The sequence below is a fragment of the Caballeronia sp. BCC1704 genome (assembly GCF_902833455.1).
GTDB lineage: Bacteria > Pseudomonadota > Gammaproteobacteria > Burkholderiales > Burkholderiaceae > Caballeronia.
In genome coordinates, this window is sequence record NZ_CADFFT010000006.1 from 1 (window position 1) to 57,671 (window position 57,671).

48 protein-coding genes and 3 pseudogenes (1 of these 51 running past the window's edge) are annotated in these 57,671 nt (G+C 58.8%); 17 read left to right on the plus strand and 34 right to left on the minus strand.

The window, feature by feature from the left end; genetic code table 11:
* Positions 1 to 610 (plus strand): 3-deoxy-8-phosphooctulonate synthase (kdsA, locus tag HWX53_RS25780; protein WP_175946253.1); only part of this gene is annotated, 610 nt, incomplete at its 5' end.
* Positions 611 to 1,644: 1,034 nt separating this feature from the next.
* Here kdsA and HWX53_RS25785 read toward each other — a convergent pair.
* Positions 1,645 to 1,914 carry a DUF4148 domain-containing protein gene (locus HWX53_RS25785; protein ID WP_175946255.1) on the minus strand — a complete coding sequence of 90 codons (270 nt, stop codon included), beginning with the start codon at positions 1,912 to 1,914 and terminating at the stop codon, positions 1,645 to 1,647.
* Between the two features lie 322 nt (positions 1,915 to 2,236).
* On the opposite strand from HWX53_RS25785, the gene HWX53_RS25790 reads away from it, so the two are divergent.
* On the plus strand, positions 2,237 to 3,400 hold the full coding sequence (locus HWX53_RS25790) for a porin (protein ID WP_175946257.1): 1,164 nt from the start codon (positions 2,237 to 2,239) through the stop codon (positions 3,398 to 3,400).
* Between the two features lie 362 nt (positions 3,401 to 3,762).
* Here the strand turns inward: HWX53_RS25790 and HWX53_RS25795 are convergent, their stop codons facing one another.
* Complete coding sequence (locus tag HWX53_RS25795) at positions 3,763 to 6,993, minus strand: multidrug efflux RND transporter permease subunit (RefSeq protein ID WP_175946259.1); 3,231 nt, start codon at positions 6,991 to 6,993, stop codon at positions 3,763 to 3,765.
* Positions 6,994 to 7,746: 753 nt separating this feature from the next.
* On the opposite strand from HWX53_RS25795, the pseudogene HWX53_RS25800 reads away from it, so the two are divergent.
* A pseudogene (locus tag HWX53_RS25800) lies at positions 7,747 to 8,158 on the plus strand (IS3 family transposase); the annotation flags it as partial.
* Positions 8,159 to 8,421: 263 nt separating this feature from the next.
* Here HWX53_RS25800 and HWX53_RS25805 read toward each other — a convergent pair.
* Positions 8,422 to 9,477, minus strand: coding sequence for a cation diffusion facilitator family transporter (locus tag HWX53_RS25805; protein ID WP_244140280.1), 1,056 nt, complete (start codon positions 9,475 to 9,477; stop codon positions 8,422 to 8,424).
* Between the two features lie 86 nt (positions 9,478 to 9,563).
* Between HWX53_RS25805 and HWX53_RS25810 the strand changes: the two genes are divergently transcribed.
* Together HWX53_RS25810 and HWX53_RS25815 are read left to right on the plus strand one after the other, a co-directional pair.
* Positions 9,564 to 9,911, plus strand: coding sequence for a metalloregulator ArsR/SmtB family transcription factor (locus tag HWX53_RS25810; RefSeq protein ID WP_175946263.1), 348 nt, complete (start codon positions 9,564 to 9,566; stop codon positions 9,909 to 9,911).
* A gap of 256 nt (positions 9,912 to 10,167) precedes the next feature.
* Complete coding sequence (locus HWX53_RS25815) at positions 10,168 to 10,440, plus strand: DUF4148 domain-containing protein (RefSeq protein WP_175946265.1); 273 nt, start codon at positions 10,168 to 10,170, stop codon at positions 10,438 to 10,440.
* A 62-nt stretch (positions 10,441 to 10,502) separates the two neighbouring features.
* On the opposite strand, the gene HWX53_RS25820 is transcribed toward HWX53_RS25815, so the two are convergent.
* The 10 genes and pseudogenes from HWX53_RS25820 to HWX53_RS25860 form a co-directional block, all read right to left on the minus strand.
* Complete coding sequence (locus HWX53_RS25820; RefSeq protein WP_175946267.1) at positions 10,503 to 11,915, minus strand: heavy metal sensor histidine kinase; 1,413 nt, start codon at positions 11,913 to 11,915, stop codon at positions 10,503 to 10,505.
* A gap of 16 nt (positions 11,916 to 11,931) precedes the next feature.
* Complete coding sequence (gene irlR, locus HWX53_RS25825; protein ID WP_175946269.1) at positions 11,932 to 12,609, minus strand: heavy metal response regulator transcription factor IrlR; 678 nt, start codon at positions 12,607 to 12,609, stop codon at positions 11,932 to 11,934.
* On the minus strand, positions 12,609 to 15,836 hold the full coding sequence (locus HWX53_RS25830; protein WP_175946272.1) for a CusA/CzcA family heavy metal efflux RND transporter: 3,228 nt from the start codon (positions 15,834 to 15,836) through the stop codon (positions 12,609 to 12,611). The genes irlR and HWX53_RS25830 overlap by 1 nt, the downstream gene beginning before the upstream one ends.
* A gap of 72 nt (positions 15,837 to 15,908) precedes the next feature.
* Positions 15,909 to 17,384, minus strand: coding sequence for an efflux RND transporter periplasmic adaptor subunit (locus HWX53_RS25835; protein WP_175946274.1), 1,476 nt, complete (start codon positions 17,382 to 17,384; stop codon positions 15,909 to 15,911).
* A gap of 10 nt (positions 17,385 to 17,394) precedes the next feature.
* Positions 17,395 to 18,711: a TolC family protein gene (locus HWX53_RS25840; protein WP_175946276.1), complete on the minus strand. Its 1,317-nt coding sequence runs from the start codon at positions 18,709 to 18,711 to the stop codon at positions 17,395 to 17,397.
* Positions 18,712 to 18,953: 242 nt separating this feature from the next.
* Positions 18,954 to 19,217 (minus strand): DUF4148 domain-containing protein, encoded by a 264-nt coding sequence (locus HWX53_RS25845; protein ID WP_175946278.1) that lies wholly within the window; start codon positions 19,215 to 19,217, stop codon positions 18,954 to 18,956.
* 110 nt (positions 19,218 to 19,327) lie between these two features.
* Positions 19,328 to 20,053, minus strand: coding sequence for a hypothetical protein (locus HWX53_RS25850; RefSeq protein ID WP_175946279.1), 726 nt, complete (start codon positions 20,051 to 20,053; stop codon positions 19,328 to 19,330).
* Positions 20,050 to 20,196, minus strand: a pseudogene (locus HWX53_RS27980) (zinc-ribbon domain-containing protein); the annotation flags it as partial. The pseudogene HWX53_RS27980 and the gene HWX53_RS25850, both read right to left, overlap by 4 nt.
* Positions 20,197 to 20,219: 23 nt before the next feature.
* On the minus strand, positions 20,220 to 20,396 hold the full coding sequence (locus HWX53_RS27830; protein ID WP_244140299.1) for a hypothetical protein: 177 nt from the start codon (positions 20,394 to 20,396) through the stop codon (positions 20,220 to 20,222).
* Between the two features lie 71 nt (positions 20,397 to 20,467).
* On the minus strand, positions 20,468 to 22,984 hold the full coding sequence (locus tag HWX53_RS25860) for a heavy metal translocating P-type ATPase (protein WP_175946281.1): 2,517 nt from the start codon (positions 22,982 to 22,984) through the stop codon (positions 20,468 to 20,470).
* An 87-nt stretch (positions 22,985 to 23,071) separates the two neighbouring features.
* Here HWX53_RS25860 and cadR point away from each other — a divergent pair, with 87 nt between their 5' ends.
* Complete coding sequence (cadR, locus tag HWX53_RS25865; protein ID WP_175946282.1) at positions 23,072 to 23,503, plus strand: Cd(II)/Pb(II)-responsive transcriptional regulator; 432 nt, start codon at positions 23,072 to 23,074, stop codon at positions 23,501 to 23,503.
* A gap of 109 nt (positions 23,504 to 23,612) precedes the next feature.
* On the opposite strand, the gene HWX53_RS25870 is transcribed toward cadR, so the two are convergent.
* The gene (locus HWX53_RS25870) at positions 23,613 to 24,566 is read right to left on the minus strand and encodes a beta-propeller fold lactonase family protein (protein WP_244140297.1); all 954 of its coding nucleotides are present in this window, start codon (positions 24,564 to 24,566) and stop codon (positions 23,613 to 23,615) included.
* A 265-nt stretch (positions 24,567 to 24,831) separates the two neighbouring features.
* Between HWX53_RS25870 and HWX53_RS25875 the strand changes: the two genes are divergently transcribed.
* The gene (locus HWX53_RS25875; RefSeq protein ID WP_175946284.1) at positions 24,832 to 25,155 is read left to right on the plus strand and encodes a hypothetical protein; all 324 of its coding nucleotides are present in this window, start codon (positions 24,832 to 24,834) and stop codon (positions 25,153 to 25,155) included.
* Between the two features lie 24 nt (positions 25,156 to 25,179).
* Here the strand turns inward: HWX53_RS25875 and HWX53_RS25880 are convergent, their stop codons facing one another.
* Positions 25,180 to 25,623, minus strand: a complete 444-nt coding sequence (locus HWX53_RS25880) for a hypothetical protein (RefSeq protein WP_175946285.1) — start codon at positions 25,621 to 25,623, stop codon at positions 25,180 to 25,182.
* A gap of 50 nt (positions 25,624 to 25,673) precedes the next feature.
* Entirely contained in the window at positions 25,674 to 26,240 is a 567-nt protein-coding gene (locus HWX53_RS28080) for a M24 family metallopeptidase (protein ID WP_347879175.1), read from the minus strand.
* On the opposite strand from HWX53_RS28080, the gene HWX53_RS27490 reads away from it, so the two are divergent.
* A complete protein-coding gene (locus HWX53_RS27490) occupies positions 26,239 to 26,562 on the plus strand; it encodes a hypothetical protein (protein ID WP_208454824.1) in 324 nt (107 codons plus the stop codon). The two genes, HWX53_RS28080 and HWX53_RS27490, sit on opposite strands and share 2 nt — an antisense overlap.
* A gap of 293 nt (positions 26,563 to 26,855) precedes the next feature.
* Here the strand turns inward: HWX53_RS27490 and HWX53_RS25890 are convergent, their stop codons facing one another.
* The 8 genes from HWX53_RS25890 to HWX53_RS25925 all read right to left on the minus strand — a co-directional run bounded on the left by HWX53_RS25890 (position 26,856) and on the right by HWX53_RS25925 (position 35,879).
* Complete coding sequence (locus HWX53_RS25890; RefSeq protein ID WP_175946286.1) at positions 26,856 to 28,250, minus strand: MFS transporter; 1,395 nt, start codon at positions 28,248 to 28,250, stop codon at positions 26,856 to 26,858.
* A 225-nt stretch (positions 28,251 to 28,475) separates the two neighbouring features.
* The gene (locus HWX53_RS25895; RefSeq protein ID WP_175946288.1) at positions 28,476 to 29,372 is read right to left on the minus strand and encodes a LysR substrate-binding domain-containing protein; all 897 of its coding nucleotides are present in this window, start codon (positions 29,370 to 29,372) and stop codon (positions 28,476 to 28,478) included.
* A 185-nt stretch (positions 29,373 to 29,557) separates the two neighbouring features.
* Positions 29,558 to 29,950, minus strand: coding sequence for an ethanolamine utilization protein EutQ (locus tag HWX53_RS25900; protein ID WP_175946290.1), 393 nt, complete (start codon positions 29,948 to 29,950; stop codon positions 29,558 to 29,560).
* Positions 29,947 to 31,263 (minus strand): FAD-binding oxidoreductase, encoded by a 1,317-nt coding sequence (locus HWX53_RS25905; protein ID WP_175946292.1) that lies wholly within the window; start codon positions 31,261 to 31,263, stop codon positions 29,947 to 29,949. Before HWX53_RS25905 ends, HWX53_RS25900 begins: the two co-directional genes overlap by 4 nt.
* A 16-nt stretch (positions 31,264 to 31,279) precedes the next feature.
* Complete coding sequence (locus HWX53_RS25910; protein WP_175946294.1) at positions 31,280 to 32,683, minus strand: FAD-dependent oxidoreductase; 1,404 nt, start codon at positions 32,681 to 32,683, stop codon at positions 31,280 to 31,282.
* An 8-nt stretch (positions 32,684 to 32,691) separates the two neighbouring features.
* The gene (locus HWX53_RS25915) at positions 32,692 to 34,140 is read right to left on the minus strand and encodes an aldehyde dehydrogenase family protein (RefSeq protein ID WP_175946297.1); all 1,449 of its coding nucleotides are present in this window, start codon (positions 34,138 to 34,140) and stop codon (positions 32,692 to 32,694) included.
* Between the two features lie 9 nt (positions 34,141 to 34,149).
* On the minus strand, positions 34,150 to 35,346 hold the full coding sequence (locus HWX53_RS25920; RefSeq protein ID WP_175946300.1) for an aromatic ring-hydroxylating dioxygenase subunit alpha: 1,197 nt from the start codon (positions 35,344 to 35,346) through the stop codon (positions 34,150 to 34,152).
* Positions 35,347 to 35,684: 338 nt separating this feature from the next.
* Entirely contained in the window at positions 35,685 to 35,879 is a 195-nt protein-coding gene (locus HWX53_RS25925) for a CsbD family protein (protein WP_175946409.1), read from the minus strand.
* 1,011 nt (positions 35,880 to 36,890) lie between these two features.
* On the opposite strand from HWX53_RS25925, the gene HWX53_RS25930 reads away from it, so the two are divergent.
* Both HWX53_RS25930 and ligD read left to right on the plus strand, forming a co-directional pair.
* Positions 36,891 to 37,178 carry a hypothetical protein gene (locus HWX53_RS25930; RefSeq protein WP_175946302.1) on the plus strand — a complete coding sequence of 96 codons (288 nt, stop codon included), beginning with the start codon at positions 36,891 to 36,893 and terminating at the stop codon, positions 37,176 to 37,178.
* Between the two features lie 88 nt (positions 37,179 to 37,266).
* Positions 37,267 to 39,143, plus strand: a pseudogene (gene ligD / locus HWX53_RS25935) (DNA ligase D).
* Between the two features lie 31 nt (positions 39,144 to 39,174).
* Here the strand turns inward: ligD and HWX53_RS25940 are convergent.
* The 3 genes from HWX53_RS25940 to HWX53_RS25950 all read right to left on the minus strand — a co-directional run bounded on the left by HWX53_RS25940 (position 39,175) and on the right by HWX53_RS25950 (position 40,888).
* Positions 39,175 to 39,396 carry a hypothetical protein gene (locus tag HWX53_RS25940; RefSeq protein ID WP_175946304.1) on the minus strand — a complete coding sequence of 74 codons (222 nt, stop codon included), beginning with the start codon at positions 39,394 to 39,396 and terminating at the stop codon, positions 39,175 to 39,177.
* Between the two features lie 118 nt (positions 39,397 to 39,514).
* Positions 39,515 to 40,486: an SOS response-associated peptidase family protein gene (locus HWX53_RS25945; RefSeq protein WP_175946306.1), complete on the minus strand. Its 972-nt coding sequence runs from the start codon at positions 40,484 to 40,486 to the stop codon at positions 39,515 to 39,517.
* 48 nt (positions 40,487 to 40,534) lie between these two features.
* Positions 40,535 to 40,888, minus strand: coding sequence for a hypothetical protein (locus HWX53_RS25950; RefSeq protein ID WP_175946411.1), 354 nt, complete (start codon positions 40,886 to 40,888; stop codon positions 40,535 to 40,537).
* A gap of 295 nt (positions 40,889 to 41,183) precedes the next feature.
* Between HWX53_RS25950 and imuA the strand changes: the two genes are divergently transcribed.
* The 6 genes from imuA (at position 41,184) to HWX53_RS25980 (ending at position 49,018) form a co-directional block, all read left to right on the plus strand.
* Positions 41,184 to 41,906, plus strand: coding sequence for a translesion DNA synthesis-associated protein ImuA (gene imuA, locus HWX53_RS25955; protein ID WP_175946308.1), 723 nt, complete (start codon positions 41,184 to 41,186; stop codon positions 41,904 to 41,906).
* Positions 41,830 to 43,320, plus strand: coding sequence for a DNA polymerase Y family protein (locus HWX53_RS25960; protein ID WP_175946310.1), 1,491 nt, complete (start codon positions 41,830 to 41,832; stop codon positions 43,318 to 43,320). Before imuA ends, HWX53_RS25960 begins: the two co-directional genes overlap by 77 nt.
* A gap of 20 nt (positions 43,321 to 43,340) precedes the next feature.
* The gene (locus HWX53_RS25965) at positions 43,341 to 46,523 is read left to right on the plus strand and encodes an error-prone DNA polymerase (RefSeq protein WP_175946312.1); all 3,183 of its coding nucleotides are present in this window, start codon (positions 43,341 to 43,343) and stop codon (positions 46,521 to 46,523) included.
* Positions 46,524 to 46,784: 261 nt separating this feature from the next.
* Positions 46,785 to 47,792: a hypothetical protein gene (locus HWX53_RS25970; protein WP_175946314.1), complete on the plus strand. Its 1,008-nt coding sequence runs from the start codon at positions 46,785 to 46,787 to the stop codon at positions 47,790 to 47,792.
* 410 nt (positions 47,793 to 48,202) lie between these two features.
* Positions 48,203 to 48,349, plus strand: coding sequence for a hypothetical protein (locus HWX53_RS25975; RefSeq protein WP_175946316.1), 147 nt, complete (start codon positions 48,203 to 48,205; stop codon positions 48,347 to 48,349).
* Between the two features lie 27 nt (positions 48,350 to 48,376).
* Entirely contained in the window at positions 48,377 to 49,018 is a 642-nt protein-coding gene (locus tag HWX53_RS25980) for a hypothetical protein (protein WP_175946318.1), read from the plus strand.
* A gap of 116 nt (positions 49,019 to 49,134) precedes the next feature.
* Here HWX53_RS25980 and HWX53_RS25985 read toward each other — a convergent pair whose 3' ends face one another.
* The 7 genes from HWX53_RS25985 to HWX53_RS26015 all read right to left on the minus strand — a co-directional run bounded on the left by HWX53_RS25985 (position 49,135) and on the right by HWX53_RS26015 (position 57,417).
* On the minus strand, positions 49,135 to 50,400 hold the full coding sequence (locus tag HWX53_RS25985) for a hypothetical protein (RefSeq protein WP_175946320.1): 1,266 nt from the start codon (positions 50,398 to 50,400) through the stop codon (positions 49,135 to 49,137).
* 1,273 nt (positions 50,401 to 51,673) lie between these two features.
* Positions 51,674 to 52,660, minus strand: coding sequence for a caspase family protein (locus tag HWX53_RS25990; RefSeq protein WP_175946321.1), 987 nt, complete (start codon positions 52,658 to 52,660; stop codon positions 51,674 to 51,676).
* Positions 52,660 to 53,031, minus strand: a complete 372-nt coding sequence (locus tag HWX53_RS25995) for a hypothetical protein (RefSeq protein WP_175946323.1) — start codon at positions 53,029 to 53,031, stop codon at positions 52,660 to 52,662. The genes HWX53_RS25990 and HWX53_RS25995 overlap by 1 nt, the downstream gene beginning before the upstream one ends.
* A gap of 206 nt (positions 53,032 to 53,237) precedes the next feature.
* Entirely contained in the window at positions 53,238 to 53,762 is a 525-nt protein-coding gene (locus HWX53_RS26000) for a hypothetical protein (RefSeq protein ID WP_175946325.1), read from the minus strand.
* 521 nt (positions 53,763 to 54,283) lie between these two features.
* Positions 54,284 to 55,903 carry an ATP-binding protein gene (locus HWX53_RS26005; protein WP_244140283.1) on the minus strand — a complete coding sequence of 540 codons (1,620 nt, stop codon included), beginning with the start codon at positions 55,901 to 55,903 and terminating at the stop codon, positions 54,284 to 54,286.
* 364 nt (positions 55,904 to 56,267) lie between these two features.
* Positions 56,268 to 56,606, minus strand: a complete 339-nt coding sequence (locus HWX53_RS26010; RefSeq protein WP_175946329.1) for a hypothetical protein — start codon at positions 56,604 to 56,606, stop codon at positions 56,268 to 56,270.
* A gap of 79 nt (positions 56,607 to 56,685) precedes the next feature.
* Positions 56,686 to 57,417: a site-specific integrase gene (locus HWX53_RS26015; protein WP_347879176.1), complete on the minus strand. Its 732-nt coding sequence runs from the start codon at positions 57,415 to 57,417 to the stop codon at positions 56,686 to 56,688.
* Here HWX53_RS26015 and HWX53_RS26020 point away from each other — a divergent pair.
* Positions 57,410 to 57,671, plus strand: a protein-coding gene (locus HWX53_RS26020) for an IS3 family transposase (protein WP_175946331.1) whose coding sequence is annotated in 2 segments (ribosomal slippage) — positions 57,410 to 57,662 and positions 57,662 to 57,671 — 1,182 coding nt in all (it continues 919 nt past the right edge of the window). Because the reading frame shifts where the segments join, the coding sequence is not laid out codon by codon here. The two genes, HWX53_RS26015 and HWX53_RS26020, sit on opposite strands and share 8 nt — an antisense overlap.

Below are 57,671 nucleotides of genomic sequence, written 5' to 3' on the forward strand. Positions count from 1 at the left end.
CGAAAAAGTGAAGGCCGAATTCGGCATGCCGGTCATCACCGACGTGCACGAGCCTTGGCAGGCCGAGCCGGTTGCACGAGTCGTGGACGTACTGCAATTGCCCGCGTTTCTCGCGCGACAGACCGACCTCGTCGTTGCGCTCGCGAAGACCGGAAAGCCGATCAACATCAAAAAGCCGCAATTCCTGAGCCCGTCGCAAATGCGACACATCGTCGAGAAATTCCGGGAGGCGGGCAACGATCAGCTCATTCTCTGCGACCGGGGCGCGTGCTTCGGTTACGACAACCTTGTGGTGGACATGCTGGGATTCGGCGTGATGAAGCGCACCTGCGGCGACGCCCCGATCATTTTTGATGTCGCGCATGCGCTCCAGCAGCGCGAGCAAGGCAGTGCGGCGTCAGGCGGCCGGCGCGTGCAAAGCGCGGAACTCGCGCGGGCGGGCATGGCTCTCGGTCTGGCGGGACTGTTCCTCGAAGCTCATCCTGATCCCGATCGCGCCCTGTGCGACGGCCCAAGCGCGCTGCCTCTCGCGCAAATCGAGCCGTATCTGAATCAGGTGAAGGCGATCGACGATCTCGTGAAGTCGCTGCCTCCACTCGTAATCAACTAATCTACAACACACTGCGCGCCGGCAAAGGAGCGCGCGCGGATATTCCCGAGTCTGGCGGGCTTGCGCGAGACATGCGAATCGGGCGCAGATCTACCGATACCCACAGCGGTCGCGGCGTCGCGGCCGGCTGCTGGACATTCGTAACAAAGCCGAGCGGCTCGCAAAAGGAGCGGGGCACTTCATTGGTGACAAACACGTCGAGAAGCAGTGCCTCGCTGTGACCGATAACGTCACGGAGGCCAAATGCACCGCCGAGCGGGATGGTCGCAGAGATGCATCGTAGATGCTGCGCGATTTGGCCATACTTCCGTTACAACCGGGTCGCTTAACACGAGTTACGACACGGCCGGCTTCGTCGCAACGTGCAATGCCAATGACGTGGCGCCACCCGACCGTTTAGAAAAGCACCGCGCCCGCGTTAGGCCTGGACTAATCCCTAACATGGGCGCGATTGGCGGGGAAATTGCAGTGCAACAATGCGACACAGCAACGGCGCCTCACATCGCCTAGCCTTCAAGAAGGTCCATCAAGGTCGCTGATCCTATCAGCCACGCTTTCGCACGATCGTCGGCGATCCATAACTGCTGGGCTCGGTTAATCGGATCGATTTCGTGGAAAAATGCAAGGGTGTGCCTTTACGTGCAGATTAGCGCTCGTGCAAGGGTGCCCCGCATAGTCGACCTGGTTGTTCGACGGAAGCGCCGAAGACATTTGTTTCGTGGAGTCGTGGGACGACGAGATCGTGTCTGAAGCGGCCGACCCACGCTGAGCGCATCCCGTGAGACTTATCGCGGCGATTGAAGTACAGACCAAGAAAAATTTCGCAAGCATATTGCTCACCAATTTAAGCTACTCCTCTTCTGCTCCGCAATGCCGAGAGCCATCGAATAGAACTCTTGAATCGTGAGGGCCCAAGAGCGAACAAAACTCTATTCCAGGTCGAAAGGGAGTGTCCGAAGAAGGTGAGGTCGTGATGTCATCTTCCACGACCCCACTATCTCGATAATGCTTTGAAGTGAAGTCGCCGAAGTCGATCAGCGCCCCGCGACCTGATCGTGATGGTCGGGAGCCGGCGCCTTCTCGTTGCCGTGCGTTGTTGCTACATGGATTTCCTTGTTTCGGGCGGTCGCCGCTTCTGTGGGCGGGTATTGAGTCCGGCCGGCGGGCGTGAATCCTTCGTGTCGAGCCTGCACCAGTTCTTGACGCACCTGCTCCCGAGATTTCTGTGCCACGGCAGCCGGTGAAATCAAGCCGATCGAGATGCCCGTCAATGCAAGCGATATCGCGAGTTTTGCTGTTTTCATTCTGTTCTCCAAGAGTCGACCGCCGATAGGTGGCGCGTCATGGGAAGCAGTATGTGAGATCAACAGTGCGCGAACGTGACGCGAACATGAGAAAAATGTCAGACGAGCCTATCTCGCATTTATTTCAAACCGAAGTTGAGAATGTGGCAGGACCGAATGGTGACAGACAGGCATCAAAGATGATGCGAAGATGAAAAACTTGTCATTTCGCGCTCATCGTTAAAATGCGTTTGTTTTTTATGATCCGTCGGTAGTGACTCTTGTATCTCACCCCGCTTGTAGCCGTATTGCAAGCAAGTCGAGTCCGTTACCGGAGAATTCAATGAAAAAACACAATGTCTGGGGTGCGGTTTCGGTCGTCCTTCTGGGGTCGGCCGGCAGCGCGGTTGCGCAGAGTCAGGTCAATCTTTACGGACTCTTGGACACCTCGATCACATACGTCAACAACGCAAACGCAAATGGCGACAATCTGTGGGCAATGGGAAGTGGGAACCTGCTTGGTAACCGTTGGGGTCTCAAGGGAAGTGAGGATCTTGGTGGCGGATTGCGCGCGATATTCACTTTGGAAAACGGATTCAATCCGAACACCGGGGCACTGAATCAGGGTGGAAGGATGTTTGGCCGACAATCGTTCGTCGGGATCGACAGCGCGCAAATGGGAACGTTGACGCTCGGACGTCAGTATGATCCCCTGGCCGATCTGGTCTGGCCCGTGACTGGCGATTTTTATTTCGGCAGCGTCTTCGCGACACCGGGCGATGTCGACAATTACGATACTTCCTCACGCACCAGTAACGCCATCAAATATACGTCGCCGGTAATCGCAGGCCTCCAATTTGAAGGAATGTACGCACTCGGCGGGGTCGCCGGCAGGACAGGAAGCGGCCAGACCTGGTCCGCGGGCATTTCGTACAACAACGGGCCGCTGTCCGTGGCTGGAGGCTACTTTTATGCCGCCAATTCGAATCCCGCTGTTGGCGGAGTGCGCACGACATGGAGCGGAACGTCGGACGGAACGTTCGACGGCTCGCTCGTGAATGGCGCGTACATATCGGCAAAATCGATCGGCATCGCCAGGGCAGCAGCGCGCTACTCTTTCGCCGCCTTCAACGTTGGCATTGATTACAGCAATGCGCTCTACCGTCCAGATGGGATGTCTACATTCGCCTCCACGGAGAAGTACGACACTGGCCGTGGATACTTGACCTTCCAGGCCGACCCGCGATTGCTATTCGGCGTTGGCTACAGCTTTACACGCGCCACAGGAGACGCCGGCGCGCGCTATCACCAAGTGTCGCTCGGCGCTGACTACACATTATCCAAGCGGACCGATATCTATCTTGTAGGGGCATGGCAGAAAGCGAATGGATCTCAGCGTACGACGACCGGCGGCCTTCAGGACGCCCAGGCATCGGTTGGCTCTTACGGCTACGGCGGAAAAAGCACCCAGAGCGTAGTCGCGCTCGGCCTGCGCCACAAGTTCTAAACGGCAGTTCTGCACAGTTCAGGTTCGCGCTGGCCAGCGGGACTGTGCGACTTCGAAGTGATGGGCCACGCGCACGGCAGAAGACTATTCTCGCCGTGCTTAGTCCGGGCCAATCGCCCGGACTTTTTTTGCTACTTTTCTTGCTTGCAACTGGATCCCTGCTCTGCGCGTCTGTCTGAGCGTACCCTTGGACTGGTAGTCACACCCGCGGTTTCTAGCCGGGCCTGCGAAACCGTCCAAATTCTACCTCTGCGCGATTTAAGTGACGTCACCGCAAGGAACCAATTGCCGCTGCCGGCCACCGAATTAAAAGGAGCGCAATGGGGTAAGCACGAGACCGGGTCGGATGACTGCCGCGTATGTCAACGCCCCCATTTTCCTGAAGCGGACGAACTGACGTTTTCGTTGCTTCCTGAGGCACCCGGCGCTGGCGGTGTCGGCGGCGAATCGGCAGCAGGCGTCTTCCCGCCTTTCTTCTTTCTCGAGCGCGAGGACATCGTTTCCAGTCCCCAGAAGAACATCGGGATGAAAAACACGGCGATGACCGTCGCGCCGAGCATCCCGCCGATCACGCCCGTGCCGATGGAATGCCGGCTGTTCGCGGACGCGCCCGTCGCGATCGCGAGCGGCACGCAGCCGAGAATGAACGCGAGCGAGGTCATCACGATCGGGCGCAGGCGCTCTTCGGCGGCGGTCATCGCCGCGTCGTAGACGGACGCGCCCGCCTCGCGGTTCAGCACGGCGAACTCGAAGATGAGAATCGCGTTCTTCGCGGCGAGCGCGACGAGCATCGTCAAGCCGATCTGGAAATACACGTCGTTGTTGAGGCCGCGCAGGAGAATGGCGAGCAGCGCGCCGAAGATCGCGAACGGCACCGCCATCAGCACGCCGAACGGCAGGCTCCACTTCTCGTACTGCGCCGCGAGAATCAGGAAGACCATGATCAGGCCGAACACGAAGACGAGCGCCGACGAACTGCCCGACTGCTGCGCCTCGTACGCCTCGCCGCTCCATCCGATGCCGTAGTCCGATGGTAGGCCCTTCGCGATATCCTCGAGCGCCTGCATGACCTGTCCGGACGCGTACCCGGGCGCGGCGTTCGCCGTGATCTTCACCGCCGGGAAATTGTTGAAACGCGTGATGAGATCGGGCCCCGTCACGTAGCGCGTCGTGACCATGGCCTTGAGCGGCACCATCTCGCCGGTCTTGCTCTTCACGAAAATCTGCGTAAGATCGTCCGGCTTCAGCCGATACTGCGGCTCTGCCTGCAGAATCACCTGCCAGAGCCGGCTCGACCGGTTGAATTGCGACACGTAGAGCGAGCCGAACATCGTCTGCATTGCGCTGTAGACATCTTCGACGGGCACGCCGAGCGTTTCGGCCTTGTCGCGATCGACATCGGCGAGCATCTGCTGCGACGACGCGTTGAAGGTCGAGGTAACACCCGTCAGCTCCGGGCGCGCCTTGGCCTTGCCGATGAAATCGTCCACCACGGCCGCGAACTGTCCGATGGTCGCATCGCCCTTGCTCTGAATCCACATCTCGGTGCCGCCGGTCGTGCCGAGACCCGGAATCGACGGCGGATTCAGCGGCACGACGATGCCTTCCCTGATCTGCGAAAAGTGCTTGTATGCGTCGAGGAGCACGGCGCGCGCGTTCTGCGTGCGGATATTGACCGACTTGTAGCGATCCTCGAAGCTCTTGAAACCGACGAAAAAGGTCGACGCGTTGTTTTTATTCTGGCTGTCGAGAAGGCTGAAGCCGTCGATCGTCGTGATGCTGCCAACGGCCGGCTGTCCCATGAAGTAATCCGTCACGCGTTCGGAGACTTTTCCAGTCCGGTCGAGCGATGCCGCATCGGGCATGATCACCGCACCGAGCAGATAGCCCTGATCCTCGGGCGGCAGGAACGCGGTCGGTATGTCGCGCATCATGACGACGGCGAGCGCGATCATGCCGACGAACAGGAGCAGCGCGATCAGAAAGCGTTTGATGATGAGCCGCACGACGCTCGTGTAGCCGTGCGTCATGCGCAGGAACTGGACGTCGAACCAGCGGAAAAAGCCCTTTTTCTCGTGATGCCCGGGTTTCAGCAGCAACGCGGCGAGCGCAGGCGACAAGGTCAGCGCGACCAGACCCGAGATCACCACCGAGATCGCGATCGTGATGGCGAACTGCTTATACATCTGCCCCGTGATGCCGCTCAGGAACGCCACCGGCACGAACACCGCGCACAGCACGAGCACGATCGCGACTACCGGCCCGGCCACTTCGTCCATCGCCTTCTTGGATGCGGTCTTCGGATCGAGCTTGTGCACGGTCATGTTGCGCTCGACGTTCTCGATTACGACGATCGCATCGTCCACGACAATCCCGATCGCGAGCACCATGCCGAAGAGCGTCAGCATGTTGATGGAGAAGCCGAGCGCCTCCATGCCCATGAACGTGCCGACGATCGACACTGGCACCGCGATCACCGGAATCAGCGTGGCGCGCAGGCTTTGCAGGAACACGAACACGACGATCACGACCAGCACGACCGCTTCGAAGAATGTCTTCACCACGTCAGAAATGGAGGCGCGGGTGAATTCCGTCGTGTCCATTGCAATCTCATAGTCGATGCCCTGCGGGAACGTCTTTTTCATCTCCGCAAGTGTCTTGCGCACTTGATTCGAAACGTCGAGTGCGTTTGCGCCCGGCTGCTGATAGACGGCCAGGACCGTCGCCGATTTGCCTTGGAAGCGGCTGCGGATCGAATAGTCCTTCTGTCCAAGTTCGGCGCGGCCCACGTCCTTCAGCCGCACGATAGCCGCTCCCCCGGATTGCGCACGAATGATAATATTTTCGAACTGTGAAGGTTCGGTGAGCCGTCCTGTTGTGGTCACCGCGAAGGATTGTTCGACGGGCGCGCCGGTCGGCGATTGTCCAAGTCGTCCCACGGCGAATTGCTGATTCTGGTTAGCGACCGCACGCTGCACGTCGGCGGCGGTGATACCTAGTTGCGCCATGCGGTCGGGCTTAAGCCAGATTCGCATCGCGTAGTCGGGCGTGCCGAAGATGGCCGACTGGTTCGCACCGGGAATACGCTTGAGCGCGTCGAGGACATACACGTTCGCGTAGTTCGCGATATATGTCGCGTCATAGCGCTCGTCGGGCGAATAGATGGCGATGACCATCATGAACGCCTGCGACTTCTTCTGCACTTGCACGCCCTGATTCGTTACCGACTGCGGCAGTTGCGGCAGCGCGAGGTTCACGCGGTTCTGCACGTCGACCTGTGCGAGTTCCGGGTTCGTGCCGATCTGGAAGTACGCGTTGATCGTCAGATTGCCCGTCGAGGAACTCGACGAGCTCATGTAGATCATGTTGTCTGCGCCGTTGACCTGCTGCTCGATCGGCGCGGCGACATTGTTTGCGACGACATCGGCACTCGCGCCCGGATAGGTCGCGGAAATCGTAATCTGAGGAGGCGTGATGTCGGGATATTGCGCCGTGGGCAACGCTAGCATGGTGAGTGCGCCGCCCAACGTAATGATTATCGATATGACCGAGGCGAAAATTGGACGGTCAATGCAGAAATGCGAGATGTTCATGGATCCCCTCCGCGCAGCGAGCTTGCAATGTTCGCTTGATCGAATCACTCCTCAGGCGACCACCTTCGCGGTTCGTCTTCTGGGGCGACATCTTTTTCGCACACTCCACGCCCAGATCGCGGCTGGTGGGGAGCCGGTTTTTTTCAACCGGCCGGCAACGCTCGCGACGCAGATCGTGCGATCGACTATAGCGTAGTAGCCCGCGCATAGACCGCTAGTCGTGAACTTAGTCGTCGCTGTCCAATTGGCCAATCTCCACGCGATCTAATGCGGCTGCCACTGCCCGTCCGAGCATTCACTCGCAATGTCGCACGAGAATCGTGCAGAGCGTAGACGTCCCCGATATTAACGAGGATCCGCCGCCCGCCAACCGAGGCAAGCCCCGTTGCGTCTAGATATCGTTGCTAGCCCCGGCGATTTTTCTACGCGAAGTGCGCGATTCGGCGCCCGCTAACAACTGATGAGAAGTTTACTAATAGCGGAAGACAGTCGGATTTGCATTGATTATTTGCTACCCGAATTAAAGAAGCAGATAACTTATACAACCCATAAATTTTTGTGCCGGCTGTGCCTGTACCGCCCCGCCTCTTTCGATTGTGAACTCAGGCCACCCGTCGTGAGATGCTTGCTAAGTCGATGTCTGTGGATTGACACGCTCCGATATGAGCTACCACCCTATCTCATGAGGCCAGATTCCCAACTCAATAGTTCGCGGTTGCGCAAGGTAAGTCCAGTAAGTGGCAGGCAAGCTGGCGCCTTCGGCTTGATTTGCCAAGATATGGCTACCGTCTTGTGTGTGGCCTCTTGCGTCGGCAACGGGAGAATCATGGTGCGACGCCCGTCAATGCAAACCGGTGTACCGGGTAATGCGCGTCGACGGTCTGCTGATGGAACGCCGCCCGGCGTCGCCGCGCCCTCAGCGCCGACACGATGGCGAGCTCGCTGTGGCGAAAACCAATCAGCATTGGTGTTCTGATGGCTTCGGGTTTCGTTGCGACAACGGCGAACTTCGGCATGTCACGTTCGCTCTGGACCGCCGCGACTGCGAAGCGATGAACTGGGCGGCGGCGACCGGCGGCCACAGTGGCGACGTAGTGCGCAACGTCATGCTGGCCGCCATAGAGAACCGGTTCCTGATGTCCTGAAGGCACCGTCGGAAATAGAATGACTGACTGACAATGGCTCGGGTTACACGGCAGAGAAACCAAAGACATTTGCTTCTTCCGAACAGGCGGCTCCCGCGTGGGCTAGGTTGGCCTGTAGGACAATGAAGTGATGGGCCACGCCACGGCAGAGGACGATCCTCGCCGTGCGCAGTCCACGCGAATCGCCGGACTCTTTTTACTTGCTTTTCTCGCTTTGTAACCGAGACTCTGCTCTGCGCTTCGGCTCGGCATTATTCGGATGCTGACTATTCGCAAAGCGGTCTCAAACCACCCTTGGCGCATCATTTCCATCTCCTGTTTTCGAGTGCTCGTCAACACATTCGTCGTGTTCAACTTGAACCGTGACATGCTGAATGTTGAACTGCGTCGCCAATCTCTGCTGAATCAAGACCACGACCTCGCGAGCATTCGCGCCTGCTGTAGGGTGGACGTGTAGGGTCACCATGTGTTGCTCACCGGTAATCGACCAAGCGTGAATGTGGTGAGCGTTCGCAACTGCTGGCACATTTTTCTCGAGGTCGGTTTTAATATCGAGCAGGTTCACACCTTTAGGCGTACCTTCCAGGAGAATGTGCGCCGACGATTTCACGATGCTCCATGCGCTCTTCAGGATGATCACGGCGACGAAGATGGAGAGCAGCGGGTCAATGGGCGTCCAACCGGTCCACAGGATGACGACGGCCGCAACAATCGCGGCTACGGACCCTAGCATGTCTCCGAGGACGTGAAGCCACGCGCCTCGCAGATTGAGGTTCTCCCGGTTTCCCCCATGGAGCACGGCAAATGCTGCGATATTGGCAAGTAGACCAGCTATTGCAACGATGAGCATCGTCTTGCCGATGACAGGCACAGGAGAAGCGAAGCGCTGAGCGGCCTCGATCACAATCCAGATGGCGATCACGAACAGCGCACAACCGTTGACAAAGGCCGCGAGTATTTCGAGGCGCTTATAACCGTACGACAAGTGCGCCGTCGCTGGCCGCCTTCCGTAATGAATCGCCACCCAGCTAAATCCAAGCGCGGCGGCGTCGCTCACCATGTGGCCTGCATCCGCCAACAGCGCCAACGAACCCGAAATCACGCCGCCAACAACCTCGACAAACATGAACACCGCGATGATTAGAAAGGCCCACCCGATGCGCCGCTGATCGCTTACCCCGTGCAAGTGATTGTGGCCCGCATGACTGTGCCCATGATCATCACGGCCGTGGCTGCCCTTGTGATCATGCTCATGGTCATTATGGTCGTGGGCGTCGTGACCGGCGCCTTCGGTCCCATGCCGGTGCTGATGTCCAGCATTTTCGTGATTGGATGTCATTTCCGTATCCCTTGAGCAAGCTCGAATCCAACTGGTAGTATATACAGATAAAAATATGTGTTGATTTGATTGGCAAGGGCTAACTTATGTCTGCGGTTACGGCGCTGAGTGACGACCAGTTTGTGGAGCTCGCCGGGCTCTTCCGGCTGATGGGTGATCCCAGTCGGCTCAAAATTATCGCCGCGTGTCTGGGCGCTCCCACGTGCGTATCGGATATTGCGGCGAAGTACGGCATGTCGCAGCCACTCGTGAGCCACCATCTGAGGCTTCTACGCACGACTCGCGTTTTACGGGCAGAGCGTCGCGGTAAGCAGATTTTTTACGCGGCGGCGGATCACCATGTGAAGCAGGTCATCAGTGATATGGTTGGGCACCTTTGGGCGCAAACCACATCCGAAGCCCCCGGGATCGACGGCACGAATCGAGAGTTCTGACGCGCTTGCGGTTAAGTGCGTGGCTATGTCAATTAGTATGTAATGCTGAAGCTTTTGGCCGGTCGATGAAGCTCATTCAAACGGCCAATCGAATATCATGACCTTCGCATCGCGATAACGCGGCGCATCGGCCTGAAAAGCCCGCCTTCCGGTTTCTCACACAATTATCATTTTCACGTCATGGTGACGCATAGGTTGTCGATCATACTGTTTCTCAAGACGGCCAAACGGCCGACTTCACTGAAAGGAGAAACAGATGAAAGCAATCAAATTCGCGGCCCTGCTCGTTACCTCCACTATCGCCCTCGGCGCGGTGTCCGAATCGGCTTTGGCGCAAGCTAAGACGCGTGAGCAAGTAAGGCAGGAACTCGTGCAGGCGCAACACAACGGGATCATCCCGAGCAACAAAACGCAGTACCCGCCGAACGAGGCGACGATCGCGCGCAACAAAGCAACGCACGCGGCAACGAAACACGCCGGTGAGCCAGCGCCCGATGTCGACCATCACGACAGCGTTGCCGCCCGCTGACCACCGCAAGATCGGCCCGTTATGAGCCCGGATGCGCGCAAGTCTTTGTGCGCATCGAAAAGTTAAAGCAGCGGGGCATCCTGCTCGGTCGTGTGACGCGGAAACGCTATCCAGAACCTAGTTCGCACATTCGGCTCTGTTTGAACCCCGCAACTTCCACCGTGACTATCCATGATCGACTTCACGATGGCCAGTCCAAGCCCCGAACTCGATGAATGACTGTGCCGTGAGGGGTCCACTCGGTAGAAACGATCGAATATTCGGTCTATGTGCGGTGGCTCGATGCCTCTGCCGGTATCGGATACGCTTACGATCGTCCGATCAGCAACTTCCTCACATTCCACATTGATTACGCTATTCTCCGGGGCGTGCGCAATTGCATTCGAAATCAGGTTGCTCAGCGCGCGTTGGAACAGCAGAAGGTCTGCATCGGCTCGCGCCTGCCCTGAGACCCGAATCGCGACACCCACCTCTTCCGCTAGCGATTCATAAAATCCGGCCAGGCTCTGCGCCTCGCGTGCCGCGTCGAGTCGTCGAATCTTGAGCAAAGCATCGGCGCGCTCCGAACGTGCAATGAAGAGCATGTCTTCGATCATGCGGGAAAGGCGCTGAAACTCATCGATGCTCGATTCGATAACGTCCTTGTATTCATCTGCGCTGCGCCTTTGCGACAAGGCCACCTGAGCCGCGGCCTGCAAATTTGTGAGCGGTGTCCGCATATCGTGGGCGAGGTTCGATGAGAACTCGCTCAGTCGGGTGAACGACTCATTTAGCCGCTCCACCATGCCGTTGAACGCAATTTCAAGCTCTTTAAGCTCGCCCGACGTGTCCAGCGAGGGCAAGGGGTGAGCAAGTCTCGTGGTGGACATCTGCTCTGCGCGCGCGACAAGCTGACGTAAAGGCTTCAGTCCGAACTTGGCAATGCCATATGCGAGCGCAGAGGCCAGCATGACTCCCAGCACCTCGATCACAACGATCGTGTAAGCGTAGGCTCTTAGCAGGGCCGCATCTTTCCTGCCATCGTACTGCAATACCACCCGCACGCTTTCTCCGAGCGAAGCGTTGAGCGGCGCTAAGGCGACGAGATAGTGAAGCTTCGATTTCGGCGGCACCATGCTTGTGCCGCCCGTCGGCACTTTTAAGTTCCAGGTTGGACCGTAGGGCTGGAATCCCGTGGTTTGCAGCAAGTGCCTGCCGTTGCGATCGTAGATCGCCATGGCCATGTTCGGATGATCGTGCAGCAGATCCGACCACATTTCGGGATTGCGCGCAATCTCATCACCGACTTTGGTTTCGTCAAAATGGCTTTGCAGCGCGGCCATGATGCTGGTCATCTGTTCCGACGCGGTCCACTCGATGCGGCTACGTAGCGCCTCATAAAGCGCAAGACCGCTGAGGGCTAGGACGGTCGAGGTCGAGACCACGATGAGCATGGTCAGCCTCGCTCGCAGCGTCCGAGGAAAGAGTCGCTTCATTGAACGATGATGTGATTCAGTTCTGGTCTCTTACTTCAAGCACATATCCCATGCCGCGAACGGTATGAATGAGCTTGGGCTTGTACGCATCATCAATCTTTGACCGTAAGCGTCTGATCGATGAATCAACGACGTTTGTATCGCTGTTGAAGTTCATGTCCCACACCTGAGAGGCGATCGTCGCTCGTGGCAAAATTTCCCCCTTACGTCGCATCAGTAGCCAGAGCAGCGCGAACTCCTTTGCGGTCAACAGAATTGCAATGCCTTGTCTGAAGGCTTTCCGCTTAGTCAGATCGAGTTCGAGGTCAGCTACGCGGATCGTACTCGATTCATTGGGCTGCCCCCGTCGGAGAATGACCCTGATGCGGGCGGTAAGCTCCACGAAATCGAAGGGCTTCGATAGATAATCGTCGGCGCCGAGTTCGAGCCCTTTGACCCGGTCGCCAACATCGTCACGCGCCGTTAGAAACAGGACGGGCGTCTTCTTCGTCCGTCGGAGGTTTTGCAGCACCGACCATCCGTCCTGGCCAGGTAGCATGACGTCCAGAATTATCAGGTCATAGTCTTCGGTCTCAGCCTGGTGCTGGCCGGTAAGACCGTCCTCGACCCAATCGACGGTGTAACCCGCCTCGGAGAGCCCCCGTTTCAGATAGAGGCCCATCTTCGCCTCGTCTTCGACAATAAGAATTCGCATTACACGTTACCTCGGGATTGACGCCGGCGCCGTTGCAGCCCGCTTGGTGCCATAAGGCCGAAGCGCTTTTCAAGCAGGGATCGCAACGATGTTGCATGACTAATCCGGTACAGCACCGGTAAAACGAGAAGGGTCAGTGCGGTCGACGAAAGGATGCCGCCGATCACGACAGTTGCCAGCGGCCGCTGCACTTCTGAACCTGTGCCGGTTGCGAAGGCCATAGGCAGAAAGCCGAGCGAGGCGACCAGCGCCGTCATCAGGACAGGTCGCAGCCGGGTCAGCGCGCCCTCCCTCACCGCGACGTCAAGCTCCGCCCCACCCTCTCGTAGGCTTCGGATGAACGATATCATCACAAGACCATTGAGGACCGCGACACCCGATAAGGCGATAAAGCCAATCGCTGCCGTAATCGACAAGGGAATGTCGCGTACCCACAGCGATACGACACCGCCGCTCAGTGCAAAGGGAATGCCGGTAAACACCAACAAACCGTCCTTCACGTTATTGAACATCAAAAACAGCAGCACGAACACCATGAACAAAGCCAGGGGTACCACGAGCTTTAGGCGCTCACTCGCGCTCTGGAGTTGTTCAAACTGGCCGCCCCACGACACCCAGTAGCCTGCCGGAATTTGTACATCCTGCTGGATTTGTTGGCGCGCATCGGCAACGAATGAGCCCACGTCGCGCCCACGCACATTCGCACTGACCACGACGCGGCGCTTTCCATTTTCGCGGCTGATCTGGTTCGGTCCCGGGCTGACCTCGACGGTTGCGAGCTCAGCCAGCGGCACGTACGGCGCCTGCACGACCGGACCGCTTGCCGGCGCCAGGGCCTTATTGGGGAGCGCAATCGGCAGCCGCTTGATTGCTTCAATATCGGTACGAAGCTCGTCCGGCAAGCGCACGACGATGTCAAAGCGGCGATCGCCCTGAAACAGGGTGCCGGCCTTCTGTCCGCCGACCGCGGCGGCGATCGCATCCTGAATATCGGCGACCGTGACGCCATACCGCGCAAGCTTTTCACGTTCGAGATTGATGGTCAGCACCGGCAGGCCAGTGGTCTGCTCGACCTTCACTTCGGACGCACCCGGTACCTTGTTCAACGCCGCCGCAATTTTCTCACCCGTTCCATTAAGCACCAACATATCGTCGCCAAAGATCTTGACAGCCACGTCGCTGCGCACGCCGGAGATCAGCTCGTTGAAGCGAAGCTGGATCGGTTGCGAAAACTCGTACGCGTTGCCAGGTAGTTCGGCGAGAACCGTCTCGATTTCCTTAATCAGGTCGTCACGAGATTTGTCGGGATTGGGCCATTCTTTCGCCGGCTTCAACATCACATAGCCGTCGGAGAGATTTGGTGGCATCGGGTCGGCCGCGATTTCAGCGGTCCCGGTCCGCGCGAATACGCGGTCGATCTCGGGAAATCGCTCCTTGAGCGTCTTCTCGATCGTTTTTTGCATGTCGAGGGACTGAGACAGACTCGTGCCAGGAATGCGCAGTGCGGCGACGGCGAGATCACCCTCGTTGAGGCTTGGGATGAATTCACTACCCAGTCGAGTCGCCAGCCCAAGGGTCAATGCAACGATGACAACGGCTCCTGCCAGCACACGCTTAGGCTGTTCCATGAAGCGGGTGAGAACGGGCTCATAGGCCCGCCGCGCCCAGCCCATGATGCGGTTTTCTTTCTCTTCTACACGATCGCCGATGAAAAGGGCGACCGCCGCCGGGATGAATGTGACGGTCAGAACCATGGCTGCAGCCAATGCCATCACAACCGTTACGGCCATCGGATGGAACATCTTTCCTTCGACGCCGGTGAGCGCAAAGATCGGCAGGTACACCACCATGATGATGAGTTGCCCAAAGATAAGCGCCCTTCTCGCCTCCTGCGACGCCCCAAACACTTCTGCAAACCGTTCCTCGCGTGTCAGCGGTCTGCCAAGCAAGGTTTGCGCGTGTGCAAGCCGTCGCACGCAGTTTTCAACGATCACCACCGCACCATCAATGATGATGCCGAAGTCGAGCGCCCCGAGACTCATCAGGTTCGCGCTCACTTTTGCATTTACCATGCCGGTGAAGGTCATCAGCATCGACAGGGGAATGACCAGAGCTGTGATAACCGCCGCCCGGATGTTACCCAGAAACAGGAACAGGATGACGATGACCAGCACGGCGCCTTCAAGCAGGTTTTTCTTGACCGTGTCGACAGCCTTCTCGACCAAATTTGTCCGGTCATACACGGGGATGGCGCGAACGCCTGGGGGCAGCGAACGATTGACGTCGTTCATCTTGAGCGCGACGGCTTTCGAGACCGCGCGGCTGTTCTCTCCCATCAGCATGAAGACAGTGCCGAGCACCACTTCCTCCCCGTTGGACGTCGCAGCGCCTGTGCGCAACTCGCGGCCCGCATCCACCTGCGCGATGTCCTTTACGCGAACGGGTACCCCTCCCACATTTGTCAAGACAATGTTCGCGAGATCCTCCGTCGAGCGTGCCTGGCCCGGCACGCGGACCAGATACTGCTCGCCGCGTTTCTCGATGTAGCCTGCGCCCACGTTGTCGTTGTTGCGCTCGACCGCGCGCACGATGTCAGCCAGCGTCAAACCATAAGACATCAGCTTGGTCGGATTGGGCGCAATGCGAAACTCCTTAACGTATCCGCCAATGGAGTTCACCTCCGTGACGCCCGGTACGTTGCGCAGCTGGGGTTTTACGACCCAGTCCTGAAGTTCGCGCAGATCCGACGGCGTGTAGCGCGTCCCGTCTGGCTTGCGTGCAGAAGGATCGGCTTCAACGGTCCAGAGATAAATTTCGCCGAGTCCTGTCGACGTCGGGCCCATTGCGGGCGTCGCGCCGGGCGGAAGCTTGTCCTTCGCTTCCTGAATACGTTCGTTGACGAGCTGACGGGCAAAATAGATGTCGGTGCCGTCCTTGAAAATGACGGTCACTTGCGACAGGCCGTACCGTGAGATCGAGCGCGTTTGCTCAAGATTCGGCAGGCCCGCCATAGCAGTCTCGACAGGATATGTGATGCGCTGCTCGGCCTCCAGGGGCGAATAGCCGGGAGCCGAAGTGTTGATTTGCACCTGAACATTGGTGATGTCAGGCACGGCATCGATCGGCAGCTTCTGATAGCTGTACACGCCGAACGCAGCAACTGCCGCGATCGCCAGCATGACAAGCCAGCGGTGCGCGATCGCGAAGCGAATCAATCGCTCAAACATGGGGAAAGTCCTCTGATGCAGCAGGAAGCGCGCGGCGTGCGGCGCCGCGTCCTTATACAGCGGGTTGCGTTGTTACTCTTCTTCAGCGGCGCCTTTTCCAAGCTCTGCCTTCAGGACAAAGCTATTGGCCGCGACATACTGCTGGCCGGGTTGAAGGCCTTTGACGACCTCAGTAACCCGTTCATCACGCCGTCCCGTCTCGACAGCCTGAGCGACGAATCCCTTCGCCGACTGGACGAACACGGAAGGTGTGCCGTCTACATCTTGAAGCGCGTCGCTCGCGACTGCGATGGGCACGCCCTGCTTGCCTGCGTCGACCGAGACGTTCACAAACATGCCCGGTCTCCACGCGCCATCGGGATTAGGCAGCACGACCCGTGCGGGCGCGGTGCGCGTCTGCTCGCCCAGCAAGGCACCCACGTAGGCGATGGGACCGCGCGACCTCGATTCGAACGCGGCAGCGCTCACGGTGGCCTCGCGCCCCACTCGCACGTCGTTGAGTCGCTGCGCCGGAACAGCCATTTCCGCCCACACGCTAGAGAGATCAGAGATCACGAAAACGTTGGCGTCAGCTGCAATGGCTTCGCCCGGGGTGGCATGCTTCTCGACTACGGTTCCTGAAAACGGCGCACGCAGCTCGTATTGGTTCAGGCTGGCAGAGCTTGTGGGGGCATTGATCGCAGCAAGCTTCTGGCGAGCGTTCTGCGCTGCGATTTCCGCCTCTCGCAATTGCACTTGCGCTTGCAGGAAGTCCTGCTCGGCGGACACGCGTTCTTTCCAGAGCGTCTTCTCTCGATCGTACGTCGTGCGCGCGGCCGCCAGACGCCGCTCGGCCGTCAGCAGTTCACTGCGGAGATCTGCCAGACCCGTGCTCGCGATCACCGCAAGGACCTGACCTTTCTTGACGTTCTGCCCGATGGCTACGTCCACACGCTCCACAATACCGGCCACGCGGGGCACAACATGGGCCGTGCGATCCTCATTGAACTTGATCTCCCCCGGCAACTGAAACGATGTCGCGATCTCCGCCGGACCAACCTTGGCCAAGTCGATCCTTGACGTCTTCAGTTGATCCTCGGATAGCGCCACCGCGCCGTCGGTGCGCGAATATTCGAACGAGGCGTTCCGACCGGCTCCCTTGACGTCGATGACCGCATCGAACACGTGCGGTTTCGGGATCGGTTCGGTGGACGTGTATTTCTGCCCGGATTGATGGAACTGCAACGTTTCCTTCTGCCCGTCATAACGGGTAACCGCTGCAGAAACGATCACGTCCTTGGGCAGGGGCTTGCCATCGTTGGCTGGATAGACGATGAGACGTGAATCGCCCGGCTTTTCCGCGAGCACGACTTCGAGTGTAAGTGATCCGTTTTTCAGGAGAACGCCGCCGTGCTGTCCGGCCCCGGCATTCGCCTCGCCACGTTCAGCCTGGGCGGCCGCCGGCTCAAGCGCCGGCGTTTCCTTTTTTTGCGTCATCGCGTAGGCGGCAATGATGATGCCGATCCCACCGAGAGCGGCCACGATGAAATATGTTCTACGACGCGGCATGGTGATTCCTTCAGGGTAAAGTGTTCTTCGACAGCGAGACGGCCGGGAGCGGCGTGCCGACCAGACGCCCGACTTCCGCATAGGCGAGGTGCGCGTCGGTCAACGACTGGACATATTGCGATTGCGCCTGAAACAGCGTGCGCTGGGCATCGAGCACATCGAGAAAGGCAAATTTCCCGAGTTCAAAGCCGCGCGACATAGCGTTCAATGCGTCTTTGGAGGCCGGCAACACGTCGTCCTTGAGCCTGCGAGCCGCCTGAACCGAAGTTTCGTAGTTCGTGTATGCACGGGTCAATTCCAGCTGCAGCCGCAAGCGCTCGTTGTCGAAATCTGCACTGGCTTTTTCGGCTTTATGTGCAGCCTCCAGCAGGGCACCTTTATTGGTGTTGAAGAGGGGTAGCGGAATCGATACGCCGATGACTGCCTGGTTGTCGGGTACTCCACCCGTGACGACGCGCTTCATGCCGGCGCTTACGGTGATATCCGGGGTGCGCTTGGCTCGTTCAACGGATATGGCCGCGTCTGAACGCAGCATTTCGGCGCGGGCGACGCGCGTAGCCGGACTGTCGTTCAACTGGTTGACCAGTACGGACAGTGGCTCGAGACTCGGTACAGACTCAATATCGCCTCCGGCGGCACTACCCCGCACTCGCGGGTTGCCGGTGACGGATGCCAGCCGCTCGCGCGCGGTTATGACACGCGCGACGGCGTTAGTCACTTCAATTTGCACCGCACTTGCTGCAATGCGCGCCTTGGTGGCTTCGACCGGAGAGACCTTTCCTGCGCGAGCACGCTTTTCTGCCAGATCGGCAGAGCGGGCGGCAATGTCAGCGGATTCGCGTGCAACCTGCTCTTGCCGCTGCGCGGCGAGTTCTTCGTAAAACGCGGAGATAACGTCTGCCCGCAATGCTGCACCTCTTCCATCCAAGGCAGCGAGCGCGACCTCTCGTCCGTACGACGCCACATCAAGCCTTGCCTGACGCTTGCCGCCGAGTTCGATCAACTGGTTCACGGTCGCAGTGCTGGTGCGCTCCGTACCGCCAAACCCTTCTTGCAGGAGCGACAATTCAGGATTGGGTCGTGCGCCTGCCTGCATCAATGCGCCGGCAGATGCATCTGACTCGGCTCTCGCGCCTCGCAAGAGCGGGTTGCTCTGGGCAGCAAGCCCCAGCACGTCGATTAATGAAACCTGCGGCAGACTGGATGGAAGGCCCTGAGACTCTTGTACACCGCCTTCGTCCGCAATGAGCTGAACGGGAGACGCCTGTGTGTAGTTTGATATTGTGGCCGCCAGGAGAGCCGTGACGGCTAGGGTTCGCGTGAGCATGTGCGGCATTCAATGGTGGATGTGATGCGATGCTACGTTTCTGTTGCAGTGTGAAGATGAGGCGAAGATGATATTTTTGTCATGTTTGGGCAAAGTAATCTGCCCGATTTCTGACGCAATACACTACCGTCGTCGCTTCTCTCGCACGTAAAAACACGTGCAGCCCGTCGACGAAACGGGCATATGGAACATCGAGTTTTGAGGAATGCGCCGATTGTGATCGGCATCTCACCGTAAGCTAACTACTGCCCGGCATTGGCTTCCGAACTTGTCGGCTTCGCTGCTTCTTCTGGGTGTGCTCGGAGGTACGCTTCCCGGTTCTTTTTCTTGGTTGCCGCAGTGGGCGGATATTCGCTCCGCCGGAAGGGTAAGACGCCGTCTCTATAAGCCTGCTCAAGTTCCTGGCGCGCTTGCTCTCGTGTTTTTCCTTCGTTCAACGGGCCTTCGTGAGCTTGCGCGAGGCTGGCCATCAGCAGGGCCATTGCAATAACTACTATCGATTTCATCGGTGAACTCCACAATCACTCGGCCGCATATAATTCGTTTAGTGTGGAGCGCCGATGGTGCGTCTCAATGACAACCAGATGATAAAAATGTCATCTTGGCCGCCGTGGAGTCATCCCGTTTTGATCGTTGCTTCAATCACGAAAAAGACAATGAAGCCAACGAAGAATGCGGTGGTTGCGAGCGCGGTCTCAGCCACCTCATGTGCTTCGACGAGAAGTTCTTCGGTCACAAGATATATGAGCGCGACCGTTCCAAGCCCGAGAAGTCCCGCGTAGTAGACCGAGGGTAAATTGGCAAGCACTCCGTGTGCGGCCACCGCCGATACCGAGAGCAACGCAGAGAGCGAAACCGGGACGACGATAGCCCAAAGACCGCGCACTTTGGCGGCGCTCAGCGCTGTACTGACGGAGAGCGCGAGGAAAAGCACCTCGAGCGTGAGCGCAATGGTCAGAATGAGGCCGGTTTCCTCGCCCGCCGAAAAGGCGATTCCAAGCACCAGACCGTCAATAATCAGGTCAACTGCAGTGACGACCACAAGACCGGTGGGGAGAGACGAACCTTCGAGTCGCGCTTCAAGACGGTTGCACACCGTCTTGATGCCCAGCATCAATCCCAGGCCCAGCGCGAAACCGATAACGACCGGCCACAGAGCATGTTTACGGTCTTCGGGAAGCAATTCAAGCGCTGCGGCTGCGAAGACAATGCCTGCCGTGAAATGTTGGATAACACTGGTGGTGCGCTCACCCGGCTTACGCACGGATGCGATCACGGCGCCGGCGGCGCCGGCGAGCACGGGTGGCAGCGTCAAGAGCGCGAGTTTGACTGCGGGCGTCACGTGGCCACCGGCGTGCCGCATTGGCTGCAAAACTTCGCGCCTTGGGCCAACGGCTGGTTGCACTTCGTGCAGGCTTGGGGTGCGAGCGACGTCGCGCACTGGCTGCAAAAGCGGGAGCCTTCCGGATTACCCGCGCCGCATTTGGGACACGTGACATCGGCCTGTGTTACCGGTGCTGCGCCTGGCGTCCTGCCCCACCCGCCATTTGAAGCGCGACCGCGTTCGTCTGCATAGCCGCCATAATTGTCATGGTTGTTGCCGTGATGGCGCCCTCTATCGCCATGAGAACCACCATGCGACCCGCCATGACCGCGATCGTGACCTCCGCGGTTTTGGCCACCATGATGACCACCGAACATTCTCTCAAGCCAGCTCATGGCTCAGCTCCATTTTCAGTTGAGTTCTTAAAATTCTTTACTTGCGAAGCAGACGCAGTCCGTTACCTACAACCAGCAGACTCGCTCCGACATCCGCAAACACGGCCATCCACATAGTACCCAGACCACCGATTGTCAACACGAGAAACACAGCCTTGATCCCCAGCGCCAACGTTATGTTCTGAAGGAGGATGCTGTGCGTCGCCCTCGAAAGTCGAATGAATGTCGGGATTTTGCGCAGATCGTCATCCATCAGTGCTACGTCGGCCGTCTCAATTGCCGTATCCGTTCCCATAGCGCCCATGGCAAAGCCAATATCGGCTTGCGCAAGCGCCGGAGCATCATTGATGCCGTCTCCGACCATGCCCACCATCGATTGACCGCCCGAAAGTGTCTTCACCACTTCGAGCTTGTCCTCCGGAAGCTGATTACCCTCCGCACGATCGATACCGACCTGGCTCGCAATCGCCGCCGCCGTGTGGGGATTGTCACCCGTCAGCATCGCCGTACGAACTCCGAGCGCATGCAACTCGGATACGGCGCCCTTGCTGCTGTCCTTCACGGTATCGGCTACCGCGAAGAGCCCGAGCACGCGTGAATCGTCGATCAGCATGACGACCGTCTTGCCCTCGCGCTCAAGGGCATCCAGTCGGGATTCCAGTTCCGCCGAGCAGCGACCGAGCTCCTCGACAAGCCGGTGATTGCCCAGCGAATACCGCCGTCCATCTACAACACCCGCGACCCCTCTACCCGGAATGGCTTCAAACGCTTCTACACTTGATCTAGCAATTCCGTTCGCATCAGCCGCTTGCGCGATTGCCAACGAGACAGGGTGATCTGAGCGGCCCGCGATGCTCGCCGCGATGGAGCGAACCCGCATGCTGTTCTGATCCACCGCGCGAAGTTCGAATTCGGTCTGGACAGGCTTGCCGTGCGTGATTGTGCCGGTCTTGTCGAGCGCCAGCCAGGCAAGCTTGCGCCCCTGTTCAAGATAGGTACCTCCCTTTACGAGAATTCCGTGCCTCGCCGCGGCAGCAAGGCCGCTGACGATCGTTACAGGAGTGGAAATCACCAAGGCGCACGGGCAGGCGATCACGAGCAGCACGAGCGCCTTGTAAACCCAGTCGAACCACGCGCCAGCGAAGAACAGAGGGGGGACAACGGCAACGCCGATCGCCAGCAGGAAAACGATCGGCGTGTAGACCCGGGCGAACTGGTCGACGAAGCGCTGCGTCGGCGCTTTGGCTCCCTGAGCCTCTTCGACCGCGTGGATAATCCGGGCAAGCGTCGTGTTACTGGCCGCCGCCGTTACCCGGTACTCGAACGAACCCGCCTCGTTGATAGTGCCGGCGAACACCGAATCGCCCTCCGCCTTTTCAACTGGCAGGCTCTCGCCGGTAATCGGTGCCTGATTTACGGTAGAGCGCCCGCTTACAATTTCACCGTCAAGCCCGATACGTTCGCCGGGCCTAACGCGAACGACCGTATCGATCGTTACCTGTGAGGCGTCTATCTCCGCCCATGACCCGTCAGCCTGTCTTACCGTCGCTTTGTCAGGAGCAAGCCGCATGAGGCCTTGAATGGCGTTACGGGCGCGGTCCAGCGATTTAGCCTCGATGAGTTCCGCGATGGTGAAAAGAACCATTACCATTGCGGCCTCTGGCCACTGCCCGAGCAACAGCGCGCCCGTCACAGCAATGCTCATCAGCGCATTGATGTTGAGATTACGGTTCCGAATCGCGATCCAGCCTTTTTTATAGGTGCCGAGACCCGAACAGGCGACGGCCGCGAGGGCAAGCGCCGCGACGACCCAGACAGGCGCCCCCGCCCAGCTGGCAGCCTCCGAGCCAACGGCGGCGACACCCGCCACCGCAAGAGGCCACCAGGGTTTGCGGACGTCCGATGCAACCGTCGCCGTGCTGAGGGTGCCGCCCTCGCCCGGCAGTTCCGGCGTAAAACCGAGCGTTCCGAGAGCTTTGACGACGGCATCCAAGCTGTCGGGCCTGTGGACCACCGTCAAGACGCGTTGCATCAGATTGAATTCCAGTTCGGCGACTTCGGGCATTGCGCCAAGCTTTTTGCGAATGAGCGCTTCCTCCGTCGGACAGTCCATTTGCAAAATGCGCATCTGTGTACGGACCGAATCGCCGACTGCAACTGCGCCGGCAAGTGCCTCGAAGTTGGTCGACGTAGCATGACAACAGGCGTCGCCATGGTCATGATCATCATGGGAATGGCCGCCGTCCGCCCCGTGAGAATGGGCGTGAGTATGACCGCAACCGTGGTCGTGGTCGTGGTCGTGGTCGTGGTCGTGGTCGTGGTCGTGGTCGTGGTCGTGGTCGTGGCCGTGGTCGTGGTGCGCCCCGTGGTCATGCGTGCCGTGCACATCCTCGTGCTCTTGCACCTTACCTGGCTCTTGCAGGTCAAGCGCCTGCTGCCTGGGTGCGGCGCAGCAAGCCGCTACGCCGCGCTCGGTCGATCTTTCGGTTGCTGGGTCACTTTTCGACGTCGTAACAGGCTTCAGAGCCCTCGTCTTGTCTTCACTAGGTGCCATGCTCACATCCTTTTTCTGCTGTATGCTCACAGTACACACCTTGAAGTGGCTTCAAGGTCAAGGATTTTTTGAGAAAGGCCGTCAAAAATGAGGATCGGAGAACTAGCAAAACTGGCTAACTGCACCACCGAGACTATTCGTTTCTATGAAAAGGAGGCGCTCCTTCCTCCGCCCGAGCGCAACGGCGCAAATTATCGTACCTACACGCAAGGCCACGTCGACCGCCTTCGTTTTATCCGAAACTGTCGCGCGCTTGACATGACGCACGAAGAGGTGCGGGCGCTGCTAGTCGCATCTGATGACCCATCAGGCAACTGCGAGAGTGTGAACGCACTCGTGGACGATCACATTGCGCATGTCGATGAGCGGCTGGCGGAGCTCGCGCACTTGCGCGACCAATTAACCGAGTTGCGCCAACGATGTGGCACTGAGGCAGCCGTTGCGAAATGTGGAATCGTCCAGGGTCTGACATCGATGGACACAGTCCCGTCGAAACCACGGACGACTCATTTGGGTTAGATAGCGGAGAATTCGTGGCGCTTGCGCGCCCAGCAAAATCGGTATTTGCACCGGAAACGCATCCGCAGCGCCGCGAACGCTGGTGAACTGATTCCGACGGGCAAGCAACTTAATCTGGATTAGGGGGATAGACTGGCGCGCGGTTGGCAAAAAACAGGCCATGCGGCGAGCGGCCGACCGCGATCGTGTCAACTAGCTTTTTTGTTGTCAGATCGATCACACCGACGTGCCGCGCAAATCGAAATGTCACCCACAAATATCGACGATCGGCGGACAGCTCCATGTCATCCGGCCCGGGCATCAATCCGCTGATATCGCTGACCTTGCTCAGGTTGTTGTAGTCAAGAATGCTGATGGTACTTTCGACACGATTGGAAACCGCGATGTGCTGCCCGTCACCGAGGTTTCGGAAATTGTGGGCACCACGGCCGGTCTTGATCGTCTTGATGACCTGTTGCTTTCGCCAATCGACGACCGCGACGTTGTCTTCCCCTGTCATGCCGATGAGCAGATAACGGTCCCCCGGTGTCATCCAAAGACCTGCCGGCACCTTTCCGACCTTCATCTTCCATTTGACCAACTGCGAAGCAAGATCGATTGCAGCAAGCTCGCCGGTCTCCTGCAGCGTAACAAACACCATGGTGCTATCAGAGCTGAAGGTCATATGACTGGGCGTTTGCGACAATGGAACGCGCTTGACCAGAGAAACGTCCTTCCCGTCGTATTTATAGATATCAACGCGGTTGAGGCGCAGCGCCGCAGTGATGAACCACCTTCGGTCCGGCGAAAATCCCAATTGGTAGGGATCGTCGATATTTGCGACCCGCCGCTGAAGCTGCCCCGATCGAGGGTCAAGATACATCAGGTCATTCGACACCGAGTCCGCTACGATCAGCGAAGAGCCGTCCGGCGTGATCATCAGGTGATGAGGCTCTTTGCCCGTCGAGAAACTATCAATGACTTTGTGCGTTTGTTGGTCGATCAAACTCACCTTGGCTTCGCCGGAATCGAGCACGATGACCTTTTCAGCTGCGGGCGCAATAATTGGAAGCGTCATGACCATGGAGAGAGCCGCACGAAGGGCGAATCGTGAGCGGCCAGCGTTAAGGCGCTGCATGTTAATGAATTCCTTGCAGAAAAACGGCGTTATGAGAGAACAGCATCACGACCGGAGGACGTAGTCGCCATTTTAATGGATTGCCCTTCGCGGCTGCGCGCCAACGCACGAAGTGCCGACTCGGGCAAGGCGGAGCTTAGCTGGCTGACGCCGCCGATCATCCATTGCGACGCACCGTCCCATCCGCTGATTGACTCACATCCGACAGATTATGTTGCGCGACATCCACTCGTTCATTCGACGTTTAAGCGTAGTTGCTCTCGCGCTTGCGCTTCTGATCTTAATGGTCACGCTGGCCTTCATCCCGATACCGTTTAGCTCCGCTGCTGAAACAGTGCTGATTTTCGCAGCAATTTCATCGGCTGCAAGCATCTGGACAACGCTATTTGCGGAAATCCTTTTATCGAAGTCCGTGCCGGCCAACGCACGTCTAATCAAAGAGGCGGTTTTCGTGGGGCTATTGGGCATGGCAGCTAGCTTCGGTTGCATGTTTGACGCACTGCTCAAGCTGGTCAAGTTCATTTCGTCAACCTGAGCACTTGAGCACCCCTGCCCGCTATCAATCGTTGGCTTCAGGATGACCTTCAGGGCGCAGCCCCGCCAACCGGTCATGCTCTTGCGACTCGCTGCACGGCAATTCACAATTCAAGGATGCCACTCCGGTCTTAGGCACGCTTGACTTCGATGCCAATTCAATCGAACTTACCTCCGAATGACATTTTTCTGGCAGGCAATCGACAATGCACGCCACGCTCCGCCTCTGATTCCGCATGCCAAGAACCTTCATCGCACTTGGGCAACTAAATGCTAGCCATAGCAACTGACTGATCACCGCGGCCAGATTGAAATGAAACAGCAGCGAATACAGCAGGCAGATTGGCCCAAACAGATTGAGAAGCACATATGAGCGGTCTTCGCGCTGTAAGCGGCCAAACTGCAGTCCAGCATAGGCGGCTTGGTAACAAAGCACACCAATGATTCCAACAACGTCGGCGATTTTCATAATTTCTATTTGACGTTTGCTGCGAAGAGAAGTCTTCGATGAAGAAGCAGCTATCCGAGGAGTTGGTTCTCGAACGGGTAGCGAGTCAGCACTTCGCATCCGGTTTCCGTGACCAAGACCTGCTCTTCGAGCTTCGCCCCCGGCCCTACCGAGGTGCGGCCAAGGTAGCTCTCGACGCACATCACCATTCCCGGTTCGATGACGCCGTCATAGCCGCACGACTGCCACTCTTCTGGAAAGTACATATAGGGTGCTTCGTCGCACAACCCTACACCGTGGTACAAGCCTGGATCTGTGCATACCCTCGGCTGTAATATCGCACTGTTCCGCAGTGGGGACCTGCTACCGCACAACCACGTGCGCGAGGTATCCACGCATAGGCCAAAGCTGCCGACTAGGTTCGTATCGAACGCAACGAGGTCGCCCTCTTCGATTTTCCGGCTACTGCACTCCTGATACCGGGCATTGCAACGAGGTCCTGATGCCAGAAGCCGCGTTTCTATCCATTCGCCGCCGCGTGCAATGCTCTCCGCATGCAAATAGCTCCATAACCGCTGCTCAGTGATACCAGGCTCAAGATGAGATCGCATCACCTGCATGGCCGGCCTCGCATGCATGGATCGCGCATCGCATCGCGCGAATCTCGTCTTCGCACTTGATGCGGCGCGCCTCTTCCATCAGCGACTCGCCGTTCTGAATGCGGATGCATTGCCGCTCAAGCGGCTCAACACCCTCAGGATCGCAGTGATCGAAAGCGAGTCGAGCGTTGCCGCCAACATGCTTCCGCACGAACGCGCTGATTTCAGCGGCCCATCGCGCAACGTGTTCGGCGCTGCGGTTGCCCGCTCAGAAGTGAAACCATGGCACGCATGGCCGCACTTCGTCGACCGAATCCGCACAATCGCTCAAGAATTCGCAATTCGAATCCCCAGAGAATGACCGGCCCTTCGGTCGGGACAAAAGTGTAACGGCCTGCGTTGTGGAGCCGCCAGACCTGCATATTGGTGCTGTCGGTCGCATAACGAACGTTCACGGGTCGTGCAGCACGATGCCGGCATAGTCCCTGTTTCGAAACTCGAGTGGCCCTATCTTGCGCGTCGACATCGTTGCGCTGGTCCGTGGGAACTCGCTTGCAACCGATTGCTTCATGTAAGTGACTGGCATTATGAAATGCTAGACCAAGCCAGCGATGAGCGGCATTGAACGCCGCCCACCGTAGGGATCGATTGAGGTCAACGTACCGACTTGAGGTCGCCTGCCGTTACTTCCACATTCGCCTTCCTTTGCGGCGCCGATGCTTCACTCAGCGTCTTGCCTCTCGTTTCCGGTGCGAGCAGATAAGACACCATACCACCCACGAGACTGATTCCGGCCGCAAGAAGCATTGCAGTGCCTACTCCCACTGAGCCGACTACGACCGGCAAAAGGAAGGTGCCCGCTGCAGCGCCAATGCGCGATGCAGCCGTGGCAAATCCGACGCCGATCCCGCGGATTTCCGTCGGAAACACTTCACCCGGATATACACCCGTCAGCGTGGTCGAGATCGCATTCACGAAGGAGAACGTGAAGAAGCAAACGAGGATAATTGCTGGCGATACGTGAGAAAACAGCGCGACGCAGACCAACGCGATCGTCGAGATGAAGAACGGCGGAACAGCAAGCTTGCGTCGTCCCACTCGCTCGATAAGCATCACCGACAGTGCCGTCCCGAGCACCGCTACTCCATTCAGAACCAGGCCGCCAGTCAGCCCTTCCTTTAGTCCCAACTGCTGCAATACGATTGGTGCGAATGCACCGATGGCGAAATACGGCGTGACATTGCAGACCCAAAAAATAGAAACGAAGACTGTTGTGCGGATATAGTCCGCCGAGAAGAGCCGTCCGAAGCCTTGGCTTCCGCGGTGGCTGTGGGCTTGAAGTTCGTTAAGTTCGTCCTGACCCATGTGCTCCGCTGCTATCGCTTTCGCTTCAGTCGTGCGGCCTTGGCTCATTAGCCAGCGCGGCGACTCGGGCGTGCCCAGACGCATCAAAAAGACAATGACAGTCGGAACCGTGCTGAGACCCAAGATGATGTGCCAGTTCGTGGCGAACGACACGGTAAGCGCCCAACCGAGCGCATACGAGACGAGATAGCCGACGTACCACGCCAACTCCAACACAGCGAGAAGCTTTCCGCGCAAACGTGCGGGGGAAAACTCCGCAAGCAAAGGCCATCCGATCGAATAGTCTGCGCCAATTGCGATGCCCATCAATACGCGTACGAGAAAGAGCTGCCACGCCTCGCCGACCACAAATTGCAACACGGAGCCCACGAGAAAGATCGCCAAATCGATCGTAAACATCGGTTTGCGCCCGACCTTGTCAGCGAGCCAGCCGCCCAGTGGACCACCGATAAAGATGCCGATCAATGCCGACGCTCCGATCAACCCCTGCCACGCCAGCGACAAATGCAAGTCGGCGGTGATCGCCGGCATCACAATGCCGACGCAACCAAGAATGAACCCGTCAATGAACATTCCACCGGAAATGAGGACGGTGAGCTTCGTGAGGAACTTACGCTGCTTTGCGGATAGAAGACCTACCCTGTGCGCAGAGCTTGAGCTTGGACGAGAGAAGGCCTTTGTCATGATGCTGTCTCCTGATGTTATACGAGGACTAAAGGTCTCGTGCGATGACGAACAACTGACCCTTGTCTGCGAGAATGCCGAAGCCAGTTTGCGCAAGACGTCATGCCAGAACAAACGATGTTTCGTGCGTTGATTTATTGGTTTTTGTAATGGATTAGAACGAAGGCGTGCGTGCGCCTGGCCCCGTGCGGCCATGCGGTGCTTGCTTCGTGGATAGCTATTGAACTATTTGAGCGTCAAAAGCCAATCTCTGAAGCTGCCAACGCTCTTGCGGCGCTCATGCGGACCCGATGGCTCGAGCACAAGAAACTGCCCTTCCGTTTGCAGCGTTTCGGGCACGGGGCGCACGAGCGATCCGTCCTTGAGATACGGGTCGACGAGATTGCCCCAACCGAGCGCCACGCCTTGGCCGGCCAGGGCCGCCTGAATAACCATCGAGTAGTTGTTGAGGTTGATCTTATTGCGCGGCTTGACGGGCGCGATCCCCACTCGACGAAACCAGTCGGCCCACGACACCCAGTCACGGTCCGATTCGTCCAGCCACAACCAAGTGCAAGATGCGAGATCTTGGGCGGAACGCAGCTCGGGCGCTCGCGCCAGATAGGACGGGCTGCAGACTGGGAAGATCTCTTCGTGGCAGATCGGCGTACTCTTGATTCCCGGCGGCGGACTTTTACAGTAGTACACCGCTAGATCGCATTCGAGCTTTCGATAATCCTTGACGTGGTCGTAAGCAACGATGCGCAAGTCAATGCCGCTATGCGCGTCATTGAACTCGGGGATTCTTGGAAGTAGCCATAGCGATGCCAGGGCGGTGCTGGTCGCGACGGTCACCTGCCCGTCACCATGCCAACGCATGATCAACTGAGTGGCATCAGCAAGCGCGAGCAGAGCCTCGCGGCATGATTGAAAGTATTGTTCGCCGGTAGCGGTCAGTCGCACCGAGCGCGTGGTTCGATCAAGCAAGTGCGCGCCCATCATCTCTTCCAGCAGACCGATTTGCCGACTGATCGCACCTTGCGTGACGTTAAGTTCATCAGCAGCGCGCGTAAAGCTGCCAAGGCGCGCGGTGGCTTCGAATGCGACCAACGCCTTGAATGGCGGCAGTGGCTGGATCTTCATGGGAACAGATGTCTCCGGGGCTTCTCTTCGAGTGCCCCTTCCGGCAGCTCACAGAATGCGTTCCGAAATCGGAATACCGCCTGTATGGCCACCATCGTTATCGGGCATAGCTAGCCCTAAATTGTGCCTCAAGTGTTGCCGGCGTCAAGACCAAACGCTTGGGCCAGCGCCGCCCAGTGCTGCTCTCACGTCGCAGCGTGGTCGGAATCCGCTTCATCACACGCCTGCTTCCAGTCTCCTGGATAAACCACATAACCGAAGAGCGCAAAACCTGAGTAGATCAACTCGGTGTTCTTGGGTATCCACAGAACTTGGCCAGGCTCAATACGATGGACAACTCCCTCGGTCTCCACTTCCATGCATCCTTCGATGGTGAAGATGACCTCCTCGTACAGCGTCGTCCAACGTACTGTAGCGCCTTGCCAGCGTGCGAAGCCGACGCCGAGATTGGGCGATATTTCGTCAGGGATCGCGCGTGCGACATAGGCGGCCCCGGGCGGGCCGCCTCGCACGTGAAACCCGAGCTCAGCATGATCGACGAGCCGTACGCCAGCGCTTTGATTGAGGGCCGCGCTCATAGCTCTGCCCTGCTTTGCCACGCCGCGAGCTTAATGCGAGTCCGCACGCCGAGGCCAAGGAAGGGTTCCGGCGGATTGAGCGAAGGCATGCCTGTGACCGCCTGGATGTCATCGAGCAATGAAGAGTCAGCGCCTACCGCGTAATCCGCTAGCAAGGTTCCGGAGATCGTGCCCCACGCTGCACCGACTCCGTTATCACATGCCGACGCGAACGCGCCCTCCTGCAGCTTCCCGAAGAAGTTGGTGAAGTTACGCGACATCGCATAGACGCCGCCCCAGGTATGCGTGAATGGCACGTCGGCTAGATCGGGAAAGCGCGCTAAAAACGCCTTACGATGGTCTTCGCTAATGTTTCTGCGCATCGCGTCATCGACGCTGCGGCCGTAGGTCGGAACGTGCCTATACGTATTGCGAATGATAATTCGCCGATCCTGCGTCATGCGGACCGTGGTGCCAGCATGATCCGCGGGGGTTAAGCCCCAATTGAAGGTTGCGCCGTAGCGCTTGCTTTGCGACTCGTCGAGTGGCGCGGTCCAGCTCGCGAACGTCATAACGGGCAGCAGTCGGTTCTGCAAGAAGCCGAATTCGCGGGTGAAGATGCTCGTGCCGAACAGCACTTGCGGCGTATGAATTTGCCCCTCGCCGCCATGTAGCACGTAGCCGCCTCGACCGTCACGTTCCAGACGCTGAATGGGCGATTGTTCCAGCAACTCGACGTTGGCCGGGAGCGAACGCGCGAGTCCCCGAACCAGTGCCGCTGGCTGCATCAGATAGCAGCCCGGCGTGAACACGGCGCGGCTGTAGTGGCTCGTACCGAGCACCATCGACAAATCACCGCCCTCGACCACGCGGTAAGGCTCGCCAAGTTTTGCCATCAACTTCTCAAAGTGCGCGAGATATGCCAGTCCGCGCTCGCCGACTGCGCCCTGGTATTTTCCCGCGTGGGACCACTGGCACTCGATGCCGTGCTCCTCCACCAGCGTCTGCAGTTGCCCGATGGCCGTACGGTTCAGACGGAGTAACCGCTGCTTAAACTCAGGGTCGGGGTTTTCGAGCGCGAATTTGTGCGGTAGATCGATGACAAAGCCAGAATTACGTCCCGATGCGCCTTCTCCAACGCGTTGGGCATCGACTAAAAGAATCCGAGCGTCCGGCTTGTGAGCTGCGAGGCGACGCGCCGCGGCAAGACCGGCAAAGCCGGCGCCGACCACAACGTAGTCCGCCAACTGGTGACCGACGAGACGCCGTACAGGATCTGGCGCTGGCAGCGCAGCGTACCAACCGCAGGTTTCGTCATCATGAGGCAGGTTCATATCGCTTCCTGTGTCTCTATAGTGTTTGTTGACCGACGCGAGGAGCGCACTGCTGAACCCATTGTCCGCGTAGTGCTTGTGCTCGCTGACCGATTAGCGCGAAGCCGCACATGCGCCCGCTGTTGTCGTAGTGCCCGCAACTGAAGCCGTCTTCTGTGGCATCCACTCGCCATTCGCCGGCCACCGCGATCGGCGGCGGCAGAAGCATGAGCGGCGCAGCGGGCGTCTTCACCTGCACAGGCATCGGCGGATAGCGAACGTCAGTGGGTTCGCCGGTGAGCGTGCGCGCCAGCGCATCGACACCGAAGTTAATCGGAGCGAGGTATGGAGCCGGCCGTCCATCGATTTCGACGCAATCGCCCAGCGCGAACACGTCCTCGATGCTCGTGCGCAGTTGCGCATCAGTGCGAATGCCGCGACCGATCTCAGCGCCGCAGTCCGCGGCCAATGCGACATTCGGCGCGAGGCCAACCGCTGAGATCACGACATCGGCTTCCAACTTGCCGCCGCTCGCAAGCGTCAGCGTCCACGCGCCTACTTCGCCGGCGATCTCCTTCACCGAATTCTGCAGGTGCCACTTGACGCCTTGCATTGCCAAGGCGTGTTGAAGATGCGTTCCAGCTTCTTGCGGCATGAGCCGATCGAGCGGCCATTTACCGATGCCGACCACGCTCACATCAAAACCGCTGACGGCAAGATCGTTGGCGAACTCACATCCGATCAGTCCATCACCGATGATCGCTACACGCGACGCCGCGGCAAGCTTCTGCCGCAGCATCCGATAATCGTCGAGATTGTTGATGCTTAGGAGCGCATCGGTGCGCCCCTGAATTTCGGGGCGAATGGGACTCGCACCCAGCGCGAGCACCAGCTTTGCATACGATAGGTCACCGTAGCGTGTATGCAGAACGTGCGCCGACGCATCGATTGAATCAACCTCGCAGTTCGGATAGATGCGAATGCCGAGACGTTTCTGGATCTCGAATGGCGACTCGGCGACGAGCGCATCGGCACTGCGACCCTGCGATGTAGCGATCGACAGCGCCGGCTTTGAATAGAGATGGCCCGATTCGCGAGTCAGCACGATAATCTCGACCCCGCTATCACGGCGGCGCACCGCTTGCGCGAGGCTATAGCCGGCGTGTCCCGAGCCGATGATGACAAGCGGACCAGCAGGCTTCGCAACGACTGCGGGCGCAGCTTTCGTGTCGGTCGCTGTTGCCGGCGTGGACGTCATCGCCACCACTTCGGCGTCGGTGATTTCGATCATCTCGAAATCTGCTTTACCGACGCCACAATCAGGACACTTCCAGTCCTCCGGCACGTCTTCCCACCGCGTGCCTGCCGCGATGCCATCCTTCGGCCAACCTTCGGCCTCGTCATAGATCAGGCCGCAAATGATGCAAAGCCACTTCTTCATGACACACCTCAATCCTGTGCAACGCGAATGCCTACGTTCTTCGTTCGCACGTAACTGTAGATCGCTTCCTGGCCTTTTTCGCGACCAAAGCCGGACAGGCCAACACCACCGAATGGCGTCTCGATCCCGCCCGCATACCATTCGTTGACGAAGACCTGACCCGCACGCAGACGCCTGGAAAAGCGCAGCGCGCGGTTGACGTCGCGCGTGAACACGCCCGCGACGAGTCCATACGGCGTACCGTTAGCGATCTCGACAGCCTCGTCTTCGGTATCGAACGGAATGACGGAAAGCACGGGACCGAACACTTCCTCGTATGCAATCTTCATTCGAGGATGCACGTCGGCCAGAACCGTGGGCTGCATGAAGTGGCCAGGACGGTCCGCCACGCGTGCGCCGCCGGTCACCGCAGTCGCGCCCTCGGCAATTGCCTCGTCGCACATGGCAAGAACACGCTCGATTTGCGTTGCACTGATCAACGGCGTGTGATCGGGATCCTGCGAACCAGGCCCAATCGATAGTTTGCGAGCCAGGTTACAAACGGAATCCACGACTTCATCATGGATGCTGCGATGAACGATCAAGCGCGACATCGCTGAACACACCTGGCCCGCGTTAAAGAAAATCCCGCTTTTCACGCTCGCCAGGACCTGAGCCCGGTCCGAATCAGGAAAAACCACCGCTGCCGATTTGCCACCCAATTCCATGACACTGGGTGTGGCCCACTGCGCGGCGGCGGCGAGGATAGTACGGCCCGTCGGCACCGAACCGGTAAATACAATTTGATTTGTCTTCGAGCTCGAGGCGAGATGCGCGCCTACCTCACTGCCAAGTCCACAAAGCAGTTGCGCGGCGCCTTTTGGCAGCCCAACTGCATCAATGGCTTGAAACAGCACACATAATCCCAAGGGCGACAACTCTGGCGACTTCACCACAACTGCATTACCGGCAGCCAGCGCCGGTGCAAGTGAGCGTGCGCAGATCGAGACAGGGAAGTTCCAGGGAACAATTTGCACTGACACGCCCATCGGCTCGTAGCGGGTAAAGTCGACGTAATCATCGCCGAGCGGAACCGAGACGCCTTCGAGCTTGTCGGCCATACCTGCGTAATACTCGAAGTAGCGCGCCGCTTCGATAAATTCATCGCGCGCATCACGCAGCGTCTTACCGTTTTCTCGACACAGAATCTGTGCGCCGCGCTCGCTCACTTCGCGAATTTCGGCAGCGATGCGCAAAAGTAAGCGCACTCGCTCCGCGGGACGGGGGCTTGTCAGAGCGCCGCTTTCGACGCAACGCACCGCTGAGGCGAGCGCGCGTTCCGCATCGTCTGCGTTGGCCAGTGCAACAGTAGCGAACGTTTCATTGCTGGCCGGATTGGCGACGTTCAGCCGGCGTTCGCCGTCAACCCATTCGCCATCAATGTAATTGAGCCAGTGGTGAGTATTTTCGTAGTTCATCAGCCGCTCCTAGCCGTGCCGGCCAGTTGCCAGAACCTTGCGCGCCATCCACTGATGGAAATAGTGCGTGGGTGCATCCATTTCAGGAGAGAAGACGCCGCCCTGGAAGCCCGGTGACTGTCGCCCTGCTTGCATGCCTTCGACCGCGCCGATGTCCTCAGAGAAGACCACGCGCCATGCGTTGAGTACCGCCTGACGGCTCGCGGCGAAGTTCGCGTCCTGCGCGGCCTCCTTGCCGACGAAGAACAGGCGCAGATGCTCCACTGTGCGATTCGCCGACAGCGGTTGAAGCATCATCGCGAACGCGTGATCGGCTTGGATGCCGAGCAACACGTTCGGGAAGAATGCGACGTATTCGGCATTGCGCATGCGGTCCGCGGGCCATGCGGGGAACGTCGGTAGCGACGTGCCTTCGACATCAGCGAGGTTATACGCGTAGCTGCCCTGACCCGCGAACTGCTCGCCGAACGCGATGTTGTAGTGATCTTCGAGGCGGGAATAGGAATTCAGCGACGGGTGCACCCATGGCAGGTGATACGCCTCGCAATAGTTTTCGACCGCGAGTTTCCAGTTGCAACCCACTTCCACAGACCACGCACCACTATCCGGGGATACATTGATCTGCGAGAGACCATCCCCGCCGAGAAACGGCTGCCAACGGTCGGTCAATGGCTTGATGACTTCATCGAACTCCGGCGCCGTACCCGAGAGGTTCACGAAGACCATACCCATCCACACATGGCTGCGCAGGGCCTTGAGACCGTGTTTCTCGCATGCGAAGCGCTCGTCCTTGTGCTGATTGATGCCGCCGACGTGCGGCGTGCCTTTAAGCGCGCCGTTGGTGTCGTAGGTCCACGAGTGATACTGGCAGCGGATGACGCCCTGAATGTCGCCGGCTTCGTGCACCAGCTTCATGCCGCGATGGCTGCACACGTTATGGAAAACCTGGAGCACACCCTCGCGATTGCGCATCATCAGGAGCGGCAGGCCCATGAAATCAATGGGCTTGACGGACGACTTCCGGCTTACGTCGCTCTCAAAGCCGATGCACACCCACTCATTGCCCAGCACGGCGTCGCGCTCGGTTTTGAAGTATTGATCGTCGGTATAGAACTTGTTGCCCAGGCCGGTTGCTTGATCAATGGGCTTCAGAACGGTTTCCAGCTGGATGATAGGGAAGTGCTTGGCTTCGGCGGGGGCATTCATTGCTTGTCTCCGATGACGTCGATTGTCTGACCCGACCCGTTGCGACCGGGTTGTTGGAGCAAATTATCGAAGTGGAAAACAGCGGCAACAAACGATTCTTTGGCGTGACATTCATTGAGAAATCTCATGAATTGCATCTCGACAACATTCGACATCGGAATGAGGCAGGTGCATTCGGTACGAGACTTCGGAGCGCCACATGGTCCAACGCGGTAGGCACCTTTGGCGAAAAAATCGTGGTAAGCAGAATCTGGTCATGAAAACGCCCGCACAAGGCGGGCGTCGATGCATGATGCATGAGCTAGGCCGTTCAAGACGGCCTGGCTACTGACAGTCGGTTACGGCTTCGCCGCATCGTCAGCCGCATCCTTCAGATCTTCCTTGACATCGCCGACGTCCTTACGAACTTGGCCTTCGACCTGTTGGGCGTTCCCCTTCGCTTCCTGCGCAGGATCGTTCGTCACTTTGCCGACGCCCTCGTTGATCTTGCCTTTGACTTTCTCCCCAACGCCCTTCACCTGGTCTTCGTTCATGATCGCTCCCCGGTTTGCCTGCGACATGCAGGCATGACGAAGTAAGCGCAAAGACGATGCCCGCGTTGGGCGGCAGGCGGCGGCCATCGCCGGCTCGGCGTTAGCCCATTTTCACCAGTGAAAATTCCCTCCACCGCCCTGCTCCAAAAAGCCGCACCGTTGATAACGAGGTTATCCGGGGTGAGCTTTCGGCGGGGGGAGATGCATGTATGTGGTAGCGGTCGTTGTAGACGTTTCCAGAAGAGGGTTTCGACGCTTGCACGAAGCGCCTACGACTGGCAACGGGGCCGTTCGCTGACGCGGGTCTCACTGGAAAAGAAAAAGCCCACTCGGAAAGAGCGGGCTGAATCCATATCGGTGGACATGGAGGAGACGAACTTAGTATAAACCCTTATCGAAACCGTGCAAGCGCTTTTGCTCCGTCTGGCCACCGTCCATCGCGGCATCTGGGGCGACATTTGCCTGGGTTCTTTTTCTGTCCGTCGGTGAGTGCGAGTCCGGCGAGCGCCAACGACCTCCACCGCTCCCCCCGCAACCGTGGCTACCGCTCGCGGTTCGTTCCCTGGGCTTGGCCCCCGCTGGCTGCAAGGAGTGTCCCTCCCGGAGGCTTACCCTGAGCGCCGAGCCGGCTTGCTGGTTGCCTCCAGTCCGTGCTCTCGGACTGCGACCGTCAACCCGCACGCCGAGTGTCGGTTTCAATGGTGATAATTCGTATTATTAGGATTAGCTTTAATGGTACGTCGCGCCTGCAATCGTTAGTACAACGAGCGATCCGCGTCGATGGATGGGGAGCGGCAACTGCGGCTCGGTGGACGCAAACAGACGCAAAGAAAACCCGCTCAGTTGAGCGGGCAAAATCGATATCGGTGGACATGGAGTAGACAACCCCAGTATAAACCCTTATCGCTCACCCGGAATTCCTGTTCCGAGCTGTCTTAGATGTGCAACGCCTCGTCGTTCCCGGTTCCCCCGGGCGCAACGCTTGCGTAATTAAGTGCGGGAGGCGCCGCCATGAAAGCGACTACATTCTTGGAACAAGCCAAACGGGAAGCGCAGCTCGTCGATGCCCTGTTGGTTGCGCGATATGCGCTCGTCATCCATGACGGCATGACGCTGCTAGGCGACGATGAACCGCCGGCGCGCTGGCGAATTCGCTTCGATCGCGAACTCCAGTGCATCGATGGAGCCCTCCAGATGGCCGGGATTGACACCACTCAGGCGCTTCATCCGCCGAATCTTTATTGGAAGGACGATGACGCTGATGACGGCGGTGGCTTGCCGCCGGGCGCGGACGACTGAGATGGGGCGCTGGAGCGGTTCACGCGCGACACGCGTGCGCGCACCTGACGCGCTGCCTGGCGGAATGCCAGCGCTGATCGAGCCGCAAATGGCGACGCTGGTTGAACGTCATCCTGGCGAAGGCGACTGGTCCTACGAGATCAAGTTCGACGGCTATCGCATGCTCGCGCGCATCGAACGGGGCGACGTCAAGTTGGTCACGCGCAACGGCCACGACTGGACTGAGCGCATGCCGCGGCTGCGCGCTGCGCTTGAGGCCATACCCGCCGACACCGCATGGATTGACGGCGAGGCGGTCGTCCTTGATGCGACGGGCAAGCCCGACTTCAATGCACTGCAGCACGCTTTCGACCGGCGCAGTACAGCTGACATCGTTCTCTTCGTCTTCGACCTTCTCTGGCTTAACGGCACCGACATCCGTGAACAGCCGTTGCGAAAGCGCCGTGCATTGCTCCACGAGTTGATGAAAAGCGTTGAAAACCCGCTCCTGCGTTATTCGGACGATTTCGCCGAGGATCCGGCCTCGCTCGTGGCTTCCGCCTGCAAGATGCAGCTCGAAGGCATTATCGGCAAGCGGGCCGACGCGCCCTACCGGTCCGGACGCTCCAACGACTGGATCAAGCTCAAGTGCAATCTGAGACAAGAGTTCGTGGTCGGCGGGTTTTCGCGTGTCAAGGGCGCGAAATCAGGCGTGCGCTCCTTGTTGCTGGGCGTCTACGATCCAGATGGCGCCCTCCGGTACGCCGGGCACGTTGCACCCCACCTCACGCCCGGGCGAAGCGCTGCCTTCAGCAAGCGCGCTCAGGCTTTGCAGCAGGCGCAACCGGCCTTCTATAACGCGCCGGAACCCGAGCGCGATCGCGAGTTTTACTGGCTCAAGCCTGACATCGTGGCGGAGGTCGCCTTTCTTGAATGGACGCCCAACGGTGAAGTCCGCCATCCGGTCTTTCATGCGCTGCGCGAAGACAGGCCTGCCCGTGCGGTGACGGAAGAAAAGGTCATCGCCGAACCGCGGGTCGAGGGTCCCGAGCAAATCGGCTCGACCCGCGAAAGGCCCGGTCCGCGCGGGACAGTCATCGTGGGCGACATCAAGATCAGCAACCCGCAGCGCGTGATGGATCAGGCGTCAGGCCGCACCAAGCTCGACATCGTGCGTTACTACGACGCGATCGCCAAGTGGGCCCTGCCGTATCTGCATGCCCGACCCCTTGCGCTCGTGCGCGCGCCCGACGGCATTGCCGGCGAGCTATTTTTTCAGAAGCACTCCGAGCGCGCCCGCATTCCCGGCATCGAAGAGCTGCCCGTCAGTCTGTATCCGGGACACAAGCCGCTGCTCGTGGCGAATACCGCGGACGCGCTGGTCGGACTCGCTCAGATGAGCGTCGTCAGATTCACTCATGGAATGGCGCGGCGCCTGATCTGGAGCATCCGGATCGCGTCATCTTCGATCTCGATCCCGACCCAGCCTTGCCATGGTCGGCCATGTTGGAAGCGGCAGCGCTCGTGAAGGTGGTGCTGGATGAGCTGGGATTGCGCTCGTTCGCGAAAACCAGCGGCGGCAAGGGCTTTCACATTGTCGTGCCGCTCAACCGGCGACAGGGATGGGACGAAGTGAAACTGTTCTCGCAAGCGGTCGCCCAGCACATGACACGCGTGGTGCCGCAGCGTTTTTCAGCAGTCCTCGGTCCGAAGAATCGAGTGGGCAAGATCTTCATCGACTATTTGCGCAACGGTCGAAGCGCGAGCACGGTCGCCGCATTTTCCGTGCGCGCACGCCCCGGCATGGCGGTGTCGATGCCGGTCTCATGGGACGAGCTGAATGACGTGAGGAGCGGCAACCAATGGACGATGGCGCAAGCCATCCACCGACAACGGACGCTCACCACCGATCCGTGGGAAGACTACTGGCGCACGCGGCAAGGAATCACCGCCGCGATGCGCCGGGCGGTCGGCATGAAGCGCTAGACAAGCAGCACTTCACACGGTAGATCGTACACTAACCGCGCACCTCGGTGCCCTTCAGTTCCCCATGCTTATGCGAATGGGTCGCCCCGTATTTCAGCTCGAAGTGAGCGCCTTTGCCGCTGCGCGTCGGCGGGAAGTGCTCGCCCTCCACACACGTCACTTCGAAGGTGTCTTTGCCATCGTCGTGAACCACCGAATAGATACCCGACACCTTGACGATTTCACCGGGCTTATACGAGTTGTCACCTGCCATCGTCGCCTCTCCTGAGAAAAGAACAACGACAGTCGAGCAAGGAGCGTTCCGAGGTTTCCAGCCAAGCATCGCCGGACAAGCATCACCGCTGCTTGCCACCACGCCACCAACGCCACCTCTACGCCGCGAGCCGATGCTCGTAGTAAGGCCGGTCTCGGTCTTCCAGAATGGCATCGAGCGCGGCGAGGTCGGACGCCTGCGGATTCAACCAGGCGTCGACGTGCTCTCGCTTGATCGGCACGATGCAGCGGTCGTGACCCGCAGCTTCGACCTCGGCAGGCGGTTCATCCGTGATGGCGGCGAACGACAACAGATCCGGCTGACCGGGCGCGGTCCACTTGGACCACAGGCACGCGACCATCAGCAGCTGGCCGTTGTTGGGACGAAACTCGAGAACGACGTTCTCGCCCACCGCCTGCGGTCCGTCATGCTCTTCGAACAAGGTGTTCTCGCACTTCGCGCGCGTGACGTTCTCGTAGAAGACGTCGACGAGCAGCAGGCCGTGCGTATGGCCAAAACACGGCTTCCAGAAATTGTCCAGGCTGTCGCGCCGCGCGTTGTATGTCCCTGGATATTTGATGTCGTAGTTCGCAGGTTTGCCCGCGATGCGGCATTGATAGCGCATCGGCTTGACGACATACTGCCCGTCTTCGACCACGAGCACGGGCGCGTAGTAGCCGGGAAAAATGCGTGAATCACGCGGTTCCGGCTCGCAACGACCGAGATCGGTAAGGCGCCGTAGCGCGGCATCGATCTTGTCCGTGGCAATGCGCTTGCTCTCGGTTGCCGCTTTGGTCACCTTCGTCTGCAGCGACCGCTCTGCATCCGCCAGCCGTGTGCGTTGCTTGAACAGATCCTGTTCGAGCCGGGTTGCCTGTTCCGCGTTGTACCGGTCAATGAACGTCTTGATCTGACGCTCGTCATCGGTCGCGGGTTGCCGAAAGGCGTCTTCCATCGCCTTCGGGATTTTTGCCTTGCTGCCCTCGGAACGCTCCCAGAACAGTCGCGCAAACTCACGGATGTCCATCTGTGCGCCGAACATCTTCACGTAGCGGCGATAGTCGGCCTGGATTTGCGCTGAGTAACACATGCGTCAGATTCCCCATTGTTGTGATGGCGAACGCCAAGGCGCCGGACGTCAGAGCGCCTCTTTGCACAGCGCCAGCATCTTCTTGATGACGGTGCACGAATAGTTCAGTTGCATGTCACCCGTGAAGAGCGCCTGGACGTTCGACTGCCGCACTGCGATGCCGGCGCCTTTCAGGTCTCGTTTGGCGATCTTAAGCGCCAGTTGGCCGAGGCGCACGCGCTCGAGCCAATCCATCCAGAGGTGGTTGCGTCGCAGCCAGAGGCGGCAGCTCTCCACGAGATGATCGACTCGCCACTCATACGTGAGCGAATGGGAGGCCGCCACGGTCGCGACCAGGAAGCACAGCAGTTCCGCGCGCGCGTCCGACCCATCCATCACATCGTTGATATCTGATCCGGCCATACGTCGTTTCGTTTCCTTTGCTTCGTTTCCTGATGGCGTTGCTCGCTTCGATTGCAACGCTCCATCGCAATTGCGGGCGCAGGGGCCGGAATCAACATGACGTTGCATTCCCGCACGCGGCCAGAGGCGCCGCCATGGCTTGTTACCGATTGGCCCTGCCAGCGCCGTCTTGTTTCCCAGCGCAGTAACGAATCAGGATAGTCGCCCTGCCGGGCCGCAGCGACAAAAAAGGGCGCAATACCGCGTTGCGAATTTCGAGGTAAAGTACTGTACATATATACAGTACTTATGCACAATGGCGGCCCTGCTCAAACATGTCGAGTCCATTCATCCGAACCTGTGGCTCGGATCGCAGTTGGCGCGTGCCTACGGCAAGACCGTCGACACCGGCTACGCGGCGTTGTCGGCGGAACTGCCCGGCGGCGGCTGGCCGCTGGGTGCGCTGGTGGAATTGCTGGTCCAGCAGCCCGGCGTGGGCGAAATGCGTTTGATGCGCCCGGCGCTCGCACGCGTCGCTCATGATGCTCAGCGGCCCGTCGTGCTGCTGCAGGCGCCGCACGTGCCGAACGCGCTGGCGTTCTCCTACCTCGGCGTGCCACTCGAGAAGCTGATGTGGCTGCGTGCGTCGAAAACAGCCGACGCCTTGTGGTGCGCGGAACGCGTGCTGCAGGCCGGGACTTGCGGTGCGCTGCTGGTTTGGCAGCAGCACATCCGCTCCGAGGCGTTGCGACGCTTGCATCTGGCCGCCCAGGCGACTGACACGTTGCTGATTCTGGTGCGGCCGCTTGCCAGCGCCCAGGATGCGTCGCCGGCGAGCTTACGGCTTGGCGTTCGACCGGCAGAGGGCGGGATTGCCGTCGACATGATTAAACGACGCGGCCCCAACCGAACGGAGCCCTTGTCCGTCTCCCTACAACCGTCGCCGATTTTGCTGAGTCCCTATGGCCGTATTCGTCGCCATTCACTTGCCCCGGCTGTCGCTGGAGGTGTTCAGACCGAGGTGGTCGCCTCCGTCTGAGCACGGGTGCGTGGTGCTCGAGCGCGACAAGGTCATCGTCCTCGATGCGGTGGCAAGGGACGCGGGCGTGCGCGTGGGAATGAAGCGCGGCGGGGTCACGACGCTCGCGTCGGAGGCGCTGATGTTTGATTGCAGCCCGGAGCGCGAACACGAGATGCAGCGCGAGGTGGCCATCGCGCTGCTGCGGTTTTCGCCGCAGGTGGCCGTGTGTGGAGAGGAAACCATCGTTGTTGACGTCACCGCGAGCCTGCGACTCTTCGGCGGCATCCTGCGCGTGTGCGGCGAAATCAAGGACGTCGTCAAGACCATCGGCGTCACCGCGCGCATGAGCGTCGCGCCCACCGGCCGCGGCGCCTGGCTGCTCGCAAAGGCCGGCCGGCGGCGGGTGCTCAAAATGCGTTCGCTTGAACGTCACTTGGGCGCCTTGCCGTTCATGGTGGTGCCGGAGCTGCAGCCGTTCGCCGACTGGTTCAGTGGACTGGGCTGCCGCGTCCTGGGCGATATCCAACGCCTGCCTCGTGCAGGCTTGAAGAAAAGGTGTGGCGTGGACCTACTCGATTCCCTGGACCGGGCCTATGGCCTGGCGCCTGAACTGCACGAATGGCTCGAACTACCGCCGACCTTCAGCGCACGCGTCGAGCTACCTGATCGCGTCGAGCATGCCGAAGTCATCCTCTTTTCCGCGCGGCGACTCGTCGTGCAGCTCTGCGGGTGGCTCACCGCCCAGCAACTGGCGCTCACGCATGCCACGATCACGCTCGAACATGAACGCGGACGGCAGGCTATCGAGCCGACGCTCATCGAGATCGCGCTCGCGGAGCCAACCTGGCATGAAGAACATCTGGCTCGCCTCTTGAAGGAGCGGCTCGGGCGCACCGAGCTCGAAGCCGCGGTGATCGCCGTGCGGCTGACGGCCTCGGACGTGCGAGCGGCTGAACCGCCCAGCGATTCGCTGTTCCCCGAGCCCGGTGGCTCCGCGCAAGACCATAACCGGCTGCTGGAGCTACTGGCGGCACGCCTCGGCCCCGAAAATGTACTGCGGCCCGCGCCCGCACCGGATCATCGCCCGGAGCACGCCAATCAGTGGGTGCCGGTGCAAGGCAGCCCAAGGACGCACGCCGCGACCCTCGCGCCCTCCGCCCTCCCCGCGCCTGATGATCTACCACGACCGACCTGGCTGCTGCATGTGCCGTTGCGCTTGATGGTCAAGAACCATCGTCCGTTCTATGGTTCGCCGCTCAAGCTGGTGTCGACCGGCGAACGGATCGAGGCCGGATGGCATGACGGCGCGCTGGTGACGCGCGATTATTTCGTCGCGGAAGCCGACGACAAGAGTTGCTACTGGATCTACCGGGAGCGGCCGAGCGTCAAGACCGAAGAGACGCGCTGGTTCCTTCACGGCCTATTTGGATAAGCGGATAAGCAGGTGGCATTGTGGAGTTTCCCTCATCGGCCCTGCCCGAGTACGCGGAGCTTTTCGCGTTCAGTAACTTCTCGTTCCTGCACGGTGCATCGCACGGTGAGGAGCTGGTGCTGCGCGCGTCGCAACTCGGCTACGCGGGACTGGCCATCACCGACGAGTGCTCGGTCGCGGGCGTCGTGCGCGCGCATGTTCAGGCCAAGGAAGAAAAGCTGCCGCTCGTCATTGGCTCGTATTTTCGTCTGGTCCAGGCGAGTCACGGTGCGGATGGCGGTCCCAAGAACCGCCCCGCTTTTGGCCTGATCTTGCTCGCGCAGAACCGCGAAGGTTACGGCAACCTGTGCGAACTCATCACGCTGGCGCGCATGCGGGCGGCCAAGGGCAGCTACCTGCTGACACCCGACGATCTTGCCCGGCCGGAACCAAGCTACTCGCATTTAAAGGGCGCTCCAGACTGCCTTGCGATCCTGGTGCCGGACTTTCCGGCGAACGAAGCGACGCTGACGGCGCACGTCGACTGGCTGCGCCACACTTTCCCGGCGCGTGCGTGGATCGGGCTCACGCTGCATCAGCGGGCGATGGACGACATCCATCGCGGCATCGTTGAACAGGTGGCGTTGCGAGCCGGGATACCGGTCGTGGCCACCGGCAACGTCGTGATGCATGTGCGCTCACGCAAGCCCCTGCAGGACACCATGACGGCGATTCGCGTCGGCAAACCCGTTGCCGAATGCGGGTATGCGCTCGCGCCCAATGCCGAGCAGCATTTGCGTTCTCGCTTACGGCTCGCCAACCTGTATCCGCCGCATGCGATTGCCGAAACGTTGAGGATTCTCGCGCGCTGCAGCTTCTCGCTCGACGAACTGCGCTACGAGTATCCCGACGAACTCGTCCCCGAAGGCTACACGCATGAAGCCTATCTCCGGCAAGAGACCTATATCGGCGCGCACCGGCGCTTTCCTGCCGGCGTTCCCCACCACGTGCAGCAACAAATCGAGCATGAGCTGCAGCTCATTCGCGAGCTACGCTACGAGGCTTACTTCCTCACCGTCTATGACATCGTGCGCTTCGCGCGCAGCCAACATATCCTTTGTCAGGGCCGGGGATCGGCCGCCAACAGCGCGGTGTGCTATTGCCTGGGCGTCACCGAAGTCGATCCATCTCGCGGCAACATGCTGTTCGAACGCTTCATCAGCAAGGAGCGCGGCGAGCCGCCCGACATCGATGTCGACTTCGAACACCAACGGCGCGAAGAGGTCATCCAGTACATCTACCGCAAGTATGGACGGGACCGAGCGGCGATCGCCGCAGCGGTCTCAACCTACCGACCGCGCGGCGCGCTGCGGGAAACCGGCAAGGCGCTCGGCATCGATCCGCAGATCGTCGACAAGGTCGCGAAAAGCCACCAGTGGTTCGATCACTCGCAGGATCTGCTGCGTCGCTTCGAGGAGTCGGGCCTCGATCCTGCCAATCCGCTGATTGCGATGTGGGCGAATCTCGCGGCGCAGATTCTGAACTTTCCTCGTCATCTGTCGCAGCATTCGGGCGGCTTTGTGATCAGTCGCGGCAAGCTCACGCGGCTGGTGCCGGTGGAGAACGCGGCGATGCCGGACCGCAGCGCGATCCAGTGGGACAAGGACGACCTCGAAGCGCTCGGCTTGCTGAAAATCGACATACTCGCACTCGGCATGCTGTCCGCGATTCGACGCACGCTCGATATCGTCTCGGAGCAACGCGGCGAGCGCTTCGAGATGCAGGACATTCCCGCGGAAGATGCGGCGACCTACGAGATGATTTCGCGCGCCGATACGGTCGGCGTCTTCCAGATCGAGTCACGCGCGCAGATGAGCATGCTGCCGCGTATGCAGCCCAGAGCGTTCTACGATCTCGTGATTGAAGTAGCGATCGTGAGGCCGGGACCGATTCAGGGCGGCGCCGTCCACCCCTACTTGCGGCGGCGCCAGAAGCTCGAACCGGTCACCTATCCCAGCAAGGAATTGGAGATCGCGCTGGGCCGTACGCTCGGCGTGCCGATTTTCCAGGAGCAGGTGATGCAGGTGGCGATCCTGGCCGCAGGCTTCACGCCGGGCGAAGCCGATCAACTGCGGCGCGCAATGGCGGCATGGAAGCGCAAGGGCGGACTGCAGCAATACTACGATCGCATCGTCGGCGGCATGCAGGCGCGTGGCTACGACAAGACGTTCGCGGAAGCGATCTTTGAGCAGATCAAGGGATTTGGCGAGTACGGCTTTCCGGAGAGTCATGCGGCGAGCTTCGCGCTGCTCGTCTATGCGAGCAGCTGGCTCAAGTGTCATGAGCCCGCCGCGTTTCTGGCCGCCATTCTCAACTCACAACCGATGGGCTTCTACTCGCCCTCACAGCTGGTGCAAGACGCGCGGCGTCACGGCGTTCGAATGGCACCAATCGACGTGACCATCAGCGGATGGGATTCTGTGCTGGAAAAGCGGCCCGGTCACGAGAAGCCCGAGAAACCATTAGTACGACTCGGGCTTTCGCTGCTCAAGGGCATGCGCGAGGGCGCGGCGGAGGGGATCGAAACGGCGCGCGCGGTGAAGCCGTTCGCAAGCGTGAGCGACTTGGCGCGTCGCGCGCAGCTCGATCGCCGCGACCTGCAGGTGCTCGCAGCAGCGAACGCACTCCGGTCACTGGCAGGAAATCGTCGTGAAGCGTTGTGGCAGTCTGCGGCCGCGGTGCCCGACCGCGACATTCTGGCCGATACTCGGATCGACGATGACACGCCAACGCTCGGAGCGCCGTCGGAGGCGCAGGAGATCGTGAGCGACTACAACACCGCGGGACTGACACTCGGGCGCCATCCGTTGTCGTTGCTGAGGCCGGCACTGCTTGAGCAACGGTTAATGCCCGCTTCGACCTTGCGCACGTATCGGAACGGGCGTCTCGCGCGAGGCTGTGGGCTGGTGACCGTACGACAACGACCCGGGACAGCAAAAGGCGTCATGTTCGTGACGCTCGAGGACGAAACCGGCAACGTCAATGTCATCGTATGGCCGTCGCTGCTCGAGAAGCAGCGACGTGAAGCGTTGGGCGCGGCCTTGCTCGCGGTGTACGGCACATGGCAATGTGAGGGCGAAGTCCGTCACCTGGTCGCGCAGCGACTCGTCGATATGTCCCATCTGCTTGGCGGACTGACGACGGTCAGCAAGAACTTCTGCTGACGCGTCGCGGTGCCGGCTCACGACTGGCAAATTGCGACCCACTTCGGCCGTGCATTACTTGCGGGGCTGGGCGTCTCTTGGTGAAGCGCAACGGTCGTTCTTTCCCAACACGCTGCGACACATCAGGGAGGACCCATTCATGCGTAAATATGCCGCATCAAGCTAGCGGACGCGTGATAGTACGGGGGTGCGAGGACTTAACTGGGACCGGGCGATCTCTGGCAGATAGTAGCCGACCCGAGAGCCGCTGCTCGACGACAGATGCGCGAGACTGCCAAGAAACTGATTTGGGCGGATAACGCCGATGGCCGCTCTCTCGGCGATTACGTAGGACTTATCTCGGGACTCCGTACCTGCGTTGCTCTTCGTCCGATTATGATGGAACACGTTCCCATGCGGAGAATCCCGAAAATGCCCGAAAAAGCAAAACGGTTGGCCCTACTGCCCGAGACCTTGCGCGAACTCTTCTTGAAATCTGGAAACCTCTGTGCCTTCGCTGGATGTGCCCATTTGATGATGGATGCCTCGGGAAAATTCATCGGCCAGATATGCCACATTGAAGCGGCCGGCGAAGGCGGGGAACGCTTCAATCCGAACATGACGAATGAGCAACGCCGAGGCTTCGCCAACCTCATGCTCATGTGCTATGCCCATCACGTTGAGACGAACGACGTGAAAGCCTACCCCACAGAAAAGCTTCGCGAAATGAAGGCCGATCACGAGAGGCGTTTTGCGCATCCGGACAGGGCAATTCTCGAAACACTGTCAGACTGGACTGAGACCGACGAGCCGACAACGATCAAGAACCTTCGGCGCATGAACACGGTACTCAAGTGGGGACACGAGCAGTATCAACTCGACGAAACCGCCAACGAGCTCAACGCTTATGTTGCAGAGTTTAGAAACGTTCCGATTGAACTACGCCGATTCGTGGGTGCTGTAGCTAAGCGAGCAGTGAAGATCATGAAGACGGCCGCAGTTCGTGACGATCAATGGGGAACAGAAGTGCTCGCAAGTGACCTACAGGGTGCCCTTAGATTGAGCCTGAAGGCGATCGGCGACCGGGCACGACTGCTCGAAGCGTATGGATTAGGCGATATGACGGAGTTTTTCCATGGCGACTCCCGGCCGGAACACGCTGTCCGCATTCGCGCGTTGAAGTCGGGATGGCGCCCTTGGATCGATATTGTGAACTTCTGCAACGCGGAATCCATAAGTATCGAGGTCTTTACGGACGACCTTGACTTTGCTCGGCTCGATGAGGCGTAACGATGCCTAAGCGCCCGCGGATTCCGTTCATGTATTTACTATTTATTATGCTGCCCTTCATTTAGCAAGTTCGCCTCTAAGAAGTTGATTTTGCGAACCGGCATGCTGGCTCGCGTACCAGTCGATTGCCTGTCGGGCGATGTCGAAAGGCATCTTCCCCTTTTCGCCATAGCTGCCATCTCCGTCCCTTCTTGGCGTGCGGCCGGCAGGGCACAGCGCCGGGCGCAACAAGCCGTCCGAGTGGTCTTACGGGGAGGTGCACGAGCGGCCGAGCGGCTGATTTCGCGAGCGCAAACACTAAGCCGGAGGTCGCCGCCTTGCGTGTCTTTGAACTTCGCCGCGGTGATGAAAAGCTAGCGTTGGCCCTCAGAATGTGCGCTATACCCGGGCGAGCGAGGTCCGGCGTTGACGTGACCGCCTTCATCGTCTGCGACGATAATGAGCGCGTGGGCAAGATTAACGATGTAGCGAAAAAGAACGTTGCGGTTGTGACGCGCTGCCAACAATTTTTTTGCACGCGTTTGCTTAATCTGCGACGCGCGACTACGCTGCTCTGAGCGAGGCCGACAAACGGGGAACCTAACATGGAAGCCTGCCAGACGGTAGACCTGATCGTTGCAATCAGCAGAGCCACCGTCCTGGTTATTGCGACATGCGGTGGCATCATGTCGATCGCCCTAGGTTGGAAGCTGTATAAGGACGTCATACTTTCTAAGACCGAAGGTAGTTTCAAAGCTGGAGGATGGACGATTAAGCTTGCGGGCGCCGGACCGGGTGTTTTCTTTGTCGCGTTCGGTGTCTGGCTACTGGTAAAAATCGTTGGTCAACAAGTCGAACTGAAAATCTCAAACATAGATCGCCCAACAGTGGCGAGCGCGAGAAACAGTAGACTCCTGGAAGACCTCCGTTTGCTCTCAGCAAGTCGGAGCTCGCAACCGGACGTCGTTCTCGGCATTCAGCTAATAAGTGATGAAAAGTGTCCCTCGACCAATGCATGTCCAGTTTGCCTACTTCCAAAATCTCACATAATTCGGTTCTTCGACGGACCCAAGGTTCTGACTAATGAAATGGCACGTAGCGCATTGAAGACGGCGGAGAAGAGCCTGGAGATGCAATCCCTGACTGCGCAAAATGCGAATAGTCCCTTGGCGGGGGTAAACCTCGTCGAGCAGGTCGAGGTGCTCAAGCAAATGCGCTTACTGATCCCTCCCTCAAGCGGCGACTAACCGATGTCGCTCCGCTTACCAGGTGCGCGGCTAACGCTGCACCATATTTTCCCTTTCCAAACGAGAGCGCGTTTACAGAATCAACTGCAACGTCTTGACAACCGGTATCGTCAGCACTAATGCGGGATACACCACATATTGCATTGAAATGAACTTTTGTTACGACCTGATGGAGGTAAGAATGGCTTAGTCTTATATGAGGAGAGATACAGAAGTTCGACATACGCATCGGGACAAACGTAGACGAAGCTCTCTTTCAGGGTTCGACCGTAATTGGTTCCGCACATCAAGAATGGAGACCTGAAGGCCCCAAAGCCAAAAGATTGCTGTTGTTGCGGCTCCTTAGAAAGGGATTGCTGGGCTGCGTCGGCTTGTCTTGTTATATGCTGGATCCGCGCGGCGGACCACTTTAGTTCCCTTCCCCTTAATAATGCGGAAAGCTCTGTAAGGTAGTACTCAGAACGCGACAAAGTGTTTAGGACCGTCGCGCGTACCGACGGCGCGTCCCCGCTTATCTTGGTTGCGAAATTGATCGCTGCATCGTCATCTTTTATTTCAGCTTCTTCATTTCCGCCTTCTAGACCGATATCCCCGGTGGCAATATGCCCGAATTCATGAAGCAGAACGGCACGGTAAGACCATCTGAAATACGAGAGTGCTAATTTTCCGCGCATATTGTCATAGTCAATTAAGGTCGCAGGCCTCAGGAAGTTTTTTTCAAACCAAAGTTTGAAATAAGGAAAGAACGCATACGTCAGGTGCCAGTTTCTCATTTCTGGCGATACGGAAGAGTGCACATAAAAGTCGCCGCACCGCATATAGTCGAGGCCCTGCTCAAACATGTAGAGAAAGGGTCCGGGGTTGCAATGGCCGACAGATTCCATCCGGAGGTCGTTCGCTAGATTCTCTTCAATGGCAGACCTTGCGAGGTAAGACTCGTAGGAGCTTATTATCTTATCAATTTTCCCGAAATCGGGATCTAACCTGTAACCGTAGAAAAGTTGCGCGTATGCGATGGAATCCGCCAGGTCCATTAGATACCCGTAATTCCAAATACAAAAGTGTATTACCGGAGTTTGGTTTTCCGTAATCTCTGTGTATGCCGGCGTCGATGTCTGACTGCAGATGTTCTCGTCTTTCTCCTCTGTATCGTCGTGAACTATCAGTTTCGTTCTAAGCAGTACGGTCGCTTTATCAGGCGGCTCGAAAGCTGTTATTGACGTGCGAAGCGCGTCCCAGTCATCAACTAGATATTCCTTGACAACATCGCGCCAATGGACGTCGGGTGCGTAGGCGTAATCCGCAGCGACGGGATGAGCGATGAAAAGTGCCCATATGAGCGCGGGTACTCGTATGCACGCCGAAAGCTCTCTCGTCGTCATGACCGGATACTTGGAGGTTGCCTAGTCGCCGATTGCATCGGAAAGGAGCGGACGGCGATGCCAAAGAGCGTAGCCGTCTTTTTTTATCGAGACAATCGATTTGCGCCCGACTTTTTGGACAACTCGAGGACGGGCTCCTGCATCTGTCTTCTAGCCGGTCGATTCGCTCACCTTTGGCTGCGATCGCTAGATCGTTCCTGACGATGCCGCTCCGGCAGCCAGGTGCGTCCATGGCGTCCGACGTCGGCGTGGCGAGCAAGACTATTCGCTCGGAAACTGGTTCGCTTTGCTCGGTCGCCCCTCGGTACCGACACGATCGCGCGGTGCACGTGAACTACCTACGTTCCTGGCCGTCAAGCAGCCGAGGAAAGCCGCACAATAATGTGAGTGGCTCTGCGCGGCACGGCTCGCCCAGCCGTCTCGTCACCATGCCGCAGCAGCGCCGCAACAGCCGAAAGGAGGTGTCCAATGTCTTCCTTCTCTTCATTTAGAAGGAAACGGCGATCGTTCTCGCCGCTGGCGAATCAACCCGGGATAGGGCTAAGCGCCTCTTGTCCTTAATTGGAAGGCAATGCGCTCGGCGACGGCATCTCGCATGCGACACGGAGACTTTGGCCACCGATGTAAGGGCCTTGGTTGGCGAGCGGCAGTCAGCTAACTGGTGTAGAACCGCCATTCAACTCATTCAACTTACAAGTCACGAAACCAATGAGTGGCCGTAGATGGCCGACTCCGGAATTCGAGAAGGTCGGCGTCGAATCTGTCGGGAGGCGCGTCCAGTCTGGCGCGTGGCTGCAGGGGGCTGAGTTATCCACAGAGCACGTGGATAACCGTGTCGATAACGCCCCGATGCGAGCGCTATGTTCTTGAAAGGAAACATTAAACGCCTAGTGATGCGCCGAGCGTCACGACGGCGTTATGTTAAGTGCTGGCGTGTGCTCCCGCTCTTGCAAAACCGATTGCTGACCATCTCCCTTACATAACGCGCCGCTTTAGCTCTTCGCAAGAGTGCTCAGTATCAACGGTAGGTATTTTCGCACCTGTTCGCGATCACTTTCCTTCTCTTTTTCGGTTAGGTTCATGTACTGCGTTCCGCTTTGGCGGTCCCACCGCTCAACGAGGTCAGGAGGAATTAGCAAGCTCCCGTCAGCTTGGCGGACCCCCATGCTATGCATATAAGTCTGCCAGTGCGACCACCGCTCATGCTCAATACGCGCTAACTCCTCGACAATTGAATCAAGCGCGTCTTTGATACATTGCAGTCGCCTATCACTCATATCAAGTCCTTTGCCGCCAACCGCCTATAATGCTCTCCCAAAGCGGTTAAGCGCACTGTTTTCGATTCCATGGCAGCGTGCCACATATGGGGCGCACCCTCAGGCACCAAAAGTCCGACCCGATTGAACTTTTGCAGGACCGCGAAAATCGCGGTGTGGTCTGGATCGGGGCTTGGAACACCCTGCGGATCTGTTGCCCACGAATCGTGACGTTCAGGTTCGTAGGTGGGATCCAACTGCATTTGATAGCCAGCGGTCGGAAAGAATTCCGAGATTTTCCTAAGTTCCGCAAGCTCTAGAGGCGGCTGCACTTTTCGTAAAGAGACAAACCGTTTCACGTTGGTCTTGAAAACAGGCCTCTGCGCCCACGGTCCGAGCGACTGATCCACGTGGGCGTAAACGCCGCCGGGCGTAACTTCGCCGACAAGATTGGCCGCAGCGCCTCCAAGTGCATCGACAAGCAAAGAGGTGAATACTCCTGCCCCGTTCTCCTCGGATGCATATTGCTCGTCAGTCGATGCCGTCAGAATGGTTACCCCATCGCTGATCTCTGCCACGTTCTGCTGTAGCGCACTGCCTCCTGCTACCCCGCTGTGGCAGCTATCGAGAATGATGACGCGGTTGGCGATCTTGGATTGATTCGCCATTGTCATTATCTCAGCAAGAGCCAATCCATCGTTGCCGGTCTTGACGTCGGAAGAGCAAAGGTAGCCCCCTGTCGCCTCGATGTGACCGTGACCGGCAAAATAGAGAAGCGAAACCTCGCCGTCTCCTGAGAAGAGATCGCGGATCGCGGTCCTTATTTCGTCGCGAGAGGTTGACGCTTTGTGTCCGGCGCTTGTGATGTGCCGGACGCCAAAATTCACCGAACCATCTGCATGACGGTCCAACATGGATTTCACGGCAAATGAGTCGCTTGCGCACCCATAGAGCGGCGACACATGGTCGTATGAATCGATACCGATAACGAGAGCTTTACGCATTAAAGACCGTTGATCCAGTTCGCAACATTGTCCCAGGTCCAGACCATCGTGTTCACCCCCGCAACAGCGGTGCGGTCGTCCTTATACGCCCAAATACCCCTCACGGCCTTTCCTTCGTCCTTTGCACATTGGATTTCCCATTTCTGACCGCTAGACGTCAAGGAATTCTTGCTGATGATCGCCAGTACGCCGTCTGACCGCAGAATACGTGTGCGGACCTTCTTCTTCCACTCCTCATCGTAAGCTTCCTTGACCGACATATCGATGTACTCAAAAGGGCTATCTGTATGCAACGACTGCCCTTTAATCATGTCTCGGATGCGAGCATCTTCAATCGCGAATGCAACAAAAATGACTTTCTTAGCGGCCATTACTAATGTTCCTTATCGGTCTTTTAGGTGGTTAGTATAATTTTCGCAACAAAGGCTTGGCCCAAGCAGGGCCGCACAAAATTCTGGTATCTTTACGAGTTCTCAAAACCAGACACAACGCAGAGACATGGCTACTTCGAATGATAAACCGGCCTCGCCGCGGCCAGACCCTCAGCCAGTGTACCGCGCGCCCTCTAAGGACGGGTTCAACCGGACACCCCCCAGGAATAACCCACCGCCCACGCCAGTGAAGAAATAGCAAAAACCAAGGGGCTGGCTACCGCCAGCTTCCGTATATCATTCATCCTCGAGGACAGTTCGCCATTCCGCTTGGCGGCCCGATCAATTCGATTCTGCAATCCAAGAATCTCAGATTCGCGAAGCTCACTAAGCGTGAGTTCCGGAGCATGCAGATTCCGTGGCTCATTGTAGATCTGCGGGATCGGAGAAATCATCAAACACTCTTTGACACATCTATAACACAGCCAGGTCAGCCACGCCGTAAAAGCGACCGCGCCGAACGAGTACGATGTCCAGCTATGCGCGTCGATGGCCTTGCCCGCATATGCAAGTCCACCTCCAGCGCCAGCCAGCAGGACTGTCAAGGTCGTAGATGCCTCTTTGGCAATCACGTCTGCCGAAGCGTGATGCGCTTTCAGATTTTCGATTGCGGACTTCTCAATCCAGTCAAGCCGTTCTTTTCGCTCCTTGTCTGCGTCGTAGTCTGTCATTCTGCTCGATATCCCGTCAAATTGCAGGCTATTTTACTCGGCTATTAGGCCTATTGACGTTCGTCAGGAACATCCAGCGAGCAAGGCGGTTCTGATGTAACGACCGGCATCTCGCTTAAACATCCCTCAATCTTCGAAGAGATTTCGACAGTTCAGATCCGACGATGGAGATGTGGTGGTGTGCGATGAAAAAGTGAACCGTCGAATGACTGCAGAAGCCGGCGTCCTAAGCCGATATGCGAATGTCCGCTAAGGCCCATATGCGCGAATGCGCGAATTACACGTGAGGCGGGTTTCGAACCTGAACCAGCCGTTCAAGTGACCGCGGGCTTCGCGCCCCCTCAGGGTTGGACCGCGACGTCACTTCGACTTGGGCACGGTTTGGATTAGCCTTGGCTCATTTCCGATATCTGAACCAACGTTGAGATATCGCGAAACCCTTACCTGGCGAGGGTTTGCCGCCCGCCTTGGATCGGGTCCTTGGTTCATCTCCCTGAGATAGGCGGCGATTCGCGCCAACGCTAGGAGGTGAGCGCATATCGGGCCGTACTGCGTGTCCCAGTCAATTGTAGTTTCCCGTCCTTCACCAGGCGATCCAATGTCCGTCGCACCTGTGAGCGCGGAATTTCCAGACCTACCCGCTGATGAATCTGGCTAATCCTTGTACCGGGATACCGAGCGACATCTTCCAGGATGAGTGCCGACAGGCGATGTGGTTCGATCCGCTTCAGCGTCGTCGCTGCTGCGAAGTCGAGGTTACGCAGTAGGTGCGGGTCAACGAAGTAACGCGTGGCCTGTGTGCGTCCCGCGGTCTTCACCACTTCCCAATCCACCAGTCGCGCCAACCAGGGACGAAGTGCTTCCACAGAGGCAAGCTCGAGCATGGTGATAAGCTCCCGCGCCGTGAGCGCTTCGTGCTGCGCGAGCAATCCCAAGGCGATTCGCTCACGCTGCTGAAGGTGGAACGTCTCGTCTGCCTTGGCAAGAAAGTCGATGACCTCCGGCTTCGGAATGCGTCGGCGAATCACCACCTGCACGCGGTCGTGTCTCTCGATAAGCTCAGGTGCGGGCCGCCCTTGCGATAGCAGGACCTCATACATCTTGTCGAAACCGCTTCCCTCGCGCTCCATCAGTTTCAGATCGTGGAACAGCCGCGCCAGAATCTCGTTGCGTCGAACGGTCGTGTGCAGGACGTTTTGCGGTGTCACGCCTAGCGGGAGAAGTCCCGGGTTTACGACCTCAAGGCGGTCCGGATGCAGGTTGATAAAAATGTCGCCGCGCTGCGTGTAGGGCCGATGCACGAGTGCATTGACGAGCAACTCCCGCACCACAATCTCATCGTAAGCTGGGACGTACTGACGGTAGAGGCCGTCCGGAAGTTCATACCGTTCTCGGAAATCCGGAACCTCCTTCCATACCGCTTCGACGAGTTCCATCGGACTGAGGAGATGGTCGTCCCACACCCATTTATTGATTTTCGCGCCGTTGTCGTCGTACTTGATCACTTGAATGACGGGCGCCGTCGCGAGCTGGGTACGATCGGCCTGCATGCCGACACAGAGGACGCCCATGTTCGTCAGATAATCACCGCGCACCAGCATGTAATGCTCGAGCAACTCGTCGTCGGCCTTCTCCTTCACCGACGCTTTCACCCGGTCCGACGTCCTGAGGCCGTGCACGAGCCGACGGATCTTTTCAGGGTTGACTTCACGCCGCGAAACTCGCGCCGTGCACTGGGTCTCCCAAGGCAGTGCCGCGCGTTCGCTCGCGAGCCGCAGCACATCGTCGCCGGTGACGGGCGCACTTTTGTCAGCGATGCGGATGTAGTAGCGGCCGTCGGTGGTCGACGCGACCGCCACGACGCGGGGAATCGTCAGTTCAAGATATTGCGCGCCGTTCTCGGCCGTTCTCACCTCGGGTAACGCAACAACATTGACGGTCAGCTCGCTCAGGCGACGGCGCACCAGGTCAGGCAGGTCGGCGGGAAGCACTTGTCCAGCCGGCGGCGCAGTAGCGGCGTCTTCGATGCCGATGAGCAGTCGGCCGCCGGTCGCATTGGCAAATGCCACGCAGTCCTTGGCCAACTCATTCCAGTCTGTAGACTTTCCCGTGACGACGCGCAGCGATTTCTTGTCGAGCAACTGCCCTTCTTGGCTCAAGTCCTATCCCTCGGGAAACGCATCGATTAGCGATGTGGTAATGACGGTTCGCCGTCAGGCGCGCCTCGCAACGCGGTGGACAGCACAACCCCGCCATTTTATGCTGAACCCAACGAGCAAACCCCTTCTATGCTCGAGGTTCCCGCGGACATGTGCTACCCGCCGTCTCATCTCAGCTCTTCTCGGTCGTCCAAGCGACAGAGGGTGAAACGCCGGAAGGCGGATCAGGAACGTGACCGTCCCAGGGGCGTCGACGGATTGCTTCAATCCAGAGCTTGCCCAAGGGGGCGACCTGCGGCAAGAACCGAAAACAACGACCCACTGTCGCCATCTGTTCTTTTTCCGCTCAGCGCGTGAATCGCCCCGTTGCAACTTTCCACGCCTGCACGTCGTTATCATCGATCCAACTCGCCGCGAGTTCGCACGCGGCGCGTGCCGCGGCGGAAACAACGTCATCGCGTCGAATCGTCACCTCAACGCTGCTGTCGCTATTCTCTGCAGCGATGTCGCCTTCACGGGGACGCGAAAACGAGATGCCGGTCTCGACCAGCAACTTAATCAGATCGTCGCGAGAGTTCAGCGGGTCGAACTGATCGAGGTTCACCGCCACCACGCGGTCCACATCGGAGAACGCGGCCAGTCCGGCGCGCAGGTTCAATTCTTCATCCGTCATCGTGTTTTCCATGTGTTCCGGCGCGCAAGTGCACGAGAAAGCGCCGAAAGTGTTTGGTCAGTGACGTGCGCAGCGCCGAATGCGCTGCTGCTCACTGCCCCGTCTTATGCGCGGCGACGCCGGCATAGTAGCGAGCCACCTCTTCGACCACGCGCTGCTTCTCAGCCTGGACATAGATGGTCGTCGTCTGCAGCGACGCATGCCCGAGCACCTTCTGCACCACATCGATGGGCACGTCGTCGGCGACCGATTGAGTACCGAAGGTGTGGCGAAACGCATGCGCGTTGGCTTGCCCCAGCCGCATTCGTTCATTCAGGCTCAAGCCGTCCATCGTTTCAACGAGTTCGGTGATCATTCGACTAATCAGCCGGTTCAGTCCATCGGCGGTGTAGCCCGCTTCATTTACAGGCTGCCCCTCCTTGCCCGCCGCGCTTTGCCCGCCCCGATGTCGCCGGCGTGATGCATCGGTCCACGGGATGACGACGGGGCTCAGCAGCGGCCCGCTCTGTTTGTCTTCTTCGGTCGCGCCGTCGAAATCTTGAGCCCGATCGCGCCAATGCGCGCGCAGCGCGGCGAGCGTCGCGGCGCTCACCGGCACCGTGCGTTCGCGCTGGCCCTTGCCGACGAGGGTCAGCTCCCAGACCGGCCGCTCGGGTGTTCCAAAGGATGAAGGGCGCAGATCCTCGCGCCGGGCGCGTGCGGCTTCTTCGCGCCGCAGACCCGAATCGCCCATCAACAGAATCGCTGAGCTTCCCCCGAAATTTCGACTTCCAGCGGGTCGTGTGTAAACTCGATCTGAAGGAAGGAAAAGAACAATGTTCAAGGTACCAAACCAAGCCTATACGGCGGAGTTCAGGGCGGCCGCCGTGCAACGGGTCAAGGATGGACAAAGCATCCGTGCCGTGTCTCGTGAATTGAAGATGTCACCGCAGACCCTGCGCAACTGGGTGAAAGCTGCAGAGGCAGGCAAGCTGAACGGCGCCGGGACAAAGGCTGTGACGCCAGAACAGATGGAACTGTCGCGCTTGCGAGCCGAAAACAAGCGCCTGCAGATGGAACTTGAAATCGCAAAAAAAG

Coding starts and splice junctions, on each gene's coding strand:
- HWX53_RS25785 (WP_175946255.1), bottom strand. CDS start 1,914: ATGAAAACAGCAAAACTCGCGATATCGCTTGCATTGACGGGCATCTCG.
- HWX53_RS25790 (WP_175946257.1), top strand. CDS start 2,237: ATGAAAAAACACAATGTCTGGGGTGCGGTTTCGGTCGTCCTTCTGGGG.
- HWX53_RS25795 (WP_175946259.1), bottom strand. CDS start 6,993: ATGAACATCTCGCATTTCTGCATTGACCGTCCAATTTTCGCCTCGGTC.
- HWX53_RS25805 (WP_244140280.1), bottom strand. CDS start 9,477: ATGACATCCAATCACGAAAATGCTGGACATCAGCACCGGCATGGGACC.
- HWX53_RS25810 (WP_175946263.1), top strand. CDS start 9,564: ATGTCTGCGGTTACGGCGCTGAGTGACGACCAGTTTGTGGAGCTCGCC.
- HWX53_RS25815 (WP_175946265.1), top strand. CDS start 10,168: ATGAAAGCAATCAAATTCGCGGCCCTGCTCGTTACCTCCACTATCGCC.
- HWX53_RS25820 (WP_175946267.1), bottom strand. CDS start 11,915: ATGAAGCGACTCTTTCCTCGGACGCTGCGAGCGAGGCTGACCATGCTC.
- irlR (WP_175946269.1), bottom strand. CDS start 12,609: ATGCGAATTCTTATTGTCGAAGACGAGGCGAAGATGGGCCTCTATCTG.
- HWX53_RS25830 (WP_175946272.1), bottom strand. CDS start 15,836: ATGTTTGAGCGATTGATTCGCTTCGCGATCGCGCACCGCTGGCTTGTC.
- HWX53_RS25835 (WP_175946274.1), bottom strand. CDS start 17,384: ATGCCGCGTCGTAGAACATATTTCATCGTGGCCGCTCTCGGTGGGATC.
- HWX53_RS25840 (WP_175946276.1), bottom strand. CDS start 18,711: ATGCTCACGCGAACCCTAGCCGTCACGGCTCTCCTGGCGGCCACAATA.
- HWX53_RS25845 (WP_175946278.1), bottom strand. CDS start 19,217: ATGAAATCGATAGTAGTTATTGCAATGGCCCTGCTGATGGCCAGCCTC.
- HWX53_RS27830 (WP_244140299.1), bottom strand. CDS start 20,396: ATGGTGGCCAAAACCGCGGAGGTCACGATCGCGGTCATGGCGGGTCGC.
- HWX53_RS25860 (WP_175946281.1), bottom strand. CDS start 22,984: ATGGCACCTAGTGAAGACAAGACGAGGGCTCTGAAGCCTGTTACGACG.
- cadR (WP_175946282.1), top strand. CDS start 23,072: ATGAGGATCGGAGAACTAGCAAAACTGGCTAACTGCACCACCGAGACT.
- HWX53_RS25870 (WP_244140297.1), bottom strand. CDS start 24,566: ATGGTCATGACGCTTCCAATTATTGCGCCCGCAGCTGAAAAGGTCATC.
- HWX53_RS25875 (WP_175946284.1), top strand. CDS start 24,832: ATGTTGCGCGACATCCACTCGTTCATTCGACGTTTAAGCGTAGTTGCT.
- HWX53_RS25880 (WP_175946285.1), bottom strand. CDS start 25,623: ATGAAAATCGCCGACGTTGTTGGAATCATTGGTGTGCTTTGTTACCAA.
- HWX53_RS27490 (WP_208454824.1), top strand. CDS start 26,239: ATGGATCGCGCATCGCATCGCGCGAATCTCGTCTTCGCACTTGATGCG.
- HWX53_RS28080 (WP_347879175.1), bottom strand. CDS start 26,240: ATGCATGCGAGGCCGGCCATGCAGGTGATGCGATCTCATCTTGAGCCT.
- HWX53_RS25890 (WP_175946286.1), bottom strand. CDS start 28,250: ATGACAAAGGCCTTCTCTCGTCCAAGCTCAAGCTCTGCGCACAGGGTA.
- HWX53_RS25895 (WP_175946288.1), bottom strand. CDS start 29,372: ATGAAGATCCAGCCACTGCCGCCATTCAAGGCGTTGGTCGCATTCGAA.
- HWX53_RS25900 (WP_175946290.1), bottom strand. CDS start 29,950: ATGAGCGCGGCCCTCAATCAAAGCGCTGGCGTACGGCTCGTCGATCAT.
- HWX53_RS25905 (WP_175946292.1), bottom strand. CDS start 31,263: ATGAACCTGCCTCATGATGACGAAACCTGCGGTTGGTACGCTGCGCTG.
- HWX53_RS25910 (WP_175946294.1), bottom strand. CDS start 32,683: ATGAAGAAGTGGCTTTGCATCATTTGCGGCCTGATCTATGACGAGGCC.
- HWX53_RS25915 (WP_175946297.1), bottom strand. CDS start 34,140: ATGAACTACGAAAATACTCACCACTGGCTCAATTACATTGATGGCGAA.
- HWX53_RS25920 (WP_175946300.1), bottom strand. CDS start 35,346: ATGAATGCCCCCGCCGAAGCCAAGCACTTCCCTATCATCCAGCTGGAA.
- HWX53_RS25925 (WP_175946409.1), bottom strand. CDS start 35,879: ATGAACGAAGACCAGGTGAAGGGCGTTGGGGAGAAAGTCAAAGGCAAG.
- HWX53_RS25930 (WP_175946302.1), top strand. CDS start 36,891: ATGAAAGCGACTACATTCTTGGAACAAGCCAAACGGGAAGCGCAGCTC.
- HWX53_RS25940 (WP_175946304.1), bottom strand. CDS start 39,396: ATGGCAGGTGACAACTCGTATAAGCCCGGTGAAATCGTCAAGGTGTCG.
- HWX53_RS25945 (WP_175946306.1), bottom strand. CDS start 40,486: ATGTGTTACTCAGCGCAAATCCAGGCCGACTATCGCCGCTACGTGAAG.
- HWX53_RS25950 (WP_175946411.1), bottom strand. CDS start 40,888: ATGGCCGGATCAGATATCAACGATGTGATGGATGGGTCGGACGCGCGC.
- imuA (WP_175946308.1), top strand. CDS start 41,184: ATGGCGGCCCTGCTCAAACATGTCGAGTCCATTCATCCGAACCTGTGG.
- HWX53_RS25960 (WP_175946310.1), top strand. CDS start 41,830: ATGGCCGTATTCGTCGCCATTCACTTGCCCCGGCTGTCGCTGGAGGTG.
- HWX53_RS25970 (WP_175946314.1), top strand. CDS start 46,785: ATGCGCGAGACTGCCAAGAAACTGATTTGGGCGGATAACGCCGATGGC.
- HWX53_RS25980 (WP_175946318.1), top strand. CDS start 48,377: ATGGAAGCCTGCCAGACGGTAGACCTGATCGTTGCAATCAGCAGAGCC.
- HWX53_RS25985 (WP_175946320.1), bottom strand. CDS start 50,400: ATGACGACGAGAGAGCTTTCGGCGTGCATACGAGTACCCGCGCTCATA.
- HWX53_RS25990 (WP_175946321.1), bottom strand. CDS start 52,660: ATGCGTAAAGCTCTCGTTATCGGTATCGATTCATACGACCATGTGTCG.
- HWX53_RS25995 (WP_175946323.1), bottom strand. CDS start 53,031: ATGGCCGCTAAGAAAGTCATTTTTGTTGCATTCGCGATTGAAGATGCT.
- HWX53_RS26000 (WP_175946325.1), bottom strand. CDS start 53,762: ATGACAGACTACGACGCAGACAAGGAGCGAAAAGAACGGCTTGACTGG.
- HWX53_RS26010 (WP_175946329.1), bottom strand. CDS start 56,606: ATGGAAAACACGATGACGGATGAAGAATTGAACCTGCGCGCCGGACTG.